This window comes from Streptomyces sp. P9(2023) (assembly GCF_032436795.1).
GTDB lineage: Bacteria > Actinomycetota > Actinomycetes > Streptomycetales > Streptomycetaceae > Streptomyces.
In genome coordinates this window covers 1-56,856 of sequence record NZ_JAUPWM010000028.1, presented here as the reverse complement: position 1 = coordinate 56,856, position 56,856 = coordinate 1, and the positions used below count along the sequence as shown (strand labels likewise).

The following is a 56,856-nucleotide window of genomic DNA, read 5'->3' as shown; positions in this document are numbered from 1 at the left end:
GAGGTGTCCATCGATTCGAGTCGGCAGACGAAGAAGTGCTGGACCTTCACTCCCGAGACACCGCCGTCGACGATGTGTTCGACGGTGTCGACGAAGCAGGGGACCACATCGGTGATCTTGGCGCCGAGTTCCTCGTGCACCTCGCGGTGCAGGGCCTGGACGACGGTGGTGTCCGAGGGCTCGACCCCGCCACCGGGCGTCAGCCAGTAGGGATCCACCCCCGGCTTCGTGCGCTTGATGAGGATGAGGTCGTTTCCATCGAGCAGAATGGCGCGTGCGGTGCGCTTGACCACAGGACGTTCGGTCATGGGAAGAAAATGGCCCGCCGAAGGTGTCCTGAAACTCACCAGTCTCCGGAGGCCCGAAGGAGCCACTCGTGCGCCCTCGCCAGGTGCGGCAGCCCGAGGGTCCCGGTGCGGACGACCAGGAAGTAGGTCCGCAGTGGAGGCACCGGCGGATCGAGCAGCGCCACGAGACGGCCCTGCTCCAGCGCCTCCTCGCACAGATAGCGGGGCAGGACGGCGAGGCCCGCCCCGGCGGCGGCGGATTCCAGGACGGCGCGCAGATCGGGCGCCACGACGGTGGCGGCCGCGGCCGGCTTGGTCTCGAAGACGGCCGCCCAGTAGCGCGAGACGAACGGCAGCGACTCGTGCACCTCCACCACGGGCAGCTGCTCCAGGACGACGGCACCCTTGCGCAGCAGCAGGTCGGGAGCCAGCCGGGCGGCCCAGCGCGGGGCGGCGACCAGCACATGTTCCTCGTCGCAGAGCGGAGTGGAGCCGAAGAGGCTGCCGCGGGGGCGGGCGGTGGCGATGGCCAGATCGTGGTGGCCCGCGGCCAGCCCGTCGAGGATCTCCTCCGTCGATGCGGGGAAGGCCGCCCGTACCGCGAGCCCTTGGGAGACCAGCGGGGTGAGGGCGGGCAGGGCGCGCGCCGCGGTGAACTCGGGAGGACCGGCGAGATGCAGGGTGCGGACGCCGTTCTCCTCGTCCAGACCGGTCTCGGCGATCTCCACGAGCGCGTCCAGATGCGGGGCGGCGCGATGGGCGAGTTCGTCGCCGATGGTGGTGGGGGTGACCCCACGGGCCTGTCTGAGGAACAGCGGCCGGCCCAGTTGCCGCTCCAGGGTGCGGATCTGGCTGGTGACCGCGGGCTGGGAGAGGCCGAGAAGCGCTGCCGCGCGGGTGAAGGAGCCGGCCCGGTGCACCGTGACGAAGGTGCGCAGCAGGGCGAGATCCATGTCCGCCCCCTCCCGGCCGGCGTGGCCGTTCGACTCAGGCGGTCGGGTGACGGCGCCTCAGGACCGTCCAACTATAAATAAGTCGATAGGTCTCTGTCGCTACCGTGATTGGACACTGACGCAGAGTCAACTAGCCTTGTTCAAGCGGTTCTCCGCGCGTGGAACCGGGGGGCGTTCCGAGCCATGAGGGGGGAGGCTCGGAGCGCCCCATCGTCCGTCCGGTCCGCTCAGCCGGCGGCCGCCTCCGCCGCGTCGAGGGCGCGCAGCACGTCCGCGATCAGGTCCTCGGGGTCCTCGGCCCCGACGGAGAAGCGGATGAACCCCTCCGGCACGGCGTCGCCGCCCCACCGTCCGCGCCGCTCGGCCGACGAGCGCACGCCCCCGAAGCTGGTCGCGTCGTCCACCAGCCGCAGCCCGTCGAGGAACCGCTCGGCCCGGTCCCGGTCGGGGAGCACGAAGGACACCACCGACCCGAAGCGCCGCATCTGGGCCGCCGCCACCGTGTGCGAAGGGTCGTCGGGCAGACCGGGATACCGCAGCCCGGTCACCTCTCCCCGCTTGCTCAGGGCCTCCGCCAGCGCCAGTGCGGAGGAGCACTGCCGGTCGATGCGGAGCTGGAGGGTGGCCAGGGAGCGGTGGGCGAGCCAGGCCTCCATGGGCCCGGGGATCGCGCCGACGACCTTGCGCCAGCGCCGTACCTCCGCCGCGCGGAGCGGATCGCGGCAGCTGACATGGCCGAGGAGGATGTCGCCGTGCCCGGTCATGCCCTTGGTGTCGCTGGCGACGGAGAAGTCCGCGCCCAGCTCCAGGGGCCGCTGGCCGAGCGGGGTGGCCAGGGTGTTGTCGACGGCGACCAGCGTCCCGCCCTCGTGCGCCGCCCGCACCAGACGGCGGATGTCGCAGACGTCGAGCCCGGGATTGGAGGGCGTCTCGATCCACAGCAGCCGCGCCCCGTCCAGTACGGACAACTGTGCGTCGCCGCCGGTCGGCGCGGTACGGACCTCGATCCCGTACGCGCGGAGCTGCTCGTGCAGCAGCGGCAGCGCCTGGTAGCCGTCGTCCGGCAGGACGACCGCGTCGCCCGCCTTGAGCTGGGAGAAGAGGACGGCGGAGATGGCGGCCATGCCGGAGGCGAAGACGAGCGTCTCGACGCCCGGCTCCCCCGGTGCCTCCAGTTCGCCGATGGCGCGTTCCAGATGGGTCCAGGTGGGGTTCTCGTCCCGCCCGTACGTATAGGGGCCGGTGGGGGCGCCGGGCAGATGGAAGTGGGCGGCGAAGACCGGCCCCGGCAGGGTCGGTTCGTGCTTCACCGGCTCGGGCAGCCCGGCCCGTACCGCCCGTGTCCCGTCGCCGACGGCGCCGAGGCCCTCGGCGCTCCCGAACGTGTCCGTGCTCATACCGCCCGTTCCTCCACACTCTCGCTTACGGCGGCCAGCAGTCCTTCGCTCGCCGCCTCCACCATCTCCAGGCACTCCTCGAAGCCGTCGGTCCCGCCGTAGTACGGGTCCGGCACGTCGAGTTCGCCGTGCTCGCCGACCGCCGGATCGTACGAGCGCAGCAGCCGCACCTTCGTCGCGTCCGCCGGCGTCGGGGCGAGCCGCCGCAGCTCCCGCAGGTGCCCCTCGTCGAGGGCGATCACCAGGTCGAGCGCCGGGAACCAGGAGGCACGGAACTGGCGGGCGGTGTGCCCGGTGCCGTAGCCGTGCCCGGCCAGGACGGCGACCGTGCGCGGGTCGGCGGTGTCGCCCTCGTGCCAGCCGCCGGTGCCCGCGCTGTCCACCTCGACCACGTCGGCCAGGCCGGCCTCCTGCACGCGGGCGCGGAAGACGGACTCGGCCATCGGTGAGCGGCAGATGTTGCCGGTACAGACGAAACAGACGCGGTAGGTCATCGGGCGCCCTCAGTCCCCGTCGGGGAGCACGACGTTGAGCGCCCACGAGACGACGGAAATGATCAGGCCACCGAGGACGGCGGTCCAGAAGCCTTCGACATGGAAGCTGAGTTCGAGCTTGTCGGCCAGCCAGGAGGTGAGCAGCAGCATCAGGGCGTTGATCACCAGCGTGATCAGGCCGAGGGTGAGGATGAACAGCGGAAGCGAGATCAGCTTGACGATCGGCTTCACCAAGAAGTTCACCAGCCCGAAAACCAGGGCGACGAGGATGAGCGTCCAGGCCTTCTTGCCCGTGCTGTCACCGGTCAGGGTGATGTCCTGGAGCAGCCAGATGGCCACTCCGAGCGCGCCCGCGTTCGCGAGCGTCTTGACTACAAAATTCTTCATGTGTCTGATCGTGACAGACATGATCGGGCCAACGGCAGGGGCAGAACACACGATGAAAGCATTCCGACTGGACGAGCTCGAGGCGGAGCGCGCCGCCAACGACGGTGCGTACCTCCAGTTCCTGCGGGAGCGGAACATGTCCGTCGGTCTGTACGCGCTCGACGCCGGCTCGCTCGACCCGCAGCAGCCGCACGGACAGGACGAGGTGTACTTCGTCGTCAGCGGGCGGGCCGCGATCACGGTGGGGATGGAGACGACGCAGGTGGCGCGAGGCAGCGTGGTCTACGTGCCGGCCGGGGTCGCCCACAAGTTCCACCACATCACCGAGGACCTGCGGGTCATGGTGGTCTTCTCCCCGCCGGAGGGCTGACCTCCCCTAGGGGGTGGATCAGGGGAGAGCAAGGGCTCCCAGGCCCCCGTGGCGCAGGTGCCGCACCTAGCATCGAAGGTGTCCGGCGCAGAGCGCGCGGGACGGACTTTTCAGGAGATGAGGTAAGCGCGATGGCGGTACGAGAGATCCTCGCGGGGATGCCCTGGTGGGTGAAGTGGGTCGCCATACCCGTCATCGCCCTGTTCGTCTTCGGTGGCCTGATCACCAGCATCGCGACGTTCGTGATCGGCATGCTCTTCAAGGTGCTGGTCTTCGTCGCCCTGGTCGGCGGACTGATCTACGTCGTACGGAAGTTCATGTCCTCGTCGACCTCGCGCGAGGACTGGTAGCAGACGCTACCCATCGGTACGCCCCGTCGGCCGGGGGTTAGCCCGGCCGGGGGACGCAGCCTTTGAAACCACGGTCAGGCCTGGGGGCTGCCATTAGAGTGGAAAATCTCTGCCGCCCCGGGGAAAACTGGCGTAGCCCTCCGCACTGATCGCACCGATCCGCGGTTGTCCACCCGTCCCGGGCGGGTCCGCCCACCGGACCCCACCGGTTCCCAGGCCGCGGCGGGCGCGCGGGGGCGGCCCCCGCGGGCGGGTGTACGGCACCCGTCGTCACGCCTGGGGGTGACCTTTGGCCACGGCTACGCAGTCCGCCGTTCCTACGCTGATCGGCTCGGTGCAGCGGGCGCTGAGACTCTTGGAGGCCGTGGGCTCCCACGAGGACGGAGCCCCCGCCAAGCAACTGGCCCGGGAAGCGGGACTCCCGCTGCCCACCGCGTACCACCTGCTCCGCACCCTGACCCACGAGGGCTATCTGCGCCGCGAGAAAGGTGTGTTCGTCTTCGGCGACGCGGCAGGTCGTCTGGCCGGTGGCGGAGTTCTGCAGAATCGTCGCACCAAGATCGAGGACTCCCTCGCGCACTGGCGCGACGAGATCGGGGTCCCCGTCTACTTCGCGATCTACCGCGAGGGCGAGATCGAGCTCGTCGCCGTCGCCGACACCCCCGCCGCCCCCGCCGTGGACGAGTGGGCCGACTTCCGCGAGACGGGTCACGCGCACGCGATCGGTCAGTGTCTGCTCAGCCAACTGGATCTGAAGAGTCGTCAAGACCACCTCGACCGCCATCCAGTGGAAGCCATCACTCCGTACACGCTGAGTAACCAGAGTGCGCTTTTGGATCGTTTGGGCGCTATGGGGCGAATGGAGCCCCTGGTGGAGCGTCAGGAATATGCGCTCGGCACGGTCTGTGCCGCGATTCCCATCACCGCGGGGTCCACCGCGGCCGCCATGGCGATTTCCGTGCCCCTTCACCAGGAAGAACGGTTGCTGCCCGCAGTCGATCGGCTACGTAACGAGATCGGAAGGCTCCTCAGCTCCTTCGCTTTCTCTATCAGTATCTGAAAAATCACTCCTTGTGATCTGCTAGCCCTTCCAGCACGATTGCGTCAAGAAGGCCAAGGGGGATCATTCCTGGCCGTTTTGATCACAGCTTTCAGCAGCCGTGTTTACACAACTGCTCCATCTACTGCGGGGTACATGATGCGAGAGTCCGTTCAGGCCGAGGTCCTGATGAGCTTCCTCGTCTCCGAGGAGCTCTCCTTCAGGATCCCGGTGGAACTGCGTTACGAGACCCGGGATCCCTACGCGGTGCGGATGACGTTCCACCTTCCCGGAGACGCGCCCGTGACCTGGGCGTTCGGCCGGGAGCTGCTGCTCGACGGGATCAACCGACCCAGCGGGGACGGCGATGTGCACATCGCGCCGACCGACCCCGAGGGTCTTTCGGACGTCGCCATCCGGCTCCAGGTCGGCAGCGACCGGGCCCTGTTCCGGGCCAGCGCTCCACCGCTCGTCGCCTTCCTCGACCGTACGGACAAGTTGGTTCCGCTCGGTCAGGAACGGACACTGGGCGACTTCGAGGACAACCTGGAGGCGGCTCTCGGCCGGATTCTTGCAGAGGAGAACGCCGGCTGAGCGGGCCGGCCCGCCTAGGCCAGGCCGCCGCTCAGCCCCAGCCCCAGCCCCAGCCCCAGGACCAGCCCCGTCCGGTTACTTCGCCAAGCGGCGGCGGCCGCCCCTGGCTGAACGCTTCTCCGGCGTTCCAGGCCGGTCCGCCGAGACGACGAGCGCGGCGAGAACGGTCGTGACCGGCACCGAGGCACCAGACCGATCGACCCCACCAGCGTGCGGACGATCTCCTTCGCGACCAGCTCGCTGTTGGCCACTGTCCCCACGCTGCTCTGCGCGATGGAGAAGAGCAGCAACAGGGGCAGGGCCGCACCGGCGTACGCGAGGACCAGGGTGTTCACCACGGACGCGATGTGGTCGCGGCCGATCCTGATGCCCGCCCGGTACAGCCCGCGCGGTCCAAGCCGGGGATCGGCCTGATGCAGCTCCCACACCGCCGAGGTCTGCGTCACGGTCACGTCGTCGAGGACGCCCAGCGAGCCGATGATGATGCCCGCCAGCAGCAGACCGGACATGTCGATCTCCGGGTAGAGCCCGTGGATCAGACCGGTGTTGTCGTCCGTGTTGCCGCTCAGCGAGGCCCAGTCGATGAACAGCGAGCCGAGCAGCCCGATCAGCAGCAGCGAGATCAGGGTCCCGAGCACCGCGACCGAGGTCCGGGCGGAGAGGCCGTGGCACATGTAGAGGGCGATCAGCATGATCGCGCTCGACCCGACCACCGCGACCACCAGCGGATTAGACCCCTGGAGGATCGCCGGCAGGATGAAGAAGGTCAGGATCAGGAAGCTCACCGCGAGCGAGATCAGCGCCATCACGCCGCGCATCCGGCCGACGAGCACGACCGCGACCGCGAAGATCAGGGCGAGCACCGTCAGCGGGACCTTGCGGTTCGCGTCCGTCACCGAACACTGCAGGTCACGCGGGGCGTCGGGGGCGTACGCCACCACCACGCTCTGCCCCTCGTCCAGTTGGCGCGGCGCGTCCGGCTGCACGATCTCGGTGAACGTACGGCCCTTCTCCGGACCGCTCGTGACCTCGATCGTCGCCTTCTCACACCGCCCCTGCTGGGCGTTGACCGCCTCGCGCCCCTCGGGTGTCGAGGTGTCGCCGGTCGGCGGGACCTGGGCGGCGTTCACATCCTGGCAGTCGACCTCCTCGACCGAGACGACCTTGCCCTGGTACGTCTGCCGGTCGAAGCCGACGCCGGTGCGCTCGTGTTCCGGAGCGCCCCCCGGTCACAGGACGGCCATACCGACCACCACCGCGGTGGCGAACGGGATCAGGATGGCGGCGATGACCCTGCGCAGATGCCGGGAGACGGGTGCGGCGGGCCCATGGCTGTGGGTGTGGCCGTGCCCGTGGCCCGCGTCGCCAGGTGCGTCGTGGTCGCCATGACCGTCGGGTTCTGGGGTCTCCTGCGAGGAAGTCACCGACCGATCATCGCAAGAACGGCGGGGGCCCACTGTTCAGCACGGCCGGATTGCCGCTAGCGTGGTGGCACCTTTGCACACGCGGGAGCTCGGAGCACCGGGCTGAGAGGGCGCTGATCACCGTACGTGCGTACTGGACGTACGTACGGGAGGAGGCTGCGCCGACCGCCGAACCTGTTACCGGGTAATGCCGGCGTAGGGAGATCGGTCTCATGACCATTCAGGATGCACGCACGCCTGCCACCAGCGAGAACGCCGGCCAGGACGAGCGCAAGCCGGGCTGGCACAAGGGGTACGTCGAGGGCTCGCGCCCCGACCTCCGGGTGCCCGTCCGACAGGTGCACCTCACCAACGGCAAGGACGTGACGCTGTACGACACGTCCGGTCCGTACACCGACCCCACCATCGACACCGACGTACGGCGCGGCCTGCCGCCGCTGCGCGAGAACTGGATCATCGGGCGGGGCGACACCGAGGAGTACGCGGGCCGGCCGGTCCGCCCCGAGGACGACGGCATCAAGCACACCTCGCCGCGCGGGGGCCTCAAGAACCTCGACGCGGTCTTCCCGGGCCGCCCGCGCCAGCCCCGCCGGGGCCGCGGCGGCCTGGCGGTGACCCAGCTCGCGTACGCCCGCCGGGGCGAGATCACCCCGGAGATGGAGTACGTGGCGATCCGCGAGAACGTCGCCCCCGAGGTCGTACGGGAGGAGATCGCGGCGGGCCGTGCCGTCCTTCCGGCCAACGTGAACCACCCGGAGATCGAGCCGATGATCATCGGCAAGCGGTTCCTGGTGAAGGTCAACGCCAACATCGGCAACTCCGCCGTCACCTCCTCGATCGAGGAGGAGGTGGAGAAGATGACCTGGGCGACCAAGTGGGGCGCCGACACGGTCATGGACCTGTCCACCGGCCGCAACATCCACACCACCCGCGAGTGGGTGCTGCGCAACTCCCCCGTCCCGATCGGCACCGTCCCGCTCTACCAGGCGTTGGAGAAAGTGGACGGCAGGGCGGAGGAGCTGACCTGGGACATCTACAAGGACACCGTCATCGAGCAGGCCGAGCAGGGCGTCGACTACATGACGGTCCACGCCGGCGTGCTGCTGCCGTACGTGCCGCTGACCGCCCGCCGCAAGACCGGCATCGTCTCGCGCGGCGGCTCGATCATGGCCGCCTGGTGCCTGGCGCACCACAAGGAGAACTTCCTCTACACGAACTTCGAGGAGCTCTGCGAGATCCTGGCGACGTACGACGTCACGTACTCGCTGGGTGACGGCCTGCGGCCCGGCTCGATCGCGGACGCCAACGACGAGGCGCAGTTCGCGGAGCTGCGCACGCTGGGCGAGCTGAACACGATCGCCAAGCGGCACAACGTCCAGACGATGATCGAGGGCCCGGGGCACGTCCCGATGCACAAGATCAAGGAGAACATCGACCTCCAGCAGGAGATCTGCGAGGAGGCGCCGTTCTACACCCTCGGCCCGCTGACCACGGACGTCGCGCCCGCGTACGACCACATCACCTCGGGCATCGGCGCGGCGATGATCGCCTGGTGGGGCACCGCGATGCTCTGCTACGTGACGCCCAAGGAGCACCTGGGCCTGCCCAACCGCGACGATGTGAAGACCGGCGTCATCACGTACAAGATCGCGGCGCACGCGGCGGACCTGGCGAAGGGGCACCCGGGGGCGCAGGAGTGGGACGACGCGCTGTCGGACGCCCGCTTCGAGTTTCGCTGGGAGGACCAGTTCAACCTGGCGCTCGACCCGGACACGGCCCGCGAGTTCCACGACGAGACGCTGCCGGCCGAGCCGGCGAAGACCGCGCACTTCTGCTCGATGTGCGGTCCGAAGTTCTGCTCGATGAAGATCTCGCAGGACATTCGCCGGGAGCACGGCGGTGACCTCAAGGCGGACGAGATTTCGGCCGGTATGGCGGAGAAGTCCGCGGAGTTCGCGGCCGCGGGCAACCGGGTGTACCTGCCGCTGGCGGAGTAGCGGCCGGAACGGCCGGGTGGCCGTCGGAACGGCCGAGGTAGCGGTCGGAGCGGTCGTCGTACGGGGTCCGCGATCCACGAGGGGATCGCGGACCCGTTCCCGTAGCGCGCCGCGCTGGGCAGACTGACGGCATGACAGCGACTTCCCTGAGCAAGGGCGCCAACCTTCCGGTCGGCTCGCCCGTGGTGCGTGCCGAGCTCTCCTGGTCCGCCGGGGCGGGGGCGCCCGACGCCGATGCCTCGGCGTTGCTGCTCACCGCGGCGGGACGGGTGCGCGACGACGGCGACTTCGTCTTCTACAACCAGCCTGCCCACCCTTCCGGGGCCGTACGACACCTGGGGAAACGGCAGGGGGAGGGCGTGACCAGCGACACCGTCGAGGTGGATCTGCGGGGGATCGAACCGGCCGTCGACCGGGTGGTGCTGTGCGCGTCGGCGGACGGCGGGACGTTCGGCCAGATGTCCGGACTGACGCTGCGGCTGCTCGACTCCGGTACAGGGGCCGAACTGGCCCGATTCGCGATGACGGCGACGACGGAGACCGCGTTCATCGGCGGCGAGCTGTACCGGCGGGCGGGGCAGTGGAAGTTCCGGGCGGTCGGGCAGGGGTACGCCTCCGGGCTCGCCGGGCTCGCCACCGACTTCGGAATCAGCGTCGACGAGGCACCGGCTTCGGCACCGGCATCGGCTTCGGCTTCGGTACAGGCACCGCTATCGGCACCGAAACCGGCATCCGCCCCCGCCGCCCCCGCCCCCGGCCGGCCGCGCTTCGAGAAGGATGTGGAGCGGCTGCCCGTCGACATGCGTAAGCGGCTGTCGCTGCGCAAGGAGCAGGTGGCTGTGAGCCTGTGGAAGCACGGTGCGGCCGGAGTCACCGCCCGCGTCGTCCTCGTCCTCGACGCCTCCGGTTCGATGTCCTTCCTCTACACCAAGGGCATCGTCGCCGATGTCGTGGAGCGGATGGCGGCCGTCGCCGCGCAGCTGGACGACGACGGGGAGATGCAGGCCTGGACCTTCGCCTCGAACGCCGCCCGGCTGCCCGATCTGCGCCTGGGCGAACTCCCGGAGTGGCTGCGGCTTCATGTCCGGGTCGGTGAGCTCGGCCTCTTCCGGCGGAGCCGGCGGCCGCGGAGCGGGCTGGCGCCCGGTCAGCTCGACATGCGGGATGTCGGGATCCAGAACGAGGAGCAGAAGGCGATCGCCCAGGTCCGGGACTTCGTCCGGGAGAATCCGGTGGCCGTCCCGACGCTGGTGCTGTTCTTCTCCGACGGGGGTGTGTACCGCGACGCGCAGATCGAGCGGGAGCTGCGGGACGCGGTGGAGGAACCGATCTTCTGGCAGTTCGTCGGCCTGGGGCGGTCGAACTACGGGGTGCTGGAGCGGTTCGACACCATGTCCGGCCGACGCGTGGACAACGTGGGATTCTTCGCGGTCGACGACATCGGCAGGGTGCCCGACGCCGAGCTGTACGACCGGCTGCTGTCCGAGTTCCCGTCCTGGATCACCGCCGCCGGACGGGCCGGGATCCTCTGAACCGGACCGCGACGGCGTGGCTCATTCCGGCCGGTGGTCCGGAGGGCCGAAGTCCGGGCTGGTGAAGTCGGGGCTGGTGAACCTCGGGCGGTTGCCGGACGAGCCCTCGTTCGGGCTGCTGAAGTCCGGACCGCTGTAGCCGATCTTCGGCATGCGGTCGGTGCGGGGCGGTGGCACGGACGGTGGTGGTACGGACTGCGGGTTTACCGGCGGCGGGGCCGCGGGGCCCGGGGTGGCGAGCGCCTCGCGCAGGAACGGCAAGATGCCCCGTTCCAGCAGGGCGCGGCGCCAGGCCTCGCGGGCCCGGGACAGCTCCTCGTCCGCCTCGGTACGGGGCGGATCGCTCGCGGCCACTTCCGTGGAGCGGTTGCGCAGGGCCGTGACCAGCAGCCCGACGGCGGCGCAGAAGAGACCGGCGGCGGCGACGGCACCGAAGAACCAGGCCGCCGTCAGCAGGGTGTCGGCGAAGGTGAGGCTGGGGGCGACCACCTTCAGCACGGCGCCGACCAGCAGGAATATCAGTGCGGCCGGGCCCGCGAGGACCGGCGCGAGGACCGTGACGATCGCGACGACACCGGGACCCGGACCGTCGCTCGCCCCGTTGCCGTCCGCCGCCAGGACCGCGCTCATGACACTCGTACCGCTCGGCGCGCGGACCTCTTCGCGGACCTTCACGAAGTGGTCGTACTCGATCGCCGCCGCGGCGGTGATCAGCGCCGTCGCGCTCAGCGCCATCGTGCGCAGTTGCTGGGCGGTGAGCTGCTTCCCGATCTCGGCGAGATCCGGATGGTCGTGCGCGGTGCGCAGTGCGTCGTCGAGGATGCGCTCGTACTCGGCACGATCCTCGGTCAGCAGGTGCGGAGCCACATTCATGTGCATCCCCCGATGCTCCGTAGGGCCGTATTGACCGTGGGAACCGGCCAGTTGGGCGGAAACGGAGGAGAGCCTGCTACGGATGATCCGATGGTATTGCGGTTATGGCACAGGGTGACAGGGGGTTTCCTGAAATCGACTTCCCCGGATGCGCAGCGTTATGCGTCAGCCATGCAGGGGGAGTTGGACGACCAGCAGCTTTCCGGCCATGGTCACACCGCCGTCCATGGCGATCGCCAGACCGTCCGCGTACACGTGCGGACCGTCGACGATCGGGCCCGAGCCGCCCTCGCCGTCCTCGGTGCCGACCTGGCCGAGGAGGTACGGGATGGGGCTGTGGCCGTGCACGATGCGGCTGCCGCCGTAGGTGGCGAGCAGCTCCTGGACGGCCTCGGGGCCGCCGTCGTCGCGGAAGGCGAAGCGCTTGGTGAACTTGCGGAACACGTCCCAGACCTCGTCCGCGTCGTTCCGGTTGAGGATCTCGTGGACCGTCTCGTTGACGTCCTCGATGGTGGAGCCGTATTCGAGGTAGGCGGTGGTGTCGGAGTGCATCAGCAGATGCCCGTCCTCCTCCACCACGGCGTCGAGCCGGGACATCCACTGCAGGTGGACGTCCTGGAGCCGGTCCATGTCGTGCTTCTGGCCGCCGTTGAGCAGCCAGGCGGCCTGGAAGGTGGCGGTGCCGGCCCCGGAGTTGACGGGGGTGTCGCCGAACCGCTTGGCGCCGATGAGCAGCAGCTCGTGGTTGCCCATCAGAGCCTTGCAGTAGCCACCGGCGGCGGCGGCCTCGGCGGACAGGCGCATGACGAGGTCGATGACGCCGATGCCGTCGGGACCGCGGTCGGTGAAGTCACCGAGGAACCACAGGCGGGCGTTGCCCGCGGCCCAGGCCCCGTTCTCGTCGATGAGGCCCTGCTCGCGCAGGGCGTCGACCAGCTCGTCGAAGTAGCCGTGCACGTCGCCGACGACGTAGAGCGGGCCGCGGCCTTCGCCGGCCGGGGCGGGCGCGGGGGACGGGACCGGGTCCACGCGGACCTGGACGGTGTCCCCTCGGTTGATCACCGGGAGATTGCGCTCGGTAGGGGTGTAGCCCTCGGGGAGTTCGTCGTCCGCAAACGCGTTCCCAGGGTGGCCGGGGAGCGCGGCGGAGAGCGAGACCGGGCGCGTCGGGGAGAACGGGACGGAGGCGCTCAGCCCGAGGTGGAGGGTGGGATCGACAACGGGCCGGAAGGGCTCGTCGGGTACGACGGCGTGCCCTGCCGGAGGCTCCAGGGGCTGGCCCTGTACGGGCACCCGGGCGTACGGCGGTACGCGGAAGTCACGCAATGTCGCCGTGCGCACCACGGGTTCCTGCCCGGCCCCCTGAGTCATCGACCCCTCCACCACCGTCGCGATGCCCTGCACATCGCGGACCGGCCTGGTCGGGGCGGTCCGCGATGTCGTGCGCCCATCATAGGAATGAGGGTCCTCCTGTGTGACGCACCAGGGGTGGTGAATCCGGGTCCACTCCGGGTTCACCGGTTGTTTCGCCCGAATTGAGAAGGTCCGGACCAGGGTCGGAGCAGGGCCGGGCCGGAGTTTGCGCCCGGCACGGCCCCAAAGCCGGCCCTCAGTCCTTCGCGGGTGACCGGGGCGGGCTGACCGTCGTCCGCGGCGAACGCCTCTGGGAGGACGTCCGGACGATGAGTTCGGTCGGTATCACCTGCTCGACCGGTCCGTCGGTGTCGATCCCCTCGATGGCGTCGATGAGGAGCTGGACGACGGCCGTGCCGATCCGGCGCGGCTTGAGCGAGAGGGTCGTGATGGGCGGTTCGGTGTTGGCGTAGACGGTCGACTCGCTGCAGCAGACCAGCAGGAGATCGTCCGGTACGCGCAGTCCGTAGCGGCGGGCAGCCGCCAGCAGATCGGTTCCGTTGGGATCGAAGAGTCCGTAGACGGCGTCGGGTCGGTCGGGGCGGGCGAGCAGCCGGTCGGCCGCGACGGCGCCCGCGCACGGATCGTGCGCCGGATAGGCCTCGTAGACGGGGTCCTGTCCGACCCGTTCGCACCAGTTGAGGTACGCGGTGGTGGACAGGCGGGTGTACGTGTCGGTGGTGGTGCCGGTGAGAAGGCCGATCCGGCGGGCGCCGGCGTCGGCGAGGTGGTCGAGGAGGTCGAGTACGGCGGCTTCGTGGTCGTTGTCGACCCAGGCGGTCACCGGGAGCGTGCCGGCGGGGCGTCCGTCGGAGACGACGGGCAGGCCCTGGCGGACGAGCTCGGTGACGACCGGGTCGTGGTCGGAGGGGTCGATGACGACGGTGCCGTCGAGGGCGACGTTCGACCAGACGTCATGTCGGGAGGTGGCGGGCAGGATGACCAGGGCATAGCCACGGGCTAGCGCGGCCGATGTGGCGGCTCTGGCCATCTCCGCGAAGTACGCGAATTCGGTGAAGGTGAACGGTTCATCCCCGTAGGTCGTCACGGTCAGGCCGATGAGGCCCGATTTGCCGGTACGGAGCGTGCGGGCCGCCGCGGATGGGCGGTAGCCCAGCCGGTCTGCGACCTCGCGGACGTGGCGGCGGGTGGCGTCCGGGAGCCGGCCCTTGCCGTTGAGCGCGTCGGAGACAGTCGTGATGGAGACCCCGGCGGCGGCGGCCACATCCCGGATGCCCGCTCGCCCCTGCCGGCTTCCCCGGGTCTGTGCCCGGCTCACCTGGTGCTTCCCTGCTGCTGTCATGGCGAGCCGATAGTAGGGCGAGGGTGGGTGGTTGGGACGCTCGCATATTCAGTCGTTGACAGGCACGTTTCTGCATGATCGTGAACGGTCAAATGCCTGTGAAATCAAGGCAGTTAGGGGGTCCGGCGTGTGATCTACGGTTGTCGACCCGTATGGGCCTGCCAGGGAGGCCATGTCTCGAAGAGGTCTCAACTCACCTCTACGGGCGATGCGCGCCACGGCGCCCGCCACCAGCGCACGCCACCCGACCGCGCGCTCCCCCCGCTGTCCACAGCTTCTGCCGTCCGTTGTCCACAGCCCATTCGCAGCGGAGGCGAATCCTCATAAGGTGAGGAGCATTGGTGGTACGGACGGTCGAGGAGGACCACAGTGAGCTCAGTGAGTGAGACCGGCGGGACGAGCGCGGGCGGCCCGAAGCTGCGCGCCGTGCTGGACGGCGTTCCCACGTACAAGCCGGGCAAGCCGGCCGCCGCGGGCGGTCCGGTCGCCTTCAAGCTGTCCTCCAACGAGAACCCGTATCCGCCCCTGCCGGGGGTCATGGAGAGCACGCTGGCCGCGGCCGCCGCCTTCAACCGGTATCCGGACATGGCCTGCACCGGCCTGATGAACGAGCTGTCCGACCGCTTCGGGGTGCCGCTCTCGCACCTGGCCACCGGTACGGGTTCGGTGGGCGTGGCCCAGTCGCTGCTCCAGGCCACCTCGGGCCCGGGTGACGAGGTCATCTATGCCTGGCGGTCCTTCGAGGCGTACCCGATCATCACGCAGATCAGCGGAGCGACCTCGGTGCAGGTGCCGCTGACCGACGGGGAGGTGCACGACCTCGACGCGATGGCCGAGGCGATCACCGACCGCACCCGGCTGATCTTCGTGTGCAACCCGAACAACCCCACGGGCACCGCGGTCCGCCGCGCCGAGCTGGAGCGCTTCCTGGACCGGGTGCCCTCCGACGTCCTGGTGGTGATCGACGAGGCGTACCGCGAGTTCGTCCGCGACGCGGACATCCCGGACGGCATCGAGCTGTACCGCGACCGGCCGAACGTGGCCGTGCTGCGGACCTTCTCCAAGGCGTACGGCCTGGCCGGGCTGCGGGTCGGCTTCGCGATCGCCCACGAGCCGGTGGCGGCGGCGCTGCGCAAGACGGCGGTGCCGTTCGGCGTGAGCCAGCTGGCGCAGGACGCGGCGGTGGCCTCGCTGAAGGCCGAGGACGAACTGCTCGGGCGGGTCGGTTCGCTGGTGGGCGAGCGCGAGCGGGTCCACGCGGGGCTCGTGGCCCAGGGCTGGACCGTGCCGGACACCCAGGCGAACTTCGTCTGGCTGCGGCTCGGTGAGCGGACGGTGGACTTCGCGGCGGAGTGCGAGCGGCACGGTGTGGTGGTGCGGCCGTTCGCGGGTGAGGGCGTGCGCGTCACGATCGGTGAGTGCGAGGCGAACGACCTGTTCCTGAAGACGGCGGAGGGCTTCCGCAGGGAGGGCTGACCGAGGACCGGCCCGCTGGCCGGCCCCGCTGATCAGCCCCGCCGGTCAGGGCTCGGCGCGCTCGACGCGGATCGGGTCGCCGTCCCTGACGGTGGCCAGGACGCGCGGGTCGCCGTCCAGCGAGCCGAGCAGGTTGCACGGGCTCGCGAGCCGGCATTCGGAGCCCCGCGATATCGGGGTGGGGCCGTAGGGGAGGGCGAGCGCGTCGCCCTCGGTCCAGAACGCGACCGTGCCCGGCTCCACCACCTGCCGCGCGTCGTCCTCGACGGCGGTGGAGACCGGAGTGTCGAAGTAGACCTCCTCGCCCCAGGTGTGGGCGGTGGAGGCGATCGGGAGAGCCCCCAAGAGCGCCTTGCTCGTGGGGGTTTCGTCGAGGGTCGCCGTGGTGTGTCCGGCAGGCCAGGAGATGCGGATCCGAAGGGTCATGGCCCCGATTCAACAATATGTTGAAGGTCGGGGGAAGAGGTGACCTTCGAGTAGGGGTACCCCGGTCTTACGTACGGATTTCGTATGAGCCATAATGCTTGTGAATGTGAACGCGTTCACAAGCGTGTCCCTGTTCCTCCCGTAACAGGTGGGATTAAAGGGGCAAACTGCCGATGTCCCTACGGCGATGTAAGGAGAAGACGACGTGGACCTAGCTCTGGCGCCAGAGACTCTCGCGCGATGGCAGTTCGGCATCACCACCGTCTACCACTTTCTCTTCGTCCCCCTGACCATCTCCCTCGCCGCGCTCACCGCCGGTCTCCAGACAGCCTGGGTGCGGACGGAGAAGGAGAAGTACCTCAAGGCGACGAAGTTCTGGGGCAAGCTCTTCCTGATCAACATCGCGATGGGTGTCGTCACCGGCATCGTCCAGGAGTTCCAGTTCGGTATGAACTGGTCCGACTACTCGCGCTTCGTCGGCGACGTCTTCGGCGCGCCGCTCGCCTTCGAGGCGCTGATCGCCTTCTTCTTCGAGTCCACCTTCATCGGTCTGTGGATCTTCGGCTGGGACAAGCTGCCCAAGAAGATCCACCTGGCCTGCATGTGGATGGTGTCGATCGGCACGATCCTCTCGGCGTACTTCATCCTGGCGGCCAACTCCTGGATGCAGCACCCGGTCGGCTACCGGATGGTGGAGAAGGGCGGCAGGCAACGGGCCGAGCTCACCGACTTCTGGCTGGTGCTGACGCAGAACACCGCGCTCACCCAGTTCTTCCACACGATCACGGCCGCCTTCCTGGTCGGTGGCGCGTTCATGGTCGGCATCTCCGCCTTCCACCTGGCCCGCAAGAAGCACGTCCCGGTCATGCGGACCTCGCTGCGGCTCGGCCTGATCACGCTGATCATCGCCGGACTCGGCACGGCCATCAGCGGCGACCTGCTCGGCAAGGTCATGTTCAAGCAGCAGCCGATGAAGATGGCCGCCGCCGAGGCGCTCTGGGACGGCGAGGCACCCGCGCCGTTCTCGATCTTCGCGTACGGCGATGTCGACAAGGGCCACAACAAGGTGGCCATAGAGATCCCGGGCCTGCTGTCGTTCCTGGCGAACGACGACTTCAGCTCGTACGTCCCGGGCATCAACGACATCAACAAGGCCGAGCAGGAGAAGTTCGGTCCCGGCGACTACCGGCCCAACATCCCCGTCGCGTACTGGGGCTTCCGCTGGATGATCGGCTTCGGCATGGCCTCGCTGGCCCTCGGTGTGGTCGGCCTCTGGCTGACCCGCAAGAAGTTCATGCTGGCGCCGGGGATGCGGACCGGTGAGGACGAGGTGCCGAATCTGGTGCTGTTCAAGCGGAAGGCGCTCAGCCCCCGCCTGACCACGTGGTACTGGATCGTCGCCCTCTGGACCATGCTCTTCCCGCTCATCGCCAACTCGTGGGGCTGGATCTTCACCGAGATGGGCCGGCAGCCCTGGGTCGTCTACGGCGTGCTGCGCACCAGGGACGCCGTCTCCCCCGGCGTCTCGCAGGGCGAGGTCCTCGCCTCCATGATCGTCTTCACGCTGCTCTACGCGGTCCTCGCCGTGATCGAGGTCAAGCTGATGGTGAAGTACGTCAAGGCCGGACCGCCCGAGCTCACCGAGGCCGACCTCAACCCGCCCACCAAGATCGGCGGGGACGACCGTGACCCCGACCGGCCCATGGCCTTCTCGTACTGAGGCTGAGGAGATCGAGGCATGGAACTCCACAACGTCTGGTTCGTACTCATCGCCGTCCTCTGGATCGGCTACTTCTTCCTGGAGGGATTCGACTTCGGAGTCGGCGTCCTCACCAAGCTGCTCGCCCGCGGCCGCACCGAGAAGCGGGTGCTCATCAACACCATCGGTCCCGTCTGGGACGGCAACGAGGTGTGGCTGCTGACCGCCGGCGGCGCGACCTTCGCCGCCTTCCCCGAGTGGTACGCGACGCTCTTCTCGGGCTTCTACCTGCCGCTGCTGATCATCCTGGTCTGTCTGATCGTCCGCGGCGTCGCCTTCGAGTACCGGGCGAAGCGGCCTGACGAGAACTGGCAGCGCAACTGGGAGGAGGCCATCTTCTGGACCTCCCTGATCCCCGCCGTGCTGTGGGGCGTCGCCTTCGGCAACATCGTGCGCGGAGTGAAGATCGACGCGGACATGGAGTACGTCGGCACCTTCGGGGACCTGCTCAACCCGTACGCGATCCTCGGCGGCCTGGTCACCCTCGCCCTCTTCACCTTCCACGGAACGGTCTTCGCCGCGCTCAAGACGGTGGGGGACATCCGGGCCCGGGCCCGGGCGCTCGCGCTGAAGCTCGGTCTCGTCACGGCCGTCCTCGCCCTGGGCTTCCTGATCTGGACCCAGGCGGACAAGGGCGACGGCTGGAGCCTGGGCGCCATGCTCGTCGCCGTGGTGGCGCTGGTCGGGGCCATCGGGGCGATCAAGGTGGGGCGTGAGGGCTGGTCGTTCGCGCTCTCGGGCATCACGATCGCCGCGGCGGTGGCGATGCTCTTCTTCACCCTCTTCCCGAACGTCATGCCGTCTTCGCTCGATCCGGAGTGGAGTCTCACCGTGACGAACGCGTCGTCGAGCCCGTACACCCTGAAAATCATGACCTGGTGTGCCGCGATCGCCACTCCGCTGGTCCTGCTCTACCAGGGCTGGACATACTGGGTGTTCCGCAAGCGGATCGGTACGCAGCACATCGCGGCTGACGCTGCTCACTAGTGGGGGATGTTTCACGTGAAACCGATCGATCCGCGTCTGCTTCGGTACGCCAGGGCCACCCGCTTCTTCCTCGGAGCGGTGGTGGTTCTCGGCCTGGCCGGGGCGGCGCTGGTCGTCGCCCAGGCGATGCTCATCGCCGAAGTGGTGGTCGGGGCCTTCCAGAAGGGCCTGTCGGTTTCCGACCTGACCACGCCCCTGCTGCTGCTCGCCGGAGTGGCGGCGGGGCGCGGGCTGGTCTCCTGGCTGACCGAACTGGCCGCCCATAGGGCGAGCGCGGCGGTCAAGTCCGAACTGCGGGCGCGGCTGCTGGCCCGGGCGGCCACGCTGGGGCCGGGATGGCTCAGCGGTCAGAAGGCCGGCTCGCTCGCCGCGCTCGCGACGCGCGGAGTGGACGCGCTCGACGACTACTTCTCCCGCTACCTCCCGCAGCTCGGGCTCGCGGTGGTGGTGCCGGTGGCGGTCCTGGCGAGGATCGTCACCGAGGACTGGATCTCGGCGGCGATCATCGTCGTGACCCTGCCGCTCATTCCGCTCTTCATGATCCTCATCGGCTGGTACACCCAGGCCCGGATGGACCGTCAGTGGAAGCTGCTGTCCCGGCTCTCGGGACACTTCCTCGACGTGGTGGCCGGGCTTCCGACCCTCAAGGTGTTCGGCCGCGCCAAGGCGCAGGCCGAGTCGATCCGCACCATCACGTCGGAGTACCGGCGCGCGACGATGAAGACGCTGCGCATCGCCTTCCTCTCCTCCTTCGCACTGGAACTCCTCTCGACGCTCTCGGTCGCGCTGGTCGCGGTCGGGATCGGTATGCGGCTCGTCCATGGCGACCTCGACCTGTACACGGGTCTGGTCATCCTGGTCCTGGCGCCCGAGGCGTATCTGCCGATCCGGCAGGTGGGGGCGCAGTACCACGCGGCCGCCGAGGGGCTGGCCGCCGCCGAGGACATCTTCGAGGTCCTGGAGACCCTGGCGCGCGAGGAGGGCACCGGCGCGGTGCCCTCTTCGAACCGGATCGAGCTGGAGAACGTGACCGTGCGTCATGCGGGGCGGTCCGAGGCCTCCTTGGACGCGGCCTCGCTGGTCGTGGAGCCCGGTGAGACGGTCGCCCTGGTGGGGCCGAGCGGCGTCGGCAAGTCGACGCTCCTCGATGTCGTCCTGGGGTTCGCGACACCGGAGGCGGGCGGCTCGGTCCGCGTCGGGGGTGCGGAGCTCGGCTCGCTGGACCTGGAGGAGTGGCGGTCGCGGATCGCCTGGGTGCCGCAGCGGCCGTATCTGTTCGCGGGCACGATCGCCGAGAACGTCCGCCTGGCCCGCCCGGACGCCTCCGACGAGGCGGTACGGGAAGCCCTGCGGAGCGCGGGCGCGGACGGGTTCCTCGGATCCCTCCCGGCCGGCGTGGACACCCCGCTCGGCGAGGACGGCGCGGGTCTCTCGGCGGGCCAGCGGCAACGCCTCGCCCTGGCCCGTGCGTTCCTTGCCGACCGGCCGCTGCTGCTCCTGGACGAGCCGACGGCGGCGCTGGACGGCGAGACGGAGGCGGGCGTGGTCGACGCGGTCCGCCGCCTGGCGGCCGGTCGCACGGTGCTGCTGGTCGTCCACCGCCCGGCGCTCCTCGCCGTCGCGGACCGCGTCGTGGAGCTCGGGCGGGCGAGCGTTCCGGAGGAGGCGCCGCTGCCGGGCGAGCCCACCACGGTCGCCCAGGCCACGGCAGGAACGGCCCCCGCCACGGAGGTGGCGGACGCAGCCCCCACCGAGGTGACGGAAGCGCGTGCCGGGCGGTCGGTCTTCGGGCGCGTGCGCGCCATGGCAGGAGAACTGCGCGGGCGGATGGGGCTCGCCCTGCTGCTCGGCAGTCTGGCGCTGGGATCCGCCGTCGGACTCATGGCGGTGTCCGGCTGGCTCATCTCCCGCGCCTCCGAACAGCCCCCGGTGCTCTACCTGATGGTCGCCGTCACCGCCACGCGAGCGTTCGGGATCGGCCGGGCCGTGTTCCGGTACGCCGAGCGGATCGTCTCCCACGACGCCGTGCTGCGGATGCTCGCCGAGCTGCGGGTCGCCGTCTACCAGCGGCTCGAGCGCATCACCCCCGCCGGGCTGCGCCGCAGCCGGCGCGGCGACCTGCTCTCCCGGCTGGTCCAGGACGTCGACGCGCTCCAGGACTACTGGCTGCGCTGGCTGCTGCCCGCGGCTGCCGCACTCGTCGTGGGCGCCGGATCCGTCGGGTTCACCGCCTGGCTGCTGCCCGAGGCCGGGGCGGTCCTCGCCGTGGGCCTCCTCGGCGCGGGGGTGGCCGTACCGCTGCTGAGCGGGGCTATCGCCCGCCGGGCCGAGCGGCAGCTCTCCCCCGCCCGCGGCGCCCTCGCCGTCACGGTCCTCGACCTGCTGCGCGGCTGCGCCGAACTGACGGTGGCCGGAGCGCTGAAGGACCGTATCGACCGGGCCCGATCCGCCGACCGTACGCTCACCTCCATCGCCTCCCGGCAGGCCGCCGCGACCGCGGTCGGGGCCGGGCTCTCCACGCTCGCCTGCGGGCTGACCGTGGCCGCGGCAGCGGTCGTCGGCGTCCAGGCCGTCCGCGACGGCCGCCTCGACGGCGTGACGCTCGCCGTCGTCGTCCTGACCCCGCTGGCCGCCTTCGAGGCCGTCACCGGCCTCCCGCTCGCCGTGCAGTACCGCCAGCGGGTCAGGCGCAGCGCCGAGCGGGTGTACGAGGTCCTGGACGCCCCCGTCCCCGTACACGAGCCGGAGCGGCCCGCCGCGGCACCGAAGACCCCCTTCCCGCTGGAGGTCACCGGCCTCTCCGCGCGCCACGCGGGCCAGGAGCGGGCGGCGCTCAGCGATTTCGCGCTGACCCTGGAGGCCGGACGACGCGTCGCCGTCGTCGGCGAGTCCGGATCCGGCAAGACCACGCTCGCCCAGGTACTGCTCCGCTTCCTGGACGCCGACGCCGGTTCGTACCGGATCGGCGGAGTGGCGGCGGCCGAACTCGACGGAGACGACGTCCGCCGCCTCGTCGGGCTCTGCGCCCAGGACGCCCACATCTTCGACAGCTCCATCCGCGAGAACCTCCGCCTGGCCCGTACCGGCGCCGACGACGAGCAGTTGCGGGCGGCTCTCGGCCGGGCACGGCTCCTGGACTGGGTGGACGGGCTGCCGGACGGCCTCGACACGCTGGTCGGCGAGCACGGCTCGCGGCTCTCCGGCGGACAGCGCCAGCGCCTCGCGCTCGCCCGCGCCCTGCTCGCCGACTTCCCCGTCCTGGTCCTGGACGAGCCGGCCGAACACCTCGACCTGGCGACGGCGGACGCGCTCACCGACGACCTGCTGCGGGCCACCGAGGGCCGCACCACGGTCCTCATCACCCACCGGCTGCACGGCCTCGACGCCGTCGACGAGGTGCTGGTCCTGGACGAGGGACGGACGGTGCAGCGCGGACCGTACGCGGAGCTGGCGCGCGCCGATGGACCGCTGCGGCGGATGCTGGAGCAGGAACGGGAGACCGACCTGCTGCTCATGCCCCGGCAGGGTGGGAGAGGTCTGGCAGGGAGTCGCACCGAGCGCCCGGCGGAGCGCCCGACTTTTCTCGCCAAATAGGACTTACTAGGCTCAAGCCCATGACCGCCGCCGAGCCCGATCTTCCGGACCCCCTGGAAGCCGCCACCCAGGCCACCCGCAGCCTCCAGGGCCTGTCCACCGAGCTCACGGCGCGGGTGCCACAGCTCCTGGAGGCCATGCGCTCGGTCGGCACCGGGCTCGAACTCCACACCACCCTCGACCGCATCTGCGAGACGGCGGCCGAACTCGCCGACTCCCGCTACGCGGCGATCGGGGTCGTGGACGAGGAGGGCAAGGGCCTCTCCGACTTCGTCACCTACGGCGTCGACGAGGAGGTCGCCCGCCGGATCGGGCGGCGCCCCGACGGCCACGCGGGGCTGCTCGGCGCGCTGATCCGCGACCCCCGCACGATCCGGCTCGCCGACCTGTCCGCCGACCCCCGCTCCGCCGGATTCCCGCCCGGACACCCTCCGATGCGGACCTTCCTCGGGGTGCCGATCAAGGTCCAGGGCGAGATTTTCGGCAACCTCTATCTCGCCGAGAAGAACGACGGCGGCGAGTTCAACGACTACGACCTCCACATGGTCCGGGTCCTCGCCACCGAGGCGGGCATCGCCATCGGCAACGCCCGGCTCTACGAGGCCGCCCGCCAGCGCGAGCGCTGGATCGACGGCTCCGTGGCCGTCACCACCGCCCTGCTCTCCGGAGGCGACGCGGAGGACGCCCTCACCGTGGTCGCCGAACAGGCGCGCAGGCTGGCCGACGCGGACGCCGGGATCGTCCTGCTGCCGGCCGAGGACGGCGGCCTGGAGATCGTCGCCGTCTCCTCCGACCGGCCGACCAGGTCGCTGGGCGAGGTGATCCCACCCGAGAGCGCCGTCGTCGACCGACTCCTCGCGGGCGAGACGGTGTTCATGGACGACGCCTCCACCGACCCGCGCATGAACAGCCGCGTCGCCAGCCAGTACGGCCCCAGCATGATGCTGCCCCTGCACAGCGGCGGACGGGTCCTCGGGGCACTCGCCATGCCACGCGCGCGTGGCGCCCGGCCGTTCACGGAGGCCGAGCGGACGCTCGCGACCCAGTTCGCCTCGCAGGCCGCGCTCGCGCTGATGATGGCCGAGGCCCAGCGCGACCGGGAACGGCTCGCCGTCTACGAGGACCGCGACCGGATCGCCCGTGACCTGCACGACCTGGTCATCCAACGGCTCTTCGCCACCGGGATGATGCTGGAGAGCGCCCAGCGGAAGTCGATCGTGCCGGAGGTGCGCGAGGGCGTCGGCAAGGCCGTCGACGAACTCGACGTGACCATCCAGGAGATCCGTACCGCGATCTTCGCCCTCCAGCAGGGGCCCGCCGAGGCCCCGTCCGGACTGCGCACCCGGGTGCTGCGGGAGATCAACATGGCCGCCGTGCCGCTCGGCTTCAAGCCCGCGCACCGCTTCCTCGGGGCGATCGACTCGACGGTCGGCGAACTCACCGGCAAGAACCTCATCGCGGCCCTGCGCGAGGCCCTGTCCAACGCCTTCCGGCACGCACGGGCCACCAGGATCGAGGTCGTGGTCGACGCGAACGCCGACCTCCCCGACGGCACCGCGGGCGTCCGGCTCTCGGTCGCGGACGACGGCGTCGGCCTCCCGGAGGGCGGGCGGCGCAGCGGACTGCGCAACCTGGCGCGGCGCGCGGAGTCGCTGGGCGGGTCGAGCTGGTGCGGGCCGGGCCTCGGCGAGGACGGCGGCGGTACGACGATGGTGTGGCAGGCCCCGCTGTAGGCAGGAGGTGGCGCCGTGGGCAGGGCCTGCGTGACCCCCCCCCGTAGGTGGGGCCGGTGAGTGGTCGTAACCGGGGCTGTCAGTCGTCCAGGGTGCCGGCGAGGATCTGTTCGATGACGACGGCCACGCCGTCCTCGTTGTTGGCGACCGTACGGCCCGAGGCGGCGGCGATCACGTCCGGGTGGGCGTTGCCCATCGCGTACGAACGGCCCGCCCAGCCGAGCATCTCGATGTCGTTGGGCATGTCGCCGAAGGCCACGACCTCCTCGGCGGAGATGCCGCGTTCGGCGCAGCAGAGGGCCAAGGTGGAGGCCTTGGAGACGCCCGGGCCGCTGATCTCCAGGAGGGCGGTCGGGCTGGACCGGGTGAAGGAGGCAAGACCGCCCGCAGCCGCCCGGGCCGTGGCGAGGAACTCGTCGGGGTCGAGCTCCGGGTGCTGGGCGAGCAGCTTGAGGACCGGCGGGGCGGCGCCCGGCTCCTCCTCGAACAGCAGCTTCTCGGCGGAGGCGACCGTGGCGCCCGGGTCGAGGAAGAACGGCGGGTACTGCGGCTCGTAGTGGATGCCGGTGGTGAGCTCGACCGCGAAGGAGGTGCCCGGGGCGGCGGCGCGGAGCGTCGACACGACGTCGAGGGCCACGGCCCGCGCCAGCGGGCGTACCTCCAGGAACGTTCCCCCGGAGTGCAGGTCCACGACGGCCGCGCCGTTGGCGCAGATCGCCAGGCCGTGGCCGTGGACGTGGTCGCTGACGACGTCCATCCAGCGGGCCGGGCGTCCGGTGACGAAGAAGACCTCGACGCCGGCCCGCTCGGCGGCGGCGAGCGCGGCGACCGTGCGCTCCGACACGGACTTGTCGTCGCGCAGCAGGGTGCCGTCAAGGTCGGTGGCGATGAGGCGGGGGGCCGGGGACGCGGGGCGCGCGGAGTGGGGTGAGATCACCGATCCATTCTTCCGCACTCCATGCACGGGCGGGCGAGGGGGCGCACATCTGAGAGGCCCCGACCCGGGCCTCTCATCGCCCCTCGCGCCCCGCCCCGCCGCTCTCCACCTTGCCCTCGCTCCGCCCCGCCGCGCCCCGTCCTTGTGCCTCAGCCCAGCTGGGCGGCGGCCTCGGTGGCGATCCGCTCGAAGACCCGCTGGTCGGCGGCGAAGTCCGAGTCGGGGATCGGCCAGTGGATCACGATCTCGGTGAAGCCGAGCGCCTTGTGGCGTCCGGCGAAGTCCACGAAGGCGTCCAGGGACTCCAGCGGCCTGCCACGGTCCGGGGTGAAGCCGGTGAGCAGGACCTTGTCCAGCTCGGCCACGTCCCGGCCGATCTCCGCGCACGCCTTGCCGAGCTTCTCGACCTGGCCCCGGATGGCCTCGACGGACTGCTCGGGCGTGCCCTCCTCGAACAGCTTCGGGTCACCGGTCGTCACCCACGCCTGGCCGTGGCGAGCGGCGAGCTTCAGACCGCGCGGCCCGGTCGCGGCGACCGCGAAGGGCAGCCGCGGGCCCTGGGCGCAGCCGGGAATGTTGCGGGCCTCGTCCGCGGAGTAGTACGTGCCCCGCTGGGTCACCGCGTCCTCGGTGAGCAGCCGGTCGAGCAGCGGCAGGAACTCGCCGAAGCGGTCGGCCCGCTCCTTCGGCGTCCACGCCTCCTGGCCGAGGACGGTCGCGTCGAAGCCGTTCCCGCCCGCCCCGATGCCGAGCGTGACCCGGCCGCCCGAGATGTCGTCGAGGGAGATGAGCTCCTTGGCGAGCGTGACCGGGTGGCGGAAGTTCGGGGAGGTGACCAGAGTGCCGAGGCGCAGCCGGTCGGTGGCCGTGGCGGCGGCGGTGAGCGTGGGCAGGGCACCGAACCAGGGCCCGTCGCGGAAGGTCCGCCAGGACAGGTGATCGTAGGTGTAGCCGGCGTGGAAGCCGAGCTCCTCGGCACGCTGCCAGCGCTCACGGCCGCCGTCGTGCCAGCGGTGGACGGGAAGGATCACGGTGCTCAGGCGCAGGGTCATGCCCACGAGCCTACGGCGGCGGGCGGACGGCGCGCAGGGTGGTGGAGGCCCTCCGGTCGGCGGCGAACGGCCTGGCGCCGGCCCCGGCCCCGGCCCGGTCAGCGAACCTGGCGGCTCATCCAGGGGGTGAGCGTGCCGCGCAGGACGAGCTCCTTGTACGTCTCGTCGCCGGGCAGGGGCACGACCAGCCACCAGCCGGGCGGGAAGAACCTGCCCTTCACGAACGCGAGCCCGCCGTGGACGGCGCGTACGAAGGCGGGCACGGAGTCGCGGGGGATGTCCTCGAACTCCACGCCGTCGACGTCGATCTTCGCGTCGTCCTCAGGGAAGAGCTGGACGGTGACCGTCGGGCTGCCGCCGAGTTCGACGAAGGCCTCGTGCGGGAGCGAGCCGTCCGGGTCGAGGACGGTGAAGGCGCCGGACGAGGTCCGGCGTGAGGTCTGGTCGGCGCCGATGTCGTCGGTGACGGCCATCTCCAGGTTGAACTCGCGGGCGATCTCGCGGAGCGCGGTGACGGCCGATTCGGTGGTGGGCAGATGTGGATGTGCCATGCGGAAGATCATGCCCGAGGGTGTGCCGTTACGGACGTGTCGGTCGGGGATCCGGCGGCGGGATGCGGCCGGGGATCGGCCCGGAAGGACGTCTCAGCCGGGGAAGCGGAGGAACTCCGGGGGCACGGCGTCGGTCAGCCAGACGCCGTTGGCGCTGACGTGGAACACATGACCGGCCCGGTGCATCGCGCCGGCGTCCACGCTGAGCACCACCGGGCGGCCCCGGCGCGCGCCGACCCGGGTGGCGGTCTCCCGGTCGGGGGAGAGGTGGACGTGGTGGCGGGCCATGGGCCGCAGGCCGTCGGCCCGGATGACGTTTAGACTGGCGGCGACCGTACCGTGGTAGAGGTACGCGGGCGGCTCCGCGGGCGGCAGGCCGAGGTCGACCTCGACGGTGTGGCCCTGGCTGGCGCGGATCCGGGTGCCCTCGATGGCGAAGCGCTTCTTGTCGTTGGTGGCGACGACGTGGGCCAGCTCGGCGCGGGTGATCGGGAAGCCGTGCTCGGCCGCCGCGCGCAGGAGGGCGTCGATCTCGGTCCAGCCGTTGGCGTCGAGGACCAGGCCGATCCGCTCGGGCTGGTGCCGCAGATGTCTGGAGAGGTACTTGGACACCTTCACGGTGCGTCTCTCGTCGATCGGTCTGTTCATGGCGCCAGCATGACGGAGGGCGGATCCGGCGACCAATGATTTCGGTTCGGAGGTTTGATCCACAGCCAACCTGAGTTATCCACAGGGGAATTGACAATTCTGTGGACAAGTGACGTGGCCTATCTAGGTACTTGGTCGATTTCTCTTGGTTCAGACGGATTTGATGTGAGTGCATCCAATGTCCGTGTCTGTACCTCGCGTTCGGCGGCAGCGGCGACGAAGGCCGGCATGTTCTCTGCGCCAACCAGCCGCTGTACGGCCCGGATCGTCCCGGCCGGGAGCGCCACCGGGCGGGCCTCCTCGTCGCGGACCGGCGGAGGCTCGGGCGACAGGTGGTGCTGGAGGTGGCGGGTGGCGAACAGGCGCATCGCGCGGGCGAGTTCGGCGTCCACGGTCTGCTGGGCGAGCGGCCGCAGCCGGCGCACCATCGCCGCCGCTTCGGCCGCGTCGGCGTCGGTCGGCGGCCTGTGCTCCAGATAGCGCGCGAAGACATGCTCGGTCGTGAACTCGAGGAAACGCGACGCGATGTGCTCGACCTGGACGCGAAGTTCCCTCAGGTGCCCGGAGATCGCGGTGAGCGGCACGCCCGCTCCGTACAACTCCGCCGCCACCGCCAGCTCTTGCGGGCTCGGTACAAGGAACTCGTCGTCCCGGTCCGGTATCCGCTCCAGGACGCCGAGCTCGATCGCCTCCCTGATCGCGTCCTCGTCGGGCTTGCCGCCGAACGTGGCGTCCAGCTCCACGCGGGATATCCGGTCGGCCTCCTCGTCCGTCCACGGCCCGTCGACCTCGGCGACAAGACCCAGGACGCCACCCAGTCCGCGCCCCGCGTCCCAGGCCTCCAACAGCTCCTTGATCGATGCCAGTGTGTAGCCGCGGTCGAGCAGGTCGGCGATCTGCCGCAGCCGGGCGAGATGCGTGTCCCCGTAGACGTTGGACCTGCCCCGGCGCTCGGGGCGGGGCAGCAGGCCGCGGTCCTGGTAGGCGCGGATCGTCCGGACCGTGGCACCGCTGTGGTGGGCCAGATCCTCGATCCGGTACTCCACGGGGGAGGTCTGCGCCGTAGGCGCCCCCTGTGCCGTCTGCTCCGCCACGCCCACTCCCACCCGCTCCGCTCCTGCTACCCGATCGCCTACTCATGCTGGAGCCCGCCCGCGAGGGATCGTACGACCCTCACAGGGGCGGCTCCAGCCGGGCTATCGCCCGCAGGGCCCTGGGCGCGAGGCGGGACAGGGCGTGTGCGCCGCGGGCCTCGGGGGTGACCGGCACGACGGCCTGGTTGCGCACCACGGCCCGCAGGATCGCGTCCGCGACCTTCTCCGGCGGGTAGTTGCGCAGCCCGTACATCCGGGAGGCCTTCTTCCGGCGGCGGCTCTGCTCCTCCTCGCCGGCCCCGGCGAACTTCGCCGTCGACGTGATGTTGGTGTTCACGATTCCGGGGCAGATCGCGGAGACGCCGATGCCCTGGCCGGCGAGTTCGGCGCGCAGACACTCGCTCAGCATCAGCACGGCCGCCTTGGACGTGCTGTACGCGGGGAGGGCGCGGGAGGGCTGGAAGGCCGCGGCGGAAGCCGTGTTGACGATGTGGCCGCCCTGGCCCCGCTCGGCCATCTGCCCGCCGAAGATCCGGCAGCCGTGGATGACGCCCCAGAGATTGACGTCGAGGACCTTCTTCCAGTCCTCGCTGGTCGTCGCGAAGAACGAGCCCGAGAGGCCGATGCCCGCGTTGTTGACCAGGACGTCGACGATGCCGTACTCGCTCGCGACCTTCGCCGCGAGCTTCTCCATGGCCTGCTCGTCGCTGACGTCGACGGTCTCCCCCCAGGCCTCCGGAGCACCGATCAGCCGGGCCATCTCGGCGGTGCGCGCCGCGCCCTCGCCGTCCCGGTCGACGGCCACGACCCGCGCGCCGGCCTCGGCGAAGGCGAAGGCGGTGGCCCGGCCGATGCCGCTGGCCGCGCCCGTGACCAGGATCAGCCGCCCGCCGAACCGCTCGGCGTACACGGGGTCGGCCGTGCTCTTCGCGGCCGTGACCGGGGCCTTGGTCGCCGGGTCCTCGTTTGCCCTGACGAACTCGGTGATCCAGGCGGCCAGTTGGTCGGGCCGGGTGCGCGGGACCCAGTGCTTGGCAGGCAGGGAGCGCCGGGTCAGCTCCGGGGCCCAGGTGGCGAGGTCGTCGTAGAGCCGCTCGGACAGGAAGGCGTCGCCGGTGGGCGTGATCAGCTGCACGGGCGCGTGGGCGTACGCGTCGGCGCGCGGCCGGCTGAGCCGAGGGCGGACGTTGTCCCGGTAGAGCCAGGCTCCGTGGGCCGCGTCACTGGGCAGCGAGGGCGTCGGATAGTCGCCGGCCGGAACCTTCTCGACCCGCTCCAGGATCTTGGGCCAGCGCTTGCCGAGCGGCCCGCGCCAGGCCAGCTCGGGCAGGACGGGGGTGTGCAGCATGTACACGTACCAGGACTTGGCTCCCTGGCCGAGGAGCTGGCCGATCCGGCGCGGGGTGGGCCGGGTCATGCGCTGCTTGATCCAGTGCCCGAAGTGGTCCAGGGAGGGGCCGGACATCGAGGTGAAGGAGGCGATGCGGCCCTCGGTGCGGGCGACGGTCACGAATTCCCAGGACTGCACCGAGCCCCAGTCGTGCCCGACCAGGTGCACCGGCCGGTCCGGGCTCACCGCGTCGGCGACGGCCAGGAAGTCGTCGGTCAGCTTCTCCAGCGTGAACCCGCCGCGCAGCGGGGTCGGCGCCGTGGACCGGCCGTGGCCCCGGACGTCGTACAGCACGACGTGGAACCGCTCGGCGAGCCGGTGCGCGACCTCCGACCAGACCTCCTTGGAGTCCGGGTACCCGTGTACGAGGAGGACCGTCGGCCGGTCGGTGTCGCCCAGTTCGGCGACGCACAGCTCGATCCCGCCCGTACGGACCCAGCGCTCCCGCGCCCCTGTCAGTCCCGTGCTCATGCCGCCGCCCCCTCCTCGTTCCAGCGCCGCACGTGCGGCAGGTCGTCGTCCAGCCAGAAAGCGCTCTGTTCCGGGTCCTTCGAGTCGGTGACGACGAGGATCTCCTCGAACTTCGCGCCCGTACCCCGGAATCCGAGGTGCGGCTCGACCGCCCACAGCCCCGGCTGGGGTGGGTGGTCGGAGAACGTGTACGGCGACCAGAGCGGCGACCAGCCGTCCCGGTGGCCGTGGATCGCGTCGCTCGCCAGGCCCTTGAGCGACTGTGTGCCGAAGCCGAACAGCGTGGGCGACCAGCGGCGCTCCTTGACCCGGTCGATCTTGTGGGCGATCACGCCGAAGGGATACGCGCGGTGCCGGTTGGCGTACCCCTGGCGGACCATGAGCCGGTCCACGTCCTCGTAGATGTCCCGCAGTGAGCGGCGCTCGCGCACCTCGGTCAGGATCAGCTCCCGGTGCGCCTTCAGGTCGGCGAGCAGCTTGTCGTGGACCGGGTTGAGGCCCAGGCAGCCGGAGTAGCCGATGTCCGAGGTGTAGCCCTTGTACACGGGTGCCATGTCGAGGATGAACGGCATCCCGGCTTCGAGGCGGCGGTTCGTGGGGAAGAACTGCAGCGGGATCTTGAAGTCGACGAAGGCCGTGCGGTCGCCGAACCAGGCGAAGGGCCGGTGGAACCAGTCCCGTACACCCCGCTCGTGCAGCCAGTCGCGCTGCATCTTCGCGGCCTCGCGCTCGGTCACCCCCGGCCTGAGCTGCGCCGCGACCGCTTCCGCGCACGCGTACGACAGGCGCTGCACTTCTCTGAACCCGCGCAGTTCCGCGGTCAGTTCGCTTGCCACTGCTGAGGTCATGCCACCCGTCCGTCCCGTGAACATCCGTGTGCGCTACGTGCCCGTAACGTGACACTGATGAATGTGACAATGCCTGGCGGCTGCGTCAAGGGGTGTGCAGCACGCCTGTGGAAAACTCGGCGTGCGCGGCCGGCGAACGACTTTGGTCTCGACTCCCCTACGGGCTTGTACGCCTGTAGTCGGATACGGATCGAGCCGTTGGGCTGACGACTGCTGTGGCGCACACCACTACCTTCGAAGCGTGACTGTGATCGCTACCGAAAGCCTCAGCAAGCGGTTCCCCCGGGTGACCGCTCTCGACCGGCTCTCCCTGGACATCGGGCCCGGTGTGACCGGACTGGTGGGTGCCAACGGAGCCGGCAAGTCCACGATGATCAAGATCCTGCTCGGTCTGTCCCCCGCCACGGAGGGACGCGCCGAGGTCCTGGGTCTCGACGTCGCCACGTCCGGCGCGCAGATCCGCGAGCGCGTCGGCTACATGCCCGAGCACGACTGCCTCCCGCCGGACGTCTCGGCGACCGAGTTCGTCGTCCACATGGCGCGGATGTCCGGCCTGCCCGCCGACGCCGCCCGCGAGCGGACCGCGGACACACTGCGCCACGTCGGCCTGTACGAGGAGCGGTACCGCCCCATCGGCGGCTACTCGACGGGCATGAAACAGCGGGTGAAGCTCGCCCAGGCGCTGGTCCACGACCCGCAGCTGGTCCTCCTCGACGAGCCGACCAACGGCCTCGACCCGGTGGGCCGGGACGAGATGCTCGGCCTCATCCGCCGGGTCTGGACCGACTTCGGCATCTCGGTCCTCGTCACCTCCCACCTCCTCGGCGAGCTGGAGCGGACCTGCGACCACGTCGTCGTCATCGACGGCGGCACGCTGCTGCGCTCCAGCTCCACCAGCGACTTCACCCAGATCACCACGACCCTCGCGGTCGAGGTGACCGACTCCGACACGCACCCCGACGGCACGGCGGCGCTCCGCACGGCCCTCACCGCGGCGGGCGTGACGCTCCACGCGGGCGAGGAGGAGGGTCTGCCCGGGGCAGGCCACATCCTGCTCGTCGAGGCCGCCGGCGAGCAGACGTACGACCTCGTCCGTGACACCGTCGCGGACCTCGGCCTCGGCCTCGTCCGGATGGAACAGCGCCGCCACCACATCGCCGAGGTCTTCAAGCCCGGCGCGCAGCAGCAGGAGGAGGTGTCGGCGCGATGAGCACCCCGGCCCCCGAGACCACGCAGATCCACAACATCGGGTACCGCAACTACGACGGCCCCCGCTTCGGCCGCGCCTACGCGCGCCGAGCGCTCTTCTCGCAGTCCCTGCGCGGCTCCTACGGACTCGGCCGCAGCGCCAAGTCCAAGGTGCTGCCGATGATCCTCTTCACCGTGATGTGCGTTCCGGCGCTGATCATCGTCGCCGTGGCGGTCACGATGAAGAGCAAGGACCTGCCGGTGGACTACACCCGGTACGCGATCATCATGCAGGCCGTCATCGGACTCTTCCTGGCCTCCCAGGCCCCCCAGTCCGTCTCCCGCGACCTGCGCTTCAAAACGGTCCCGCTGTACTTCTCGCGGCCCATCGAGCGGGTCGACTACGTCCTCGCCAAGTACGGCGCGATGGCGTCGGCCCTGTTCATCCTGACCGCGATCCCGCTGCTGATCCTCTGGATTGGCTCGCTGCTGGCGAAGATGAACTTCGCGGACCAGACGCAGGAGTTCGGTCAGGGGCTGGTCTCCGTCGCCCTGCTCTCGGTGCTCTTCGGCGGCATCGGCCTGGTCATGGCCGCGCTCACGCCGCGCCGTGGCTTCGGCGTCGCCGCCGTCATCGCCACCCTGGTGATCTCGTACGGCGCCGTCTCCACTCTCCAGGGCATCGCCCACAGCACGGACAACTCCGATGTCATCCAGTGGCTGGGCCTGTTCTCGCCGATCACCCTGATCGACGGAGTGCAGACCGCCTTCCTCGGCGCCTCCACCTCCTTCCCCGGAGGGGAAGGTGTCGGACCGGGCGCCGGTGCCGGAGTCGTCTATCTGCTGGTCGTCCTCGCGCTCATCGCCGGCTCGTACGGAGTGCTGATGCGCCGCTACCGAAAGGTCGGGCTGTGACAGTCCTGAACATCGACCACGCCTCTCGGTGGTTCGGCAACGTCGTCGCCGTCAACGACGTCACGATGACGATCGGCCCCGGCGTCACCGGCCTCCTCGGCCCCAACGGCGCCGGAAAGTCCACCCTCATCAACATGATGGGCGGTTTCCTCGCCCCCTCCACGGGCACCGTCACCCTCGACGGGCAGCCGATCTGGAAGAACGAGTCCGTGTACACGCAGATCGGCGTCGTACCGGAGCGGGAAGCCATGTACGACTTCCTCACCGGCCGCGAATTCGTCATCGCCAACGCCGAGTTGCACGGCCTGGGCGCCAAGGAGGCCCAGCAGGCGCTCGCCACGGTGGAGATGGAGTACGCGCAGGACCGGAAGATCGCCACGTACAGCAAGGGCATGCGGCAGCGTGTGAAGATGGCCTCGGCCCTCGTCCACGAGCCGTCCGTGCTGCTGCTCGACGAGCCGTTCAACGGCATGGACCCGCGCCAGCGCATGCAGTTGATGGACCTGCTGCGCCGGATGGGCGCGGCGGGGCGCACGGTGCTCTTCTCCTCGCACATCCTGGAGGAGGTCGAGCAGCTCGCCTCGCACATCGAGGTGATCGTCGCCGGCCGGCACGCCGCCTCGGGAGACTTCCGAAAGATCCGCCGGCTGATGACGGACCGGCCGCACCGCTATCTCGTACGGTCCAGTGACGACCGGGCGCTCGCGGCGGCCCTCATCGCCGACCCGTCCACGGCCGGTATCGAGGTCGACCTCGCCGAAGGCGCCCTGCGCGTCCAGGCGGTGGACTTCGGGCGGTTCACGGAACTGCTGCCCCGGGTCGCCCGGGCGCAGGGGATCCGGCTGCTGACGGTCTCGCCCTCGGACGAGTCCCTCGAATCGGTCTTCTCGTACCTCGTAGCGGCCTGAAAGGAGTCTGACCGATGTACAACCCCACAGTCGCCCGGCTCACCTACCGGGCTCTTCTCGGCCGCAGGCGGGCACTGATCCTCTTCGCGCTGCCCGCGCTCCTGCTCCTGCTCGCCGCCGCGGTGCGGCTGTTCAACGGCGCCGACGACCAGATCGCGGCCGATGTCCTCGGTGGTTTCGCGCTTGCCACGATGGTGCCGCTGATCGGTGTCATCGCCGGGACGGGCGCGATCGGCCCGGAGATCGACGACGGTTCGATCGTCTATCTGCTGTCGAAGCCGCTGAAGCGGCCCTCGATCATCTTCACCAAGCTGATCGTGGCGATCGCCGTGACCATGGTCTTCTCGGCCGTGCCCACGTTCCTCGCCGGCGTGATCCTCAACGGCAACGGCCAGCAGGTGGCGGTCGCCTACACGGTCGCGGCGCTGGTCGCCTCCATCGCGTACAGCGCGCTCTTTCTCCTGCTCGGCACCGTCAGCCGGCACGCCGTGGTCATCGGGCTCGTGTACGCGCTGGTCTGGGAGACCCTGTTCGGCTCGCTGATCGACGGTGCGAAGACGCTCAGCGTGCAGCAGTGGGCGCTCGCGGTCGCGCAGAAGGTCAGCGGCGAGGGTCTCGTCACCTCGGACGTCGGCCTGCCGGTCGCGGTGTCGCTGCTGGTCGGCGTGACGGTCCTGGCGACCTGGTACGCGGGCCAGAAGCTGCGGACGCTGAAGCTGGCGGGCGAGGAGTAGGACGCCGTCGGTCCCGGGGCCGCGTCGCGAAGACGCGGCCCCGGGCCCCTCAACGGCCTCAAGCGCCTCAGACCTTGCGGTCCCTTGCCGCGAGGAGGCCGATCCCTAGGGCCGCCGCGCAGACGCACAGCACCAGGACGATCGGCACCGTCCACGAGCCGGTCGCCTGGTGGACCGCACCGGCGGCCAGCGGTCCGGCCGCCGCCAGCAGATAGCCGACGGTCTGCGCCATCCCGGAGAGCCGGGACGCGGTCACCGCGTCGCCCGCCCGGAGCACGATCAGGGTGAGGGCGAGGCCGACCCCGCCGCCCTGGCCGACGCCGAGCAGCGCGGACCAGAGCCAGGCCCCCTGCACGGGCGCGATCATCAAGCCCGCGTAACCCGCCGCGACCAGCGTCGTGACGAGGACGACCAGCGGGCGCTGACTCCGCATCCGGCCCGCGAGCAGCGGCACCGCGAACGCCCCCGCCACCTGCGTCAGGGTGTTGAAGGCGAACAGCACGCCGGCCGTCGAGCGGCTCATACCGTGATCCGTGAAGATCGTCGGCATCCAGGCGATCAGGACGTACGTCCAGAGGGACTGCAGGCCCATGAAGAGGGTCACCTGCCAGGCGAGTGCCGAGCGCCAGACGCTCCGCGCGGGCACCGCCGACACGGCGTCGGCGCGCGCCTCCTGGACCGTACGACTTCCCCTGGCCGTACCGCCCCTGGCGAGCAGCACCTGCGGGAGCCAGGCCACCGCCGCCAACGCGGCCAGCAGCGACCAGCAGGCGAGCGACGCCTCCCAGCTCCCGCCGAAGGCCTCCTCCAGCGGCACCGCAGCAGCCGCGACGACCGTGGCACCCGCGATCATCGCGCCCGTGTAGAGCGAGGTCATCGACGCGGCCCGGTCGGCGAAGTCCCGCTTGATCAGGCCCGGCATCAACACGTTGAGCAGGGCGATCGCCGTACCGACCAGGACACCGCCGCCGTACAGCGCGTACACCGACGGCAGGACCCGCACCAGGATGCCGGCGCCGAGCAGGACCAGCGCCGCCGCCAGCACCGCTTCGATGCCGAAGCGCCGCCCCAGCCAGGGCGCCACCAGCGCGCCCGCGCCCAGGAAGAGCACGGGCACGGACGTCACCAGTGAACTGGCCGTCGACGACAGGCCGAAGTCCGCCGCGATCTCGCCCACCAGCGGTGCCACGCTCGCCAGGGCGGCCCGCATGTTGACCGAGGCCAGCACGATCGCGGCCATGAGGAGGAACGGGTGGGCGAGCAACGCCCGCCGCCCCGCGCCCGCTTGGGCTGATGTCCCCGGAGGGGATGATGGCCCTTGAGCGGCGGTTGTTCCTTGAGCGGCGGCCCGAGTCTCCACGCGCGCGTGGCGGCCCGATTCCGTCCCCGTCGTCACCGTGCCTCCCCCGTCAGCGCCGCCACCGTCTCCATCGGCACCCGCAGCAGCTCCCGGGCACCCGCCTCGGCCGCCTCCGCGTCGCCCGACTCGATCGCCGCGACCAGCGCCTCGTGCGCGTCGATGTCGACCGGCGGCATCTCCCGGTCGCCGAGCGCGTCCACGAGCACCTCGTGCACCTGGGCGGAGAAGAAGCGGTACACCTCGGTGAAGGCCGCGTTGTGCGTGGCCGCGACCACGGCCAGGTGGAAGGCCAGGTCGGCGTCCGCGTCGCGGTCGCCCTCCTCGCGCAGCGTCGTGAGCGCGGCCCGCAGCCGGAGCAGGTCGTGGGTGTCCCGCCGGACCGCCGCGAGCCGCGCCGCCTCGGCCTCCAGTGCCACCCGCAGCTCCAGGACGTCCCGTGCACCCGCGTGGCGCATCCCGCGCAGTACGGCCGCGGGATCGGCGGTCGACCGGACGAAGGTGCCGTTGCCCTGGCGGGACTCCAGGAGCCCGGCGTGGACCAGGACCCGGATCGCCTCGCGGACCGTGTTGCGGCCGACGCCCAGCTGCTCGGCGAGCTCGTGCTCGGTCGGGATGCGGTCGCCGACCGCCCATTCGCCGTTCGCGAGCTGCTCCCGCAGCTGCTCGACGACCGAGTCCACCAGCGAGGTCCGCCCCGCCGCCTTCAACGCCATCACCGCTGCACCACCACTCCGACCAGCACTCCCACCATCATTCGCCCGGTTGCCCAGTCATCCTACAAGTTCTCCACACCCCCACCGGCTACCCGGGCTCCCGTCAGGGCACCGGACTACTGTGGCCACGTACGGGACACGAACACCCTCACCACTCTCGGGAGTCAGTCATGTCAGACCGCTTCGACGTCGTCGTACTCGGAGCTGGCCCCGGCGGCTACGTCGCCGCCATCCGCGCCGCCCAGCTGGGCAAGCGGGTCGCGGTCGTCGAAGAGAAGTACTGGGGCGGTGTCTGCCTGAACGTCGGCTGCATCCCCACCAAGGCACTGCTGCGCAACGCCGAACTGGCCCACATCTTCAACCACGAGGCCAAGACCTTCGGCATCAAGGTCGACGGCACCGTCTCCTTCGACTACGGCGAGGCGTTCAGCCGCAGCCGCACGGTCGCGGACGGCCGGGTCAAGGGCGTCCACTTCCTGATGAAGAAGAACGGGATCACGGAGTTCGACGGCCGGGGCACCTTCCTGGACGCGAACACCCTGCAGGTGAACAAGGCCGACGGCACCGCGCAGACGATCACCTTCGACAACTGCATCATCGCCACCGGCGCCACCCCGAAGCTGCTGCCGGGCACCGCCCGCAGCGAGCGCGTGGTGACGTTCGAGGAGCAGATCCTCGCCGAGGACGTGCCGCAGTCGATCATCATCGCGGGCGCCGGCGCGATCGGCATCGAGTTCGCGTACGTGCTCCACAACTACGGCGTGAAGGTCACGGTCGTCGAGTTCCTCGACCGGATCGCGCCGCTGGAGGACGCCGACGTCTCCAAGGAGCTGGCCAAGCAGTACCGCAAGCTCGGCATCGACGTCCTGACCTCCACCCGCGTCGAGGCGATCGACGAGTCCGGCCCGCAGGTGCGTGTCACCGTCACCGGCAAGGACGGCGCGCAGAAGGTCCTGGAGGCCGACAAGGTCCTGCAGGCCATCGGCTTCGCCCCGAACGTCTCCGGCTACGGCCTGGAGAACACCGGGGTCGCGCTCACCGAGCGCGGCGCCATCGACGTCGACGGCCGCTGCCGCACCAGCGTGCCGCACATCTACGCCATCGGTGACGTCACCGCGAAGCTGATGCTCGCGCACACCGCCGAGGCCATGGGTGTCGTCGCCGCCGAGACCATCGGCGACGCCGAGACGATGGAGCTCGACTACCCGATGATCCCGCGCGCCACCTACTGCCAGCCGCAGATCGCCAGCTTCGGCTGGACCGAGGCGCAGGCGCGGGAGAAGGGGTACGACGTCAAGGTCGCCAAGTTCCCGTTCACCGCGAACGGCAAGGCGCACGGCCTCGGCGACTCCACCGGCTTCGTCAAGATCATCGCCGACGCGCAGTACGGCGAGATCATCGGCGCCCACCTGATCGGCCCCGACGTCACCGAGCTGCTGCCCGAGCTGACCCTGGCCCAGCAGTGGGACCTGACGGTCAACGAGGTCGCGCGGAACGTCCACGCGCACCCGACTCTGGGGGAGGCCGTGAAGGAAGCGATCCACGGTCTTGCCGGACACATGATCAATTTCTGAGGTTTCCCTCAGCTCCGGGTGATAGGCACTGAAGGGTGCCGACGCCCGAACCCCCGCCGCCGGGTGGCGAACCGTCCCGACCGATCAGGTCGTGGGTGCGTTCGTCACCCGGTACGCATGTGTGGCTGCTGGTCATCGCGATCACCAGCGTGGTCATCGCGCTGGCCTCCGACGGTCTGGAGCACTACCTGCTCCACCGCAACAGCAGCAATCTGTACCAGCTCTCGCACCACCCGGTCCGGGCACTCCTCGGCAGCGCGTTCTGGATCGAGAACCCGGCCGCCTTCGTCCTCTACGCGGTGCTGTTCGAGGTCTTCCACGCGCCCGTCGAGCGCTGGCTCGGCACGCTGCGCTGGTTCGTCGTCGTCGCCACGGCGCACATCGCGGCGACGCTGATCAGCCAGAAGGTCGTCCTGGAAGCGATCCAGGACCACGACGTGCCGCGCAGCATGGCGCACGTGGTGGACATCGGCGTCAGCTACGGGCTCGCGGCCTCGGCCGGGATCCTCACGTACCGGATCCCGCGGCCGTGGCGGTGGCTCTATCTGGCGGGGGCGGTGGCCTTCTTCGCCGTACCGCTGTGCACGAACCACACGTACACGGATCTGGGGCACGCGATCTCGCTGGCCATCGGGCTCGCGTTCTGGCCGTTGACGCGGGGCGTGGGCCCGCGCGGAAAACCGGTGGCGCGGGAACGAGCCCCGGGCGCACAGTAGTTGTGCGGGAAACACCCGCGGTGAGGCCTGGCCCGCCATGAGACCGGGGAGGAGCGCGACCATGACCGACACCAGTTCGAGCCGGAGTTCGAGTCCGTCGAGCTCCCTGCAGGGCGGCGCCCCCTAGCGCCGCCGGGGCGGCCGCTTCGAGCGCGCGGGTTCTCCGCGCGGGCCGCCCACCCGGAGGATTGGCCGAGCGGTAAGGCACTGGCTTGCTAAGCCATGGTCGGGGTCACCCCCGCGCGCGTTCGATCCGCGCATCCTCCGCCGCACGAGAACCCGCCGTACGCCCCGTAACCGCCCTACGCCGCGAGCAGGCGCTCCAGCACCACCGCGATGCCGTCGTCCTCGTTAGAGGTCGTCACCTCGTCCGCGACCGCCTTCAGGTCGGCGTGCGCGTTCTCCATCGCCACACCACGCGCCGCCCACCCGAACATCGGGATGTCGTTGGGCATGTCGCCGAAGGCGATCGTGTCCGTCGCCTTCATGCCCAGCCGGCGCGCCGCGAGCGACAGGCCGGTGGCCTTGCTCAGGCCGAGCGGGAGGATCTCCACGATCCCCGGACCCGCCATGACCACGTCCACCAGGCTGCCGATCGTCCGCCGGGCGGCGCCCGCCAGCTCGTCGTCGGACAGCGTGGGGTGCTGGATGTACACCTTGTTCAGCGGGGCGGACCACAGCTCCGCCGGGTCCTCGAACGGGAGGTACGGCAGCGGCCCCTCCTGCACCCGGTACCCGGGGCTGATCAGCACCGCGCCGTCCAGACCGTCCCGGCTCGCGGCCAGGGCCAGCGGCCCCACCTCGGCCTCGATCTTCGACAGCGCCAGGCCCGCCAACTGCCGGTCCAGGGTCACCGAGGTCAGCAGCCGGTGCTCGCCCGCGTGGTAGACCTGCGCGCCCTGACCGCACACCGCGAGCCCCTCGTAGCCGAGGTCGTCGAGGATGTGCCGGGTCCAGGGGACGGACCGGCCGGTGACCACGATGTGCGCGGCCCCCGCCGCCACGACGGCGGCGAGGGCGTCACGCGTACGGTCCGAGACGGACTCGTCGGCGCGCAGCAGCGTGCCGTCGAGGTCCGTCGCGACGAGCTTGTACGGGAAGGGGCTCACTTGGAGATCGGCTCCAGGACCTCGCGGCCACCCAGGTACGGCCGCAGCACCTCCGGCACGCGCACCGAGCCGTCCGCGAGCTGGTGGTTCTCCAGGATCGCCACGATCGTCCGCGGCACGGCGCACAGCGTGCCGTTGAGGGTCGCCAGCGGCTGGACGACCTTCTTGCCGCCCCGGTCGTCGCGCATCCGCACGGACAGGCGGCGGGCCTGGAAGCCGTCGCAGTTCGACGCGGAGGTCAGCTCGCGGTACTTGCCCTGCGTCGGGATCCACGCCTCGCAGTCGAACTTGCGCGAGGCGGAGGAGCCGAGGTCGCCGGTGGCCACGTCGATGACCTGGAAGGGCAGTTCAAGGCTGGTCAGCCACTGCTTCTCCCAGTCGAGGAGCCGCCTGTGCTCGTTCTCCGCGTCCTCGGGAGCGACGTACGAGAACATCTCGACCTTGTCGAACTGGTGGACCCGGAAGATGCCCCGGGTGTCCTTGCCGTACGTGCCGGCCTCGCGGCGGAAGCACGGCGAGAAGCCGGCGTAGCGCAGCGGGAGCTTGTCGGCGTCGATGATCTCGTCCATGTGGTACGCGGCGAGGGGGACCTCGGACGTGCCGACGAGGTAGAAGTCGTCCTTCTCCAGGTGGTACACGTTCTCCGCGGCCTGGCCGAGGAAGCCGGTGCCCTCCATGGCGCGCGGGCGGACCAGCGCCGGGGTCAGCATCGGGATGAAGCCGGCCTCGGTCGCCTGCGCGATCGCCGCGTTGACGAGGGCCAGCTCCAGCAGGGCGCCGACGCCCGTGAGGTAGTAGAAGCGCGAGCCGGAGACCTTGGCGCCGCGCTCGACGTCGATGGCGCCGAGCGCCTCGCCGAGCTCCAGGTGGTCCTTGGGCTCGAAGCCCTCGGCCGCGAAGTCGCGGATCGTGCCGTGCGTCTCCAGGACGACGAAGTCCTCCTCGCCGCCGACCGGCACGTCCGTGTGGACGATGTTGCCGAGCTGGAGCAGAAGGGCGCGCGCGGTCTCGTCGGCCTCGTTCTGCTCGGCCTCGGCGGCCTTGACGTCGGTCTTGAGCTGCTCGGCCTTCTGCAGGAGCTCGGCGCGCTCCTCGGGGGAGGCCTTGGGGATCAGCTTGCCGAGCGCCTTCTGCTCGGAGCGGAGCTCGTCGAAACGGACGCCGGACGACCTGCGCCGCTCATCGGCGGAGAGCAGGGCGTCGACGAGCGCGACGTCCTCTCCACGGGCGCGCTGGGAGGCGCGAACACGGTCGGGGTCCTCACGGAGCAGGCGAAGGTCAATCACCCCACCAGGCTACCGGTGCGGGCTCGCGCCACCCCAACCGATATAGCCATGCGTGTCGCTTTGCCCGAATTGCCGGTATTCGGAAATGCTCTCCCTATTCGTCAATAAACGGTACAGGGACCCCCGAAAAGGGGCGGATCGGTGTGCGCGGCTTGACCGAACCGCCGTGTGGATCAAGGGACTTCCCCGGCGCTTTCCCAGACTTCTCCACAGTGCCGCCGGGCCACCGAAAGTTTTCCACAGGCTGTGCGGAACTTCTGTGGATGGTGAACGAATTCCTGGGCGTAATGATGATCAAACCTGCCGCGCACACTCGTCCGAGTGGGAATTCCTCGCTCTAAAGAGTTGATCAATGGAGCGGGGGTGACGCTGGCTGAGCTGCGCTCTGTGGGTGAACGGAAGCCGACCGGGGCGATTTGTCGACCTTGGCCGCCCGTCGTATCGACTTGTCCCCAGGGCTGCGCGATCGCCTGTGGATAACTTGGTGCGGGAATTGAAAATATGCAGATAGGACCGGTGATGCGCGCCTGTGGACGACCGCCCCCGCGAAGGGAGCGGTCGGGGCACGATCGAGTCAGGCCCGACCGTCCTGGGCCCTCGCCAGCCAATCGGAGGCCGCCATGAACTCAGCGTCCGACGTCCCGCGCCGCAGCGCCTGTACGTCCTTCACCGTGACACCCGCCCGGGGGTACGACCCGAGGAACCGCACCTTCGGGCAGATCCGCTTCAGCCCCATCAGAGCTTCGCCCACGCGCCGGTCCGAGATATGGCCCTCGGCGTCCACGGCGAAGCAGTAGTTCCCGATGCCCGCGCCCGTCGGGCGGGACTGGATCAGCATCAGGTTCACCCCACGTACCGCGAATTCCTGGAGCAGCTCAAGGAGGGCACCCGGATGGTCATCACCCAGCCACAGCACCACGGACGTCTTGTCAGCCCCGGTCGGCGCCGCGGGCCGGGCCGGCCGGCCCACCAGGACGAACCGCGTCTCGGCGTTCTCAGCGTCGTGGATCTCGGTGACCAGGGCCTCCAGGCCGTAGGTCGCCGCCGCGAACTCACCGGCGAAGGCCGCGTCGAACCGGCCCTCCTGCACCAGTCGCGCACCGTCGGCGTTGGAGGCCGCCGACTCCCACAGGGCGTCGGGCAGGTGGGCCCGCAGCCAGTTCCGCACCTGCGGCTGCGCCACCGGGTGACCGGTGACGGTCTTGATCTCGCCCAGCTTCGTGCCCGGCCGCACGAGCAGCGCGAAGGCGATCGGGAGGAGCACCTCGCGGTAGATCATCAGCGGCTCGCCGGAGGCGAGCTCGTCCAGCGTCGCGGTGACGCCGCCCTCCACCGAGTTCTCGATCGGTACGAGCGCGGCCGCCGCCTCACCGTTGCGTACGGCGTCCAGGGCGGCCGGGACGGAGAGCATGGGGACGAGTTCCCGGGTCGCGGCCTCGGGCAGCGTACGCAGCGCGGCCTCCGTGAACGTGCCTTCGGGGCCGAGATACGTATACCGGGTGGCTGACATACGGTCACCCTAATAGGCCCGCCGCCCTCAGGACTCCAGAAGCCGCTGGCCCACGTACTCGCCCTCGGCCGGCCCGCCCGGCACCGCGAACAGGCCGCTCGCCTCGTGCCGTACGAAGGGGGAGAGCGCGTCGCCCCGGTCGAGCTTGCGCTGCACGGGCACGAAGCCCCTGAGCGGGTCGGCCTGCCAGCAGACGAAGAGCAGCCCGGCGTCGGGCGTGCCGTCCGGGCCGATGCCGTCGTGGAAGGAGAAGGGGCGCCGCAGCATGGCGGCTCCGCCGTTCTGTTCGGGGGCGGAGATCCGGGAGTGGGCGTTGTCCGGGATGACGAGCCTGCCGTCGGGGCCGGTCTTGTTCAGGTCGAGCTCGGTGGTCTCGGTGCCGCCGGTCAGGGGAGCGCCGTCGGACTTGCGCCGGCCGATGACCTTCTCCTGCTTGTCGAGCGGGAGCTTCTCCCAGTCGTCGAGCAGCATGCGGATCCGGCGGACGACGGCGTACGAGCCGCCGGCCATCCACTCCTGCGATCCGGCGGCCCCCTGGGGGACGAAGATCCGCCGGTCGAAGTCGGGCTCGGACGGCTTCGGGTTGCCCGTGCCGTCGACCTGGCCCATGAGGTTGCGGGCGGTCATCGGCTTGGCCGTGGCGCCGGCGGAGCGGTTGAAGCCGTTCATCTGCCAGCGGATCTTGGCGGCCGAGCCGGCGTCCTTCTGCAGGGCCCGCAGGGCGTGGAAGGCGACGAGGGCGTCGTCGGCGCCGATCTGCACCCAGAGGTCGCCCTCGGACCGCTTCGGGTCGAGCGCGTCGGCGGAGAAGGCGGGCAGCGGGTCGAGCTGCGCGGGGCGGCGTGCGGTGAGGCCCGTACGCCCGAAGAAGGAGTGGCCGAATCCGAAGGTGACCGTGAGAGAGGAGGGGCCGGCGTCGAGGGCGATGCCGGTGTCGTCGGCCGAGGGCTCGCCCGCCATCAGGGCCTTGGCCGTCGTGGACCAGCGCCGCAGCAGGGCGGAGGCCTCCTTGCGGCCGGCGCCCGGCGCCAGGTCGAAGGCGATCAGATGGCCCCGAGACTGGAGAGGAGTAGTGATCCCCGCCTGATGTTTCCCGTGAAACATTGCCCGCGTCGAGCCGACCGTGGCCAGGGCCGTCGCGTCGCCGGCCGAGGAACCGGAGTCGGCGGCCGCGGCGTACACCCCGGCGCCGCCGGCGGCGCCGAGCGCGAGACCGGCCGCGCCTGCCGCGCCGACGGTGCCGAGGAGCCGTCGCCGGGAGATGTCGAGATTGTCGTCGTTGCTCACGTCGGTCAGCCGATCTTCACGTTCTTGTCGATGGTGGTCTGGTCGATGTCGGAGGTGCGCACGGTGACTTGGATCTGCCATTCGCCCGCGATCGGGATCTGCACCCCGTTGGCGCTCCAGTGACCGGCCGTGATGCGGTCCGGGGCGACCGGCAGCGGGCCGATGTCCTTGGCCTTCAGGGTGAAGGCGACCTTGAGCTCGGGTACGTCCAGCGGTCGGTTGTCCGGCCCGTCCACGAAGACGTGCAGGGCGTTGGCGCCGGTCCGGCCGGGGTCGAGGCTGAGCCGGACGGTGCCCTTGCCGTTGACGCCGCCGGTGTCGAAGGGCAGCCGGATGTCCACGGGCCGCTCCGGTACGGCGGTCGACCCGGCGGCGGACTGGGTGCGTCCGGCCTCTTCCTCGGTACGGCCGGGCTCGGTCGAGGTCAGGACGGTCGTCACGGCGAGCAGGACCAGGGCGACGACCGCCTCGGTCAGGACGGAGCGGCGCAGCCCGGTCCGCTCGGGGTCGGCGTCGCGGTCCCGCTTCTTGCGGGCGGTGGCGACGGCGGCCCGCTGTCGGGCGAGTTGGGCGGCGCGCACGGGGTCGGCGGCGTCGGCTTCGGCATCCGCCGTCTCACCGGACTCGTCGCCGGACTCGGACTCCGACTCGTACTCGGCTTCGTCGTCGGGCTCCTCCTCGGACTCCTCCGCCTCGGCGGCCTGCGCCTCGGCTTCCTCGTGCTCCGCCTCCGCTCCCGCCACCGGGGTGGCGAGGCGCTGGGTCCAGCGGCGGGAGATCCAGGCGATGGAGAGCAGGACGGCGATGAGACCGATCTTGACCAGGAGCAGTTGTCCGTACCGTGTGCCGGTCAGGGCGGACCAGGAGCCGACCTGCCGCCAGGACTGGTAGAGCCCGGTCGCCGCGAGGACGACCACCGAGCCGAAGGCGATCTTCGAGAAGCGTTCCACCGCCGCCCGCTCGATGCCGGGCGCCCGGTACAGCGCGACGAGCAGTGTGGTGAGGCCGCCCAGCCAGGCCGCCACCGCCAGCAGGTGCAGCAGGTCGACGGGCATCGCGATCCCCGGCTGGAGGCCGGTGGAGGCGTGCTCGGCGAGTGCCCAGGTGCCCGCGATCCCGGCGGCGACCACGGTGCCGCCGATGGCGAGCCCGAAGGTGAGGTCCTTCTTCTCCTTCGGGTCCGTCCGCTTGGTGTACGTGCCGAAGAGCACGGCCACGAAGAGCGCGGCGGCGCCGAGCAGCATGAGCCGGGAGATGAGGGCCGCGCCGGTCTTCGTCTCCAGGACGGACTTGAGACCGCCCAGGTCGAAGGCGTCGGCGAGTTCGCCCGAGCCGGTGTACGGGTTCCTCAGCAGCAGCATGACCAGGGTGGCCGCGGTGAGCGTGAGCCAGACCCGGACGACGAGCCGCTGGATGGGCCGGACGCTCGCGCCGCGCGGCCAGCAGGCGAGGACGAAGGCGCTGCCGCCGACGAGGACGACGAAGGAGGCGTACGAGAGATAGCGGGCGATGCCGTACAGCGTGCCGACGAGTCCGCCGCCGACCTCCTGGTCGGGGAGGGCGACGGAGGTCTCGGAGGGGGCGCCGACGGAGAAGGTGAAGGCGCCGGTGATCGGGTGGCTGTCGGCGGAGACGGTCTGCCAGGCCACGGTGTAGGTGCCTTCGGGCAGTCCGGAGCGGAGGCTGACCCCGTACCGGATGACGCTGCCGCTGCACAGGTCGAGGATCTCTCCGGTGTCGACCCGGTTTCCGGCCGGGTCGAGGACCCGGATCGAGTCGCCGCCCATGGCGACCTGTTCGGAGAAGGTGAGGTTGATGTCCTTGGGGGCGGTGGCGACCACCGCCCCGTCCTGCGGGTCGCTGGCGGTCAGCGCGGCGTGCGCGGACGCGGGCGCGGCGCCGGCGAGCAGCGCGCCGAGGAGCGTGGCGGCGACCAGCAGCAGCCGGGCCAGGGCGGTTCCGAGGCGCGGGGCGGTGGTGGTGGGCATATGTGTGTCAGTCCCTCAAGTAGCTCACTGCTGCTTCGGGTTGTGGGTGGCGGCCTCGACGGGGAGGTCGACCTTGATGGGGTCGGCCTTCTCGAAGTGCAGCACGATGCTGACCTTGTCGCCCTGCTTCGGCTTGGTCTTCAGCCCCATGAACATGATGTGGCTGCCACCACGTTCGAGGTCGAGCTTGCCGTTCGCGGGGATGTCGAAGGACTTCACCTGCTGCATCTTCTGGTTCTTCGACTCGTGGATCTGGACGTCGCCCGAGATCGGGCTGGTGACGGAGGTGAGCTTGTCGGCGGTGCCGCTGTCATTCTTGATGGTCAGGAAGCCGCCGGCCATGTCCATCACGGGCTGCGGCATGAACGCGCCGCTGACCTTTAGTTCCGGCTTGCCGTCCGACCCGGCGGCGGAGCCGTCGGACGAACCGTCCGACGAGCATCCGGAGAGCGCCAGGGCGGCCGTCAGGGCGACGGAGGCGGAAAGGACGGTGGTGCGGCGGTTCACGGGTTCTCCCCCTTGATGAGCTTCGGCAGATCCTTGGCGTAGTCGTCGACGGTCGTGTCCTCGCCGTACAGGACGTAGCCCTGGTCGGTCGTGGGCGAGAACGCGATCACCTGGGCTCCGTGCATGGAGACGACCGAGCCGTCCTTCTGCTTCTTCGCCGGATCGATGCCGATGCCCATCTGGCGGGCGCCGGTCTGGATCGCGGAGAAGTCGCCGGTGAGGCCGATGAAGGACGCGTCACCGGCGGCGGGCAGCCACTTGCCCAGTGAGGCCGGGGTGTCCCGTTCTGGGTCGGTGGTGACGAAGACGACCTGGAGCTTCTCCTGGTCGGCCTTGGGGAGCTGCTTCTTGGCGACGGCGATGTTGCTCATCGTCAGCGGGCAGACGTCGGGGCAGTGCGTGTAGCCGAAGTAGATCAGCGTCGGCTTGCCCTTGGTCCGCTCGCGGAGGTCGAACTTCTGGCCCTTGGTGTCCGTGAGGACGAGGTCGGGCTTGGTGAAGGGGCGGTCGAGGACGGTCGCCGCCTTGGTGCTGTCGCTCTCGGCGGAGACCTCGGCGACGGCTCCGTTGCCGGATCCCCCGGCCTTGTCGTCTCCGCCGCCGAGGCCGACCGCGACCGTCACCGCGAGGGCGGCGACGACCGCGACGGCGGCGGCGATCAGAGGTGCGCGACGGCTCGGCCTGGTCCGCTCATCGCGGGCCGGGTCGGCCGGTTTCTGGTCTGGCGTCTTCTGCACTGACATGGAACGTGCTCTCTCGTGTCTCTCTGGTTTCGGCGGTTTCGACGGTTTCGCTGGTCTGTCGGACTTCGCTGAACTCGGTTCAGGCCGAGCGGCGACGGCTGGCGAGCAGACCGAAGGCGACGCCGGCGACTCCGACGAGGATGCCGACTGCACCGAGCACGCGCGCGGTGGTGTCGCTGGTGTCGGCCTTGGAGTCGGCGGCGGTCTCGGTGTGGCCCTTCCCGTCCTTGGTCTTGTCGTCGTGGCCGGTGGCCTTCTCGTCCGTCTTCGCGCCACCGCCGTGGTGGTCGTCGGAGGCGGCGGAGAGCTTCAGGACGGGCGCGGGGAACTGCGGCTCGTCGGCGCCTTCCTTGGTCTCCTCGATCCAGCGGACGACCTCGTCGTTGTCGTAGGTCTGGATGGCCTTGATGACGAACTGGTCGGTGTTCTCGGGCAGCTGGCCGAGCGAGAGTTGCGCGGCGGATCCGGCGATGGTCCCGGCGAGCGGAACGGTGGGATCCGGCTACGGCGTACGAAGGGCCGCGGGCTCCGCCCTTGTCCGAGCGTCGAGCGTCGAGCTCGAAGTCGAGCGTCGAGCGTCGGGGTCGAGCGCAGAGCGGTCCGCGTCAGGCCGCGAGGGTGAGGTCGGCGGCCGGCGGGCCCCGCCGAATCACCGTGTGCTGGAGTGCCTCCGCCCCGGTCGGCGGTGAGGCGTCGTCACCGGTCCGGACGGAGCGGGACGGTCCGGCCGCCGGAAGCCCGGGAAGACCGGAGAGCAGGGCTCGTACGAACGCCAGCGCGGCGCGCAGCGAGCGTACGAGGGCGCCTTCGGCTAGCTCGGTCGCCCCGTGGGTGGAGAGCCGGGCGAGCCGGCCGAGGGCGAGGTCGCCGTGGCGCAGCAGCCAGCCGGTGGCGAGCGCGGCCAGCAGGTGGCCGAGCACCATCGGCAGGTTGGGCAGGAGGTCGCCGCCCTGCAGGGCGGCCCCGGCACCCGCCCCGTCAACCAGGTGGCCGACGTGGCCCGCCTGCGCCTGGCCGGCGGTGGCGGCCGGGTCGAGGCCCGCGTCGCTGAGGATCCGGGTGGCGTCGGCGGCGCTCATGGAGGCCGCCCCGGCGCCGCAGACGATCTTGGCGGCCATCCGGATGAGCGCGTCGTCGGTGGCCGGGCCGAGGGAGGCGGCCGCGAGCGGCCGCTGTCCGAACCCGAAGAGGACGTGCAGTCCGAGCTGTCCGGCGGCCAGGGCGGCGACGATGGCGGGCAGGGAGCGTTCCCGTCCCGCGAAGAGCACGGTGACGCCGAAGATGAGCAGGAAACCGGCGACGAGGGTCCACAGGGCGATCCCCGCGCAGGCGGCGATCGCGTGCCCGAGCCCGGACAGCGCGACGCAGACCGCGGTGAACACCGCGGCCCTCAGCAGGCGTGGCGCGAGCGCGGGGGCAGACATGGCGGGGCCATCATCGCACCAGGCCCTCACCCTCCATGAGGCAGGTCCGGAAGGTCACCTTTCGGCCTCTTCGGGCACGTCACGCGCACGACATACACCGGCGCACGGGTTACGCACATCCGCCGAACGAGCGCTCTTCTACGGCCCAGGGGCTTACGGACCCCGCAGTGTGGCAATAGGTATCGGTATGTCGCGCCGCAGCATGTCGAGCCGCAGCCAGGAGGCTGAAGCATGAGCATCTGGTGGTCCCTCCATCTGAGGCGCGAGGCCGCGAGCGTGCCGCTCGCCCGGCGGCTGCTGCTCGGCACGATGGAGACGGCGGGTGTCGACCCCGATGTCTCCTACGACCTGTCGGTGGCCCTGACCGAGGCGTGCGCCAACGCCGTGGAGCACGGCGGGGACACGGGTTCCGGCCTGGCCTCGGAGGCGTACCGGGTCACGGCCTATCTGGACGGCGAGACCTGCCGTATCGAGGTGGCGGACGCGGGGCCTGGCTTCTCGGGCTCCCGGCTCCCCGCGGCCGCGGCCGCCGACGCCGAGAACGGGCGGGGGCTGCGGCTGATCGAGGAGCTGGCGGACCATGTCCACTTCGGCCGCACGGGCCGGGGCGGGGCGCTGGTCAGCTTCGACAAGATCGTGAAGTGGCGTACGGACGCCCCGCTCGCGCTGACCTGACGGACGCACGAATCCGTAGACGGACTTATGTATCCGGACACGGACTTACGAATCCGGATACGGAAGGGCCCCCGCCGACAGTCATCGGCGGAGGCCCTCGTCGTTGACGAGCTCAGCCCTTCAGGCCGGCCATCCACGCCTCGACCTCGTCGGACCGGCGCGGCAGCGAGTCGGAGAGGTTCCGGTGGCCGTCCTCCGTGACGAGGATGTCGTCCTCGATCCGGACGCCGATGCCCCGGTACTCCTCCGGCACGCTCACGTCGTCGGCCTGGAAGTACAGCCCCGGCTCGACGGTCAGGCACATGCCCGGCTCAAGGGTGGTGTCGACGTACGTCTCGGTGCGGGCGGCGGCGCAGTCGTGGACGTCCATGCCGAGCATGTGGCCGGTGCCGTGGAGGGTCCAGCGGCGCTGGAGGCCGAGCTCCAGGACGCGCTCGGCCGGACCCTCGACCAGGCCCCACTCGACGAGCTTCTCGGCGAGCACGCGCTGGGCGGCGTCGTGGAAGTCGCGGTAGGCGGCGCCCGGCTTCACCGCGGCGATGCCCGCCTCCTGCGCCTCGTACACGGCGTCGTAGATCTTGCGCTGGAGCTCGGTGTAGCGGCCGTTGATCGGCAGCGTGCGGGTCACGTCGGCCGTGTACAGCTCGTTGGTCTCGACACCGGCGTCGAGCAGCAGCAGGTCGCCGGAGCGGACCGGGCCGTTGTTGCGCACCCAGTGCAGGGTGGTGGCGTGCGGGCCCGCGGCGCAGATGGAGCCGTAGCCGACGTCGTTGCCTTCGACGCGGGCGCGCAGGAAGAACGTGCCTTCGATGTAGCGCTCGCTGGTCGCCTCGGCCTTGTCGAGGACCTTGACGACGTCCTCGAAGCCGCGGGCGGTCGAGTCGCAGGCCTTCTGGAGCTCGGCGATCTCGAACTCGTCCTTGACGAGACGGGCCTCGGAGAGGAAGACGCGCAGTTCTTCGTCGCGCTCGGCGGTGACCTTGTCGGTCAGCGCGGCCTCGATGCCGGCGTCGTGGCCGCGCACGGCGCGGACCGGGCCGGTGGCCTCCTTGAGGGCGGCGGCGAGCTCGCGGACGTCCTTGGCCGGGATGCCGAGGAGCTGCTCGGCCTCGGTCAGGGAGTGCCGGCGGCCGACCCAGAGCTCGCCCTGGCCGTCGAGCCAGAACTCGCCGTTCTCGCGGTCGGAGCGGGGCAGCAGGTAGATCGTCGCCTGGTGGCCGGTCTTCGTCGGCTCAAGGACGAGGACGCCGTCCTCCGTCTGGTCGCCGGTGAGGTAGGCGTACTCGGTCGAGGCGCGGAAGCTGTACTCGGTGTCGTTCGAGCGCGTCTTCAGGTTGCCCGCGGGGATCACCAGGCGCTCGCCCGGGAAGCGCGCGGACAGCGCGGCGCGACGGGCGGCGGTGTGCGCGGCCTGGGCGATCGGCCGCAGGTCGTGCAGCTCGGTGTCGGCCCAGCCGGTCTTCATGTTCTCGGCGAGCTCGTCGGACACGCTCTGGTACAGGCCGTTCTTGCGCTGCTTGATCGGCTCTTCGGTCTCGTCCGGGGTCTCCGGAATGAGCTCGTCTGCCACGGGGGGTCTCCTTTTCACGACACTGAACCCACTCCACTGTACGGTCGCTCGGAAGGGGGCCCAGGGCCGGAAGGCCTGTTACCGCGGCCACGTCACACACCGCTCACCTGCGCTTACTCGAAGAGGCGGAGTTACGCGACGAGGGCGCGCTTACTCGACGATGCCGGGCTCACTCGAAGAGTGCGGCGAGCAGGACCACGTCCTCTCCGTCGACGACCTCGCGGTCGAGGCCCTCGGGGAGCATGGTGCGCAGGACGTGGTCGGCGATGGCCCCCGGGTCGCCCCGGTCCGCCTTCGGGACGCCCGCGGCGGCGGCGTGCAGCCGGGCGAAGGCCCGGTCCATGGGTTCGCCGGTCCGGCGGAGCAGCCCGTCGGTGTAGAGCAGCACCGTTTCTCCGGGGGCGGGGGCGATCTCGACGCTCGGCGCCTCCCAGCAGGCGAGCATGCCGAGCGGTGCCGAGAGCGAGGTCTCGACGTACTCGGTGCGGTGCTCGCCGATGATCAGCGGCGGGGTGTGGCCGGCCCCGGCGAGGACGAGTTTGCGCTGCTTGGGCTCGGAGTAGGCGAAGAGCGCGGTGGCGGAGCGGGCGGGCTCGGTGAGCCTGAGCAGGAGTTCCAGGTCGGACAGGACGGCGACGGGATCCTCGCCCTCCATCACCGCGTACGCCCGCAGGGACGCGCGCAGCCGCCCCATCGCGGCGAGCGCGCTCGGTCCGGTCCCGGAGACGGAGCCGACGGCGAGGCCCAGGGCGCCTTCCGGCAGCGGCAGCGCGTCGTACCAGTCGCCGCCGCCCTGGGGGCCGGTGCGGTGGCGGGCGGCGAGCTGGACGCCGGGGACCCGGGGGAGCCGGCTGGGCAGCAACTCCTCGGCGACGGTGGCGACCTGGACGCGGGCGCGCTCCAGTTCCAGGAGGCGGGCGAGGTGCTCGGTGGCGTACCGGCCGTAGAGACCGACGAGATCGCGCTGGCGTTCGACGGGTTCGGCGGGTTCGTCGTAGAGCCAGACCACTGCGCCGAGCTTGCCCGCGGCCTCGGTGGCGAGGGGGAGCGCGTAGCTGGCGGCGTAACCGAGCCGGGCGGCGACCTCGCGGTGGCGCGGGTCGAGCTTCGGCTCGCCGAGCAGGTCGGGGACGGCGATGGGGTCGGGGATGGGGTCGCCCTTTGGGGCGCCGGCAGCGCCGGTGGCGCGGGCAGCGCTGGTCGTGCCCGGCGCGGCCGGTTCGGGGAGGCCGTCGAGGATGCGGCCGTAGGAGGTGGCGCTGCGCGGCACCGTCTCGATCGTGCCGAGTTCGGCGTGGGCGAGCCCGAGGCCGACGGTGGAGGCGGGGCCGAGGCCGTCGGCGGGCTCGAAGACGGCCATGCCGCGGCGGGCGCCGACGAGGGCGGCGCCGGCGCGCAGCACCTCGCGCAGTGCTTCGTCGAGGGAACCGGTCCTGATCAGGCGTTCGGTGAGTTCGTGGAGGGTGGTGAGGTCGGAGACCCAGCCGGCCAGCCGGTCCTGGATCAGCGCGCCGGGGATGCCCGGTAGGGCCGCCGCGGAGGGGTTTACGGGCGGGACGGGCGCGGTAGTGTGCGCGGGCGAGGGAACCGTGGAATCGATTCCAGCCACTTTCGGCAGGTGTGGGGCGCTCATGTCGGCCGGCTTTCCGACGGGTGCGTTTCGCTCAATAGCATCGCAAACCCCCATGTCAATCTGCGCCGCTAGCAATGCATCCACATGTACACGCACAAGAGGAGCGATGTCCAGCATTGTCCCCACGGGACTTGTGGTGTCCGTGGGGTTTGACAGAAGGGTTGAAGTGCAGGCCAAGTTGGCCGAAAATTGCCCCCTCGGTGCACCATTCGCGGTCGACTGGCGTCGTTTGAAAGCGCGTTGATTTGAACGTGATGGGTACGTAATCGGTGATGGCCAGGGGCAGTTGGAACGGCCCCGGAACCTGGCAGGGTGCCTGGGCGTCCTCACCGCCGCAGGCCGCGCCCCCCTCGAGTGGACGACGAGCCTCAGCTCGGCCCCTCCCGCCCCACCGCACGGGGCGGTGACCCGCCGACCTTGTACGCGCTGCTACGCACAGTGAAGTGATCTGCACATGGTGTGATGTGGATTCGGCGTTCAACGGAAAGGAACGAGCGCTCATGCGCGAGATCCTCGGAAGGCGACGCGGGTTCCGGCTCCGGCGCAGGCAAAGGACCGTCCAGCTCGACGCGGCGCTCGTCTGCGCCGCCGAGTGGGGCTGGCCCGTCCTGCCCGGCGTGGGGCTGAAGGCGACGACCCGTACGAACAGAGGGGCCGGCTGTGCCTGCCCCGACCCCGGGTGTGTCGTCCCCGGCGCCCACCCCTTCGACCCCGGACTGCTCGCGGCCACCACCGACGAGCGCATGATCCGCTGGTGGTGGACCCGGCGCCCGGACGCCCCGGTCGTCCTGGCCACCGGCGGCGCCGCGCCGTGCGCGGTGAGCCTGCCGGCCGTCGCGGGGGCGCGCGCCCTGGCCGCACTCGACGCGATGGGCATGCGGCTCGGCCCGGTGGTGGCGACACCGACGCGCTGGTCGCTGCTGGTCGCTCCGTACGGCCTCGAACAGCTCGGCGAACTCCTCTACGCGAAGGACAGCGTGCCCAGTTCGCTGCGGTTCCACGGCGAGGGCGGCTATCTGCTGCTGCCGCCGTCGGTCGCGGGGAGGGGGCAGGTGCGCTGGGAGCGTGCGCCGCTGCAGGGTTCGGCCCGGCCCTGGCTGCCGGACGTGGAGGCGGTCGTGGACGCCCTCGTCGAGGCGAGCACGGGCGCGCCCGGGGGTGGCAGCAGACTCGCGTACTAGAGCGGCAGCGGGCCGCGTGCTGGGCGGCGGCGGACACTCGCGTACTGAGCGGGGGTGTGCCCTCGCGGGGCGCCGCCTCACCCGTACGGGTGCGAGGCTGCCCGACTTGTACGGGAAATGGGCGCGCGGCACGTGATGCGCCCCCGGTCCGCCGATATCTTCGGCGGACCGTTCACGTTCTCGGGCAGGTGGTCCCATGAATCTCCGCATGATCGGGCTCGGGGCCGCCGTGGTGTGTGCCACGCTCCTGCCGCTCGTCGCCCTCGCGGGACAGGCGTCCGGCCCCGGCCCCGGTCCCGGCGACGGTGACGGCGACGCCAAGCCGCCGGCGGACGCAGGACTGCTGCCGGGTCTCGGCCTCGGCGGCGGGCCGGATGCGACGCCGCCGACCGAGCCCCCGCCCTCCGCCGCGAGCGCCCCGACCGGGCCCCCCGCGGCCGTCCCGGCCCGTACCTCGCACTGCGGTCCCGAGCTGACCTCCCCCGACGGCATCGAGGCGCAGACCTGCGTGCTCACGGAGGGCCCGGACACCTGGGGGCGTACGTACTACCGCAACGCCGGTGGTCAGCGGCTCGACGCGATTCTCACCTTGATGGGGCCCGCCGGGCGGACCGTACAGGTGCGTTGTGCCGTCGCGGCGCGGGACGAACCAGGGGCGTGCGAAACACCCCGGGAGCGTGCGCGGGGCGCTGTCTCGGCATATTCGGCCGTCGCGGAATTCGCCGGCGCGGGAGAGGGAACCAGTACCCCGCTGCTGCTGCGGGCCGGGAGCAACACGGCCGCTGCGGGCGGAAGTTGAGCTTCCGGAGGCGGAAGCCGATCTTCCGGACGAGATCCGTCCGGGATCCGTCCGGGCATGAGAAGGCCCGATCGCTGGCGACGGGGGATGCACCAGCGACCGGGCTTCTAGAACGGTAACAAGAGATCGGCTGTTCGCAAATTCGATCTCGGTTATTCGGACAGGGATTTACCTGACCGCACGAGGAGTTGTGGCGGAAGTCACCGACTGGTCGGTCTGTCAGTCAACACCGTCACCACAGGCACCACGCGTATCAGCTGAGCGTGACCTGACGGTTGGTGAGACCACCGCGGGAACGGCGCTCCTCCGGGGTCAGCGGGGCGTCCGTCGCCAGCGCCGCGGCGAGCCGCTCGGCGAACTCGGCGGCGGGCTTCTCGCAGTCCTCGGCGCTCATCGACGTCGGCAGGTCCCAGACCGGGACCATCAGGCCGTGCGCCCGGAAGGAGCCGACCAGGCGGGTGTTCCCGCCGAGGGAGGACGTGCCGGCGGCGTGCAGCCGGGCGAGCGCGTCGAGGAGCTTCTCCTCGGGGTGCGGCATGACCCAGCGCAGGTGGTTCTTGTCCGGGGTCTCGCACCAGTACGAGGAGTCCACGCCGGTCAGCTTGACCGTGGGGATCGCGGCGGCGTTGGCGCGCTCCAGGGAGGCGGTGACCTCGGGGTTGGAGTTTTCGGAGGACTCCGGAATCCAGAATTCGAAGCCCGTGTGCACGACCGGCGTGAAATCGCTGTTCGGGTCGAGCAGATCCTGCAGGCGCGGGCCGTCGGCCGGCACGCGCCGGCCGGTGACCGGAGAGCCCGGCTCCGTCTCCAGGGCGCGCAGCAGGGTGTCGGCGAGGTCGCGGGCGAGGTCGCCGGAGGTGGAGTCGTTCTGGAGGGCGAGGAGGACGGAGCCGTCGTCGCGGCGGAGCGCGGGCCATGCCATGGGCAGCACGGTCGCGAGCGTCACGGACGGCACGCCCTCGGGGAGCCCGTCCTTCAGCGTGAGCGGGACGGTGGCGGCGGGCACCAGCTCGCGCAGCGCGACCCAGTCGCACTCGCCGGGCAGTCCCTCGAAGGGACGCTGGACCAGCTCGGTCACGGCGTGCGCGGCGGCCCGGCCGTGACACGCCTTGTAACGGCGACCCGACCCGCAGGGGCACGGCTCGCGCGCACCGACGACCGGGATCTCCCCGTTCGTGACCTGTGCCTGGGCAGCCTTCGTCTGGGGGCGCTTCTTGGCCATGGTGTGGCTTCTCCCGATAGCGGCAGTGCTGTGGTGCAGGGCCGCACGCGGTGCACGACTCTGTGTCGGGCGAGCCTAGCCGTACGGGAGGGTTGGGGGGCTCAGGCGGGGAGGTTGACGGCGTCGCCCGGCGACCTCGGCGGCCCGAGTACAGGCCGTCGCCCCGCAGCGCGGGCTTGTGCGTCGCGCTGCGGCGCCGGCCTGTGCGTCGCGCTGCAGCGCCGACCGATGTCGTCGCCCGGCCGCCCCAGGCCCGTGCCGTCGCCCCGGACGTCGGCGAGCCCAGCCCGTGCCGTCGCCCCGCGGCCACAGCCCAGGCCGTTGCTCTGGGACCTCAACCCACGCCGTCGCCCCGGAGGTCGGCGAGCCCAGCCCGTGCCGTCGCCCCGCGGCCACAGCCCAGGCCGTTGCTCTGGGACCTCAACCCACGCCGTC

General features: G+C 70.7%; 49 protein-coding genes, 1 tRNA gene, 2 pseudogenes and 1 riboswitch (1 of these 53 only partly in view). Of the genes and pseudogenes, 21 read left to right on the top strand and 31 right to left on the bottom strand.

The genetic code is table 11. The features are described from left to right. The 5 genes from Q5762_RS27485 to Q5762_RS27465 form a co-directional block, all read right to left on the bottom strand. Positions 1-308, bottom strand: the 5' portion of a protein-coding gene (locus Q5762_RS27485) for an NUDIX hydrolase (RefSeq protein ID WP_315894927.1). 172 nt of this gene lie to the left of the window's left edge; only the first 308 of its 480 coding nucleotides appear in the window; its start codon is at positions 306-308; its stop codon lies beyond the left edge, outside the window. Between the two features lie 35 nt (positions 309-343). Then, positions 344-1,240: a LysR family transcriptional regulator gene (locus Q5762_RS27480; protein ID WP_315894926.1), complete on the bottom strand. Its 897-nt coding sequence runs from the start codon at positions 1,238-1,240 to the stop codon at positions 344-346. Positions 1,241-1,467: 227 nt separating this feature from the next. Beyond that, entirely contained in the window at positions 1,468-2,637 is a 1,170-nt protein-coding gene (locus Q5762_RS27475; protein WP_315894925.1) for a cystathionine gamma-lyase, read from the bottom strand. After that, entirely contained in the window at positions 2,634-3,131 is a 498-nt protein-coding gene (locus Q5762_RS27470) for a low molecular weight protein-tyrosine-phosphatase (RefSeq protein WP_315894924.1), read from the bottom strand. The genes Q5762_RS27475 and Q5762_RS27470 overlap by 4 nt, the downstream gene beginning before the upstream one ends. Before the next feature lie 9 nt (positions 3,132-3,140). After that, the gene (locus Q5762_RS27465; protein WP_315894923.1) at positions 3,141-3,518 is read right to left on the bottom strand and encodes a phage holin family protein; all 378 of its coding nucleotides are present in this window, start codon (positions 3,516-3,518) and stop codon (positions 3,141-3,143) included. Between the two features lie 52 nt (positions 3,519-3,570). Here Q5762_RS27465 and Q5762_RS27460 point away from each other — a divergent pair, with 52 nt between their 5' ends. The 4 genes from Q5762_RS27460 (at position 3,571) to Q5762_RS27445 (ending at position 5,871) form a co-directional block, all read left to right on the top strand. Next, positions 3,571-3,888: a cupin domain-containing protein gene (locus Q5762_RS27460; RefSeq protein WP_260231339.1), complete on the top strand. Its 318-nt coding sequence runs from the start codon at positions 3,571-3,573 to the stop codon at positions 3,886-3,888. A gap of 131 nt (positions 3,889-4,019) precedes the next feature. Continuing rightward, a complete protein-coding gene (locus tag Q5762_RS27455) occupies positions 4,020-4,238 on the top strand; it encodes a DUF5326 family protein (RefSeq protein ID WP_315894922.1) in 219 nt (72 codons plus the stop codon). A 289-nt stretch (positions 4,239-4,527) separates the two neighbouring features. Continuing rightward, positions 4,528-5,298 carry a helix-turn-helix domain-containing protein gene (locus Q5762_RS27450; RefSeq protein WP_315894921.1) on the top strand — a complete coding sequence of 257 codons (771 nt, stop codon included), beginning with the start codon at positions 4,528-4,530 and terminating at the stop codon, positions 5,296-5,298. Between the two features lie 138 nt (positions 5,299-5,436). Next, the gene (locus tag Q5762_RS27445) at positions 5,437-5,871 is read left to right on the top strand and encodes an SsgA family sporulation/cell division regulator (protein WP_315894956.1); all 435 of its coding nucleotides are present in this window, start codon (positions 5,437-5,439) and stop codon (positions 5,869-5,871) included. A gap of 75 nt (positions 5,872-5,946) precedes the next feature. On the opposite strand, the pseudogene Q5762_RS27440 reads toward Q5762_RS27445, so the two are convergent. Beyond that, positions 5,947-7,295: pseudogene (locus tag Q5762_RS27440) on the bottom strand (YibE/F family protein). Positions 7,296-7,366: 71 nt separating this feature from the next. Further along, positions 7,367-7,514, top strand: a riboswitch (TPP riboswitch). Between Q5762_RS27440 and thiC the strand changes: the two are divergent. Together thiC and Q5762_RS27430 are read left to right on the top strand one after the other, a co-directional pair. Further along, on the top strand, positions 7,508-9,292 hold the full coding sequence (gene thiC, locus Q5762_RS27435) for a phosphomethylpyrimidine synthase ThiC (protein ID WP_315894920.1): 1,785 nt from the start codon (positions 7,508-7,510) through the stop codon (positions 9,290-9,292). (Overlaps the previous riboswitch by 7 nt.) Positions 9,293-9,423: 131 nt before the next feature. Further along, the gene (locus Q5762_RS27430; RefSeq protein ID WP_315894919.1) at positions 9,424-10,824 is read left to right on the top strand and encodes a VWA domain-containing protein; all 1,401 of its coding nucleotides are present in this window, start codon (positions 9,424-9,426) and stop codon (positions 10,822-10,824) included. Positions 10,825-10,845: 21 nt separating this feature from the next. Here Q5762_RS27430 and Q5762_RS27425 read toward each other — a convergent pair whose 3' ends face one another. The 3 genes from Q5762_RS27425 to Q5762_RS27415 all read right to left on the bottom strand — a co-directional run bounded on the left by Q5762_RS27425 (position 10,846) and on the right by Q5762_RS27415 (position 14,413). Continuing rightward, positions 10,846-11,703, bottom strand: a complete 858-nt coding sequence (locus Q5762_RS27425; protein ID WP_315894918.1) for a hypothetical protein — start codon at positions 11,701-11,703, stop codon at positions 10,846-10,848. Between the two features lie 159 nt (positions 11,704-11,862). After that, entirely contained in the window at positions 11,863-13,083 is a 1,221-nt protein-coding gene (locus Q5762_RS27420) for a metallophosphoesterase (protein ID WP_315894955.1), read from the bottom strand. 223 nt (positions 13,084-13,306) lie between these two features. After that, a complete protein-coding gene (locus Q5762_RS27415; protein WP_315894917.1) occupies positions 13,307-14,413 on the bottom strand; it encodes a LacI family DNA-binding transcriptional regulator in 1,107 nt (368 codons plus the stop codon). A gap of 378 nt (positions 14,414-14,791) precedes the next feature. Here Q5762_RS27415 and hisC point away from each other — a divergent pair, with 378 nt between their 5' ends. Then, positions 14,792-15,889, top strand: coding sequence for a histidinol-phosphate transaminase (gene hisC, locus Q5762_RS27410; protein ID WP_315894916.1), 1,098 nt, complete (start codon positions 14,792-14,794; stop codon positions 15,887-15,889). 45 nt (positions 15,890-15,934) lie between these two features. Here hisC and Q5762_RS27405 read toward each other — a convergent pair whose 3' ends face one another. Next, positions 15,935-16,315: a cyclophilin-like fold protein gene (locus Q5762_RS27405; protein ID WP_315894915.1), complete on the bottom strand. Its 381-nt coding sequence runs from the start codon at positions 16,313-16,315 to the stop codon at positions 15,935-15,937. A 205-nt stretch (positions 16,316-16,520) separates the two neighbouring features. Between Q5762_RS27405 and Q5762_RS27400 the strand changes: the two genes are divergently transcribed. The 4 genes from Q5762_RS27400 to Q5762_RS27385 are packed head-to-tail and all read left to right on the top strand — an operon-like array spanning position 16,521 to position 24,388. Next, the gene (locus Q5762_RS27400) at positions 16,521-18,035 is read left to right on the top strand and encodes a cytochrome ubiquinol oxidase subunit I (RefSeq protein ID WP_315894914.1); all 1,515 of its coding nucleotides are present in this window, start codon (positions 16,521-16,523) and stop codon (positions 18,033-18,035) included. An 18-nt stretch (positions 18,036-18,053) separates the two neighbouring features. Beyond that, entirely contained in the window at positions 18,054-19,061 is a 1,008-nt protein-coding gene (cydB, locus tag Q5762_RS27395) for a cytochrome d ubiquinol oxidase subunit II (RefSeq protein ID WP_315894913.1), read from the top strand. 15 nt (positions 19,062-19,076) lie between these two features. After that, positions 19,077-22,655, top strand: coding sequence for a thiol reductant ABC exporter subunit CydD (cydD, locus tag Q5762_RS27390; protein WP_315894912.1), 3,579 nt, complete (start codon positions 19,077-19,079; stop codon positions 22,653-22,655). A 20-nt stretch (positions 22,656-22,675) separates the two neighbouring features. Then, on the top strand, positions 22,676-24,388 hold the full coding sequence (locus Q5762_RS27385) for a GAF domain-containing protein (protein ID WP_315894911.1): 1,713 nt from the start codon (positions 22,676-22,678) through the stop codon (positions 24,386-24,388). Between the two features lie 79 nt (positions 24,389-24,467). Here Q5762_RS27385 and Q5762_RS27380 read toward each other — a convergent pair whose 3' ends face one another. The 7 genes from Q5762_RS27380 to Q5762_RS27350 all read right to left on the bottom strand — a co-directional run bounded on the left by Q5762_RS27380 (position 24,468) and on the right by Q5762_RS27350 (position 31,379). Next, positions 24,468-25,325 (bottom strand): Cof-type HAD-IIB family hydrolase, encoded by an 858-nt coding sequence (locus Q5762_RS27380; RefSeq protein WP_315894910.1) that lies wholly within the window; start codon positions 25,323-25,325, stop codon positions 24,468-24,470. A 149-nt stretch (positions 25,326-25,474) separates the two neighbouring features. Further along, on the bottom strand, positions 25,475-26,377 hold the full coding sequence (locus Q5762_RS27375; RefSeq protein ID WP_315894909.1) for an LLM class flavin-dependent oxidoreductase: 903 nt from the start codon (positions 26,375-26,377) through the stop codon (positions 25,475-25,477). Between the two features lie 98 nt (positions 26,378-26,475). Then, the gene (locus Q5762_RS27370) at positions 26,476-26,928 is read right to left on the bottom strand and encodes a hypothetical protein (protein ID WP_315894908.1); all 453 of its coding nucleotides are present in this window, start codon (positions 26,926-26,928) and stop codon (positions 26,476-26,478) included. Positions 26,929-27,021: 93 nt separating this feature from the next. Beyond that, positions 27,022-27,564, bottom strand: a complete 543-nt coding sequence (locus Q5762_RS27365) for an RNA 2'-phosphotransferase (RefSeq protein ID WP_315894954.1) — start codon at positions 27,562-27,564, stop codon at positions 27,022-27,024. A 131-nt stretch (positions 27,565-27,695) separates the two neighbouring features. Beyond that, on the bottom strand, positions 27,696-28,670 hold the full coding sequence (locus Q5762_RS27360; protein WP_315894907.1) for a MerR family transcriptional regulator: 975 nt from the start codon (positions 28,668-28,670) through the stop codon (positions 27,696-27,698). 79 nt (positions 28,671-28,749) lie between these two features. After that, entirely contained in the window at positions 28,750-30,531 is a 1,782-nt protein-coding gene (locus tag Q5762_RS27355; RefSeq protein ID WP_315894906.1) for an SDR family oxidoreductase, read from the bottom strand. Continuing rightward, entirely contained in the window at positions 30,528-31,379 is an 852-nt protein-coding gene (locus Q5762_RS27350) for a M24 family metallopeptidase (RefSeq protein WP_315894905.1), read from the bottom strand. Before Q5762_RS27350 ends, Q5762_RS27355 begins: the two co-directional genes overlap by 4 nt. Before the next feature lie 247 nt (positions 31,380-31,626). On the opposite strand from Q5762_RS27350, the gene Q5762_RS27345 reads away from it, so the two are divergent. From Q5762_RS27345 to Q5762_RS27330, 4 genes are read left to right on the top strand one after another with little or no spacing between them, the layout of a single operon-like run. Further along, the gene (locus Q5762_RS27345; protein WP_315894953.1) at positions 31,627-32,589 is read left to right on the top strand and encodes an ABC transporter ATP-binding protein; all 963 of its coding nucleotides are present in this window, start codon (positions 31,627-31,629) and stop codon (positions 32,587-32,589) included. Next, the gene (locus Q5762_RS27340) at positions 32,586-33,482 is read left to right on the top strand and encodes an ABC-2 transporter permease (protein ID WP_315894904.1); all 897 of its coding nucleotides are present in this window, start codon (positions 32,586-32,588) and stop codon (positions 33,480-33,482) included. The genes Q5762_RS27345 and Q5762_RS27340 overlap by 4 nt, the downstream gene beginning before the upstream one ends. Further along, positions 33,479-34,390, top strand: a complete 912-nt coding sequence (locus Q5762_RS27335) for an ABC transporter ATP-binding protein (RefSeq protein ID WP_315894903.1) — start codon at positions 33,479-33,481, stop codon at positions 34,388-34,390. Before Q5762_RS27340 ends, Q5762_RS27335 begins: the two co-directional genes overlap by 4 nt. Before the next feature lie 14 nt (positions 34,391-34,404). Beyond that, the gene (locus Q5762_RS27330; protein ID WP_315894902.1) at positions 34,405-35,124 is read left to right on the top strand and encodes an ABC transporter permease; all 720 of its coding nucleotides are present in this window, start codon (positions 34,405-34,407) and stop codon (positions 35,122-35,124) included. Positions 35,125-35,191: 67 nt separating this feature from the next. Here the strand turns inward: Q5762_RS27330 and Q5762_RS27325 are convergent, their stop codons facing one another. Continuing rightward, positions 35,192-36,388, bottom strand: a complete 1,197-nt coding sequence (locus Q5762_RS27325; protein ID WP_315894901.1) for an MFS transporter — start codon at positions 36,386-36,388, stop codon at positions 35,192-35,194. Between the two features lie 128 nt (positions 36,389-36,516). Next, positions 36,517-37,197 carry a GntR family transcriptional regulator gene (locus tag Q5762_RS27320; RefSeq protein ID WP_315894900.1) on the bottom strand — a complete coding sequence of 227 codons (681 nt, stop codon included), beginning with the start codon at positions 37,195-37,197 and terminating at the stop codon, positions 36,517-36,519. Between the two features lie 170 nt (positions 37,198-37,367). Between Q5762_RS27320 and lpdA the strand changes: the two genes are divergently transcribed. The 3 genes from lpdA to Q5762_RS27305 all read left to right on the top strand — a co-directional run bounded on the left by lpdA (position 37,368) and on the right by Q5762_RS27305 (position 39,754). Beyond that, positions 37,368-38,771 carry a dihydrolipoyl dehydrogenase gene (gene lpdA / locus Q5762_RS27315; protein WP_315894899.1) on the top strand — a complete coding sequence of 468 codons (1,404 nt, stop codon included), beginning with the start codon at positions 37,368-37,370 and terminating at the stop codon, positions 38,769-38,771. Between the two features lie 95 nt (positions 38,772-38,866). Next, entirely contained in the window at positions 38,867-39,487 is a 621-nt protein-coding gene (locus Q5762_RS27310; protein ID WP_399495274.1) for a rhomboid-like protein, read from the top strand. Between the two features lie 182 nt (positions 39,488-39,669). After that, positions 39,670-39,754 (top strand) — tRNA-Ser (locus tag Q5762_RS27305). Positions 39,755-39,789: 35 nt separating this feature from the next. Here Q5762_RS27305 and Q5762_RS27300 read toward each other — a convergent pair. The 9 genes and pseudogenes from Q5762_RS27300 to Q5762_RS27260 all read right to left on the bottom strand — a co-directional run bounded on the left by Q5762_RS27300 (position 39,790) and on the right by Q5762_RS27260 (position 49,341). Beyond that, positions 39,790-40,596, bottom strand: coding sequence for an HAD family hydrolase (locus tag Q5762_RS27300; protein ID WP_315894897.1), 807 nt, complete (start codon positions 40,594-40,596; stop codon positions 39,790-39,792). Then, positions 40,593-41,882, bottom strand: coding sequence for a serine--tRNA ligase (serS, locus tag Q5762_RS27295; protein ID WP_315894896.1), 1,290 nt, complete (start codon positions 41,880-41,882; stop codon positions 40,593-40,595). The genes Q5762_RS27300 and serS overlap by 4 nt, the downstream gene beginning before the upstream one ends. A 574-nt stretch (positions 41,883-42,456) precedes the next feature. After that, on the bottom strand, positions 42,457-43,392 hold the full coding sequence (gene pheA / locus Q5762_RS27290; RefSeq protein WP_315894895.1) for a prephenate dehydratase: 936 nt from the start codon (positions 43,390-43,392) through the stop codon (positions 42,457-42,459). A gap of 27 nt (positions 43,393-43,419) precedes the next feature. Beyond that, the gene (efeB, locus tag Q5762_RS27285) at positions 43,420-44,679 is read right to left on the bottom strand and encodes an iron uptake transporter deferrochelatase/peroxidase subunit (protein WP_315894894.1); all 1,260 of its coding nucleotides are present in this window, start codon (positions 44,677-44,679) and stop codon (positions 43,420-43,422) included. A gap of 5 nt (positions 44,680-44,684) precedes the next feature. After that, positions 44,685-46,667 (bottom strand): copper resistance protein CopC, encoded by a 1,983-nt coding sequence (locus tag Q5762_RS27280; protein WP_315894893.1) that lies wholly within the window; start codon positions 46,665-46,667, stop codon positions 44,685-44,687. Between the two features lie 24 nt (positions 46,668-46,691). After that, positions 46,692-47,174: a copper chaperone PCu(A)C gene (locus Q5762_RS27275; protein WP_315894892.1), complete on the bottom strand. Its 483-nt coding sequence runs from the start codon at positions 47,172-47,174 to the stop codon at positions 46,692-46,694. Beyond that, positions 47,171-47,917, bottom strand: a complete 747-nt coding sequence (locus Q5762_RS27270) for an SCO family protein (protein WP_315894891.1) — start codon at positions 47,915-47,917, stop codon at positions 47,171-47,173. The genes Q5762_RS27275 and Q5762_RS27270 overlap by 4 nt, the downstream gene beginning before the upstream one ends. 79 nt (positions 47,918-47,996) lie before the next feature. Beyond that, positions 47,997-48,368, bottom strand: a pseudogene (locus tag Q5762_RS27265) (DUF1775 domain-containing protein); the annotation flags it as partial. Between the two features lie 154 nt (positions 48,369-48,522). Beyond that, on the bottom strand, positions 48,523-49,341 hold the full coding sequence (locus Q5762_RS27260; RefSeq protein ID WP_315894890.1) for a hypothetical protein: 819 nt from the start codon (positions 49,339-49,341) through the stop codon (positions 48,523-48,525). Positions 49,342-49,572: 231 nt separating this feature from the next. Between Q5762_RS27260 and Q5762_RS27255 the strand changes: the two genes are divergently transcribed. Then, on the top strand, positions 49,573-50,016 hold the full coding sequence (locus Q5762_RS27255; RefSeq protein WP_315894889.1) for an ATP-binding protein: 444 nt from the start codon (positions 49,573-49,575) through the stop codon (positions 50,014-50,016). A 112-nt stretch (positions 50,017-50,128) separates the two neighbouring features. Here Q5762_RS27255 and Q5762_RS27250 read toward each other — a convergent pair whose 3' ends face one another. Beyond that, the gene (locus tag Q5762_RS27250; protein ID WP_315894888.1) at positions 50,129-51,586 is read right to left on the bottom strand and encodes an aminopeptidase P family protein; all 1,458 of its coding nucleotides are present in this window, start codon (positions 51,584-51,586) and stop codon (positions 50,129-50,131) included. 169 nt (positions 51,587-51,755) lie between these two features. Continuing rightward, positions 51,756-53,336, bottom strand: coding sequence for a PP2C family protein-serine/threonine phosphatase (locus tag Q5762_RS27245; RefSeq protein ID WP_315894952.1), 1,581 nt, complete (start codon positions 53,334-53,336; stop codon positions 51,756-51,758). 383 nt (positions 53,337-53,719) lie between these two features. Here Q5762_RS27245 and Q5762_RS27240 point away from each other — a divergent pair, with 383 nt between their 5' ends. Both Q5762_RS27240 and Q5762_RS27235 read left to right on the top strand, forming a co-directional pair. Next, complete coding sequence (locus Q5762_RS27240) at positions 53,720-54,400, top strand: bifunctional DNA primase/polymerase (protein WP_315894887.1); 681 nt, start codon at positions 53,720-53,722, stop codon at positions 54,398-54,400. Positions 54,401-54,596: 196 nt separating this feature from the next. Continuing rightward, the gene (locus Q5762_RS27235; RefSeq protein WP_315894886.1) at positions 54,597-55,199 is read left to right on the top strand and encodes a hypothetical protein; all 603 of its coding nucleotides are present in this window, start codon (positions 54,597-54,599) and stop codon (positions 55,197-55,199) included. 253 nt (positions 55,200-55,452) lie between these two features. Here Q5762_RS27235 and Q5762_RS27230 read toward each other — a convergent pair whose 3' ends face one another. Further along, positions 55,453-56,421 (bottom strand): DUF5926 family protein, encoded by a 969-nt coding sequence (locus Q5762_RS27230; protein ID WP_315894885.1) that lies wholly within the window; start codon positions 56,419-56,421, stop codon positions 55,453-55,455. Positions 56,422-56,856 lie beyond the last annotated feature (435 nt).

Excerpts from the sequence above, each read along its gene's own strand:
- Q5762_RS27375 (WP_315894909.1), bottom strand. The coding sequence starts at position 26,377 with ATGACCCTGCGCCTGAGCACCGTGATCCTTCCCGTCCACCGCTGGCAC.
- Q5762_RS27255 (WP_315894889.1), top strand. The coding sequence starts at position 49,573 with ATGAGCATCTGGTGGTCCCTCCATCTGAGGCGCGAGGCCGCGAGCGTG.
- Q5762_RS27455 (WP_315894922.1), top strand. The coding sequence starts at position 4,020 with ATGGCGGTACGAGAGATCCTCGCGGGGATGCCCTGGTGGGTGAAGTGG.
- Q5762_RS27230 (WP_315894885.1), bottom strand. The coding sequence starts at position 56,421 with ATGGCCAAGAAGCGCCCCCAGACGAAGGCTGCCCAGGCACAGGTCACG.
- Q5762_RS27370 (WP_315894908.1), bottom strand. The coding sequence starts at position 26,928 with ATGGCACATCCACATCTGCCCACCACCGAATCGGCCGTCACCGCGCTC.
- cydB (WP_315894913.1), top strand. The coding sequence starts at position 18,054 with ATGGAACTCCACAACGTCTGGTTCGTACTCATCGCCGTCCTCTGGATC.
- Q5762_RS27405 (WP_315894915.1), bottom strand. The coding sequence starts at position 16,315 with ATGACCCTTCGGATCCGCATCTCCTGGCCTGCCGGACACACCACGGCG.
- Q5762_RS27270 (WP_315894891.1), bottom strand. The coding sequence starts at position 47,917 with ATGTCAGTGCAGAAGACGCCAGACCAGAAACCGGCCGACCCGGCCCGC.
- pheA (WP_315894895.1), bottom strand. The coding sequence starts at position 43,392 with ATGTCAGCCACCCGGTATACGTATCTCGGCCCCGAAGGCACGTTCACG.
- Q5762_RS27465 (WP_315894923.1), bottom strand. The coding sequence starts at position 3,518 with ATGAAGAATTTTGTAGTCAAGACGCTCGCGAACGCGGGCGCGCTCGGA.
- Q5762_RS27260 (WP_315894890.1), bottom strand. The coding sequence starts at position 49,341 with ATGTCTGCCCCCGCGCTCGCGCCACGCCTGCTGAGGGCCGCGGTGTTC.
- Q5762_RS27240 (WP_315894887.1), top strand. The coding sequence starts at position 53,720 with ATGCGCGAGATCCTCGGAAGGCGACGCGGGTTCCGGCTCCGGCGCAGG.
- Q5762_RS27330 (WP_315894902.1), top strand. The coding sequence starts at position 34,405 with ATGTACAACCCCACAGTCGCCCGGCTCACCTACCGGGCTCTTCTCGGC.
- Q5762_RS27430 (WP_315894919.1), top strand. The coding sequence starts at position 9,424 with ATGACAGCGACTTCCCTGAGCAAGGGCGCCAACCTTCCGGTCGGCTCG.
- Q5762_RS27475 (WP_315894925.1), bottom strand. The coding sequence starts at position 2,637 with ATGAGCACGGACACGTTCGGGAGCGCCGAGGGCCTCGGCGCCGTCGGC.
- Q5762_RS27470 (WP_315894924.1), bottom strand. The coding sequence starts at position 3,131 with ATGACCTACCGCGTCTGTTTCGTCTGTACCGGCAACATCTGCCGCTCA.
- Q5762_RS27280 (WP_315894893.1), bottom strand. The coding sequence starts at position 46,667 with ATGCCCACCACCACCGCCCCGCGCCTCGGAACCGCCCTGGCCCGGCTG.
- Q5762_RS27350 (WP_315894905.1), bottom strand. The coding sequence starts at position 31,379 with ATGACCTCAGCAGTGGCAAGCGAACTGACCGCGGAACTGCGCGGGTTC.
- Q5762_RS27480 (WP_315894926.1), bottom strand. The coding sequence starts at position 1,240 with ATGGATCTCGCCCTGCTGCGCACCTTCGTCACGGTGCACCGGGCCGGC.
- thiC (WP_315894920.1), top strand. The coding sequence starts at position 7,508 with ATGACCATTCAGGATGCACGCACGCCTGCCACCAGCGAGAACGCCGGC.
- Q5762_RS27415 (WP_315894917.1), bottom strand. The coding sequence starts at position 14,413 with ATGACAGCAGCAGGGAAGCACCAGGTGAGCCGGGCACAGACCCGGGGA.
- Q5762_RS27235 (WP_315894886.1), top strand. The coding sequence starts at position 54,597 with ATGAATCTCCGCATGATCGGGCTCGGGGCCGCCGTGGTGTGTGCCACG.
- Q5762_RS27320 (WP_315894900.1), bottom strand. The coding sequence starts at position 37,197 with ATGGCGTTGAAGGCGGCGGGGCGGACCTCGCTGGTGGACTCGGTCGTC.
- Q5762_RS27245 (WP_315894952.1), bottom strand. The coding sequence starts at position 53,336 with ATGCTGGACATCGCTCCTCTTGTGCGTGTACATGTGGATGCATTGCTA.
- Q5762_RS27340 (WP_315894904.1), top strand. The coding sequence starts at position 32,586 with ATGAGCACCCCGGCCCCCGAGACCACGCAGATCCACAACATCGGGTAC.
- Q5762_RS27425 (WP_315894918.1), bottom strand. The coding sequence starts at position 11,703 with ATGCACATGAATGTGGCTCCGCACCTGCTGACCGAGGATCGTGCCGAG.
- Q5762_RS27445 (WP_315894956.1), top strand. The coding sequence starts at position 5,437 with ATGCGAGAGTCCGTTCAGGCCGAGGTCCTGATGAGCTTCCTCGTCTCC.
- Q5762_RS27355 (WP_315894906.1), bottom strand. The coding sequence starts at position 30,531 with ATGAGCACGGGACTGACAGGGGCGCGGGAGCGCTGGGTCCGTACGGGC.
- Q5762_RS27460 (WP_260231339.1), top strand. The coding sequence starts at position 3,571 with ATGAAAGCATTCCGACTGGACGAGCTCGAGGCGGAGCGCGCCGCCAAC.
- lpdA (WP_315894899.1), top strand. The coding sequence starts at position 37,368 with ATGTCAGACCGCTTCGACGTCGTCGTACTCGGAGCTGGCCCCGGCGGC.
- Q5762_RS27385 (WP_315894911.1), top strand. The coding sequence starts at position 22,676 with ATGACCGCCGCCGAGCCCGATCTTCCGGACCCCCTGGAAGCCGCCACC.